This is a genomic window from Limimaricola cinnabarinus, assembly GCF_002723615.1.
GTDB classification, from domain to species: Bacteria; Pseudomonadota; Alphaproteobacteria; order Rhodobacterales; family Rhodobacteraceae; genus Limimaricola; species Limimaricola cinnabarinus_B.
Map to the genome: position 1 here is coordinate 1 of NZ_KZ304965.1, position 55,724 is coordinate 55,724.

The 55,724-nt window shown below is 69.8% G+C and carries 51 protein-coding genes and 1 tRNA gene (1 of these 52 running past the window's edge); 26 read left to right on the forward strand and 26 right to left on the reverse strand.

Going from position 1 to position 55,724, the window contains the following annotated elements:
• Positions 1-525: hypothetical protein (locus CJ301_RS13305; RefSeq protein ID WP_216823297.1), on the forward strand; the 525-nt coding region annotated here is incomplete at its 5' end.
• 42 nt (positions 526-567) lie between these two features.
• Positions 568-843 (forward strand): hypothetical protein, encoded by a 276-nt coding sequence (locus CJ301_RS13310; RefSeq protein ID WP_099277878.1) that lies wholly within the window; start codon positions 568-570, stop codon positions 841-843.
• Positions 844-1,054: 211 nt separating this feature from the next.
• Here CJ301_RS13310 and CJ301_RS13315 read toward each other — a convergent pair whose 3' ends face one another.
• Entirely contained in the window at positions 1,055-1,951 is an 897-nt protein-coding gene (locus tag CJ301_RS13315) for a DUF305 domain-containing protein (protein ID WP_099277879.1), read from the reverse strand.
• 90 nt (positions 1,952-2,041) lie between these two features.
• Positions 2,042-4,393 (reverse strand): heavy metal translocating P-type ATPase, encoded by a 2,352-nt coding sequence (locus tag CJ301_RS13320; protein ID WP_099277880.1) that lies wholly within the window; start codon positions 4,391-4,393, stop codon positions 2,042-2,044.
• Between the two features lie 167 nt (positions 4,394-4,560).
• Between CJ301_RS13320 and CJ301_RS13325 the strand changes: the two genes are divergently transcribed.
• Positions 4,561-4,839: a metal-sensitive transcriptional regulator gene (locus tag CJ301_RS13325; RefSeq protein ID WP_099277881.1), complete on the forward strand. Its 279-nt coding sequence runs from the start codon at positions 4,561-4,563 to the stop codon at positions 4,837-4,839.
• A 1-nt stretch (position 4,840) separates the two neighbouring features.
• On the opposite strand, the gene CJ301_RS13330 is transcribed toward CJ301_RS13325, so the two are convergent.
• The 6 genes from CJ301_RS13330 to CJ301_RS13350 form a co-directional block, all read right to left on the reverse strand.
• Positions 4,841-5,293 carry a c-type cytochrome gene (locus tag CJ301_RS13330; RefSeq protein ID WP_254050156.1) on the reverse strand — a complete coding sequence of 151 codons (453 nt, stop codon included), beginning with the start codon at positions 5,291-5,293 and terminating at the stop codon, positions 4,841-4,843.
• Positions 5,294-5,301: 8 nt separating this feature from the next.
• On the reverse strand, positions 5,302-5,430 hold the full coding sequence (locus CJ301_RS19255; RefSeq protein WP_282026067.1) for a hypothetical protein: 129 nt from the start codon (positions 5,428-5,430) through the stop codon (positions 5,302-5,304).
• A 57-nt stretch (positions 5,431-5,487) separates the two neighbouring features.
• Positions 5,488-5,919, reverse strand: a complete 432-nt coding sequence (locus CJ301_RS13335) for a DUF411 domain-containing protein (RefSeq protein WP_099277883.1) — start codon at positions 5,917-5,919, stop codon at positions 5,488-5,490.
• A gap of 20 nt (positions 5,920-5,939) precedes the next feature.
• Positions 5,940-7,355, reverse strand: a complete 1,416-nt coding sequence (locus tag CJ301_RS13340) for a multicopper oxidase family protein (protein ID WP_099277884.1) — start codon at positions 7,353-7,355, stop codon at positions 5,940-5,942.
• Between the two features lie 72 nt (positions 7,356-7,427).
• Positions 7,428-7,757, reverse strand: coding sequence for a hypothetical protein (locus tag CJ301_RS13345; RefSeq protein WP_162620530.1), 330 nt, complete (start codon positions 7,755-7,757; stop codon positions 7,428-7,430).
• Between the two features lie 673 nt (positions 7,758-8,430).
• Positions 8,431-8,507, reverse strand: a tRNA-Met gene (locus tag CJ301_RS13350).
• Positions 8,508-8,665: 158 nt separating this feature from the next.
• Between CJ301_RS13350 and CJ301_RS13355 the strand changes: the two genes are divergently transcribed.
• A complete protein-coding gene (locus CJ301_RS13355) occupies positions 8,666-9,694 on the forward strand; it encodes a GTPase domain-containing protein (RefSeq protein ID WP_099277886.1) in 1,029 nt (342 codons plus the stop codon).
• A complete protein-coding gene (locus CJ301_RS19260; protein ID WP_099277887.1) occupies positions 9,691-11,313 on the forward strand; it encodes a GTPase family protein in 1,623 nt (540 codons plus the stop codon). The genes CJ301_RS13355 and CJ301_RS19260 overlap by 4 nt, the downstream gene beginning before the upstream one ends.
• Here the strand turns inward: CJ301_RS19260 and CJ301_RS13365 are convergent.
• The 11 genes from CJ301_RS13365 to CJ301_RS13415 form a co-directional block, all read right to left on the reverse strand.
• Positions 11,301-13,667 carry an aldehyde dehydrogenase family protein gene (locus CJ301_RS13365; protein ID WP_099277888.1) on the reverse strand — a complete coding sequence of 789 codons (2,367 nt, stop codon included), beginning with the start codon at positions 13,665-13,667 and terminating at the stop codon, positions 11,301-11,303. The two genes, CJ301_RS19260 and CJ301_RS13365, sit on opposite strands and share 13 nt — an antisense overlap.
• Before the next feature lie 13 nt (positions 13,668-13,680).
• Positions 13,681-14,673, reverse strand: a complete 993-nt coding sequence (deoC, locus tag CJ301_RS13370; RefSeq protein WP_099277889.1) for a deoxyribose-phosphate aldolase — start codon at positions 14,671-14,673, stop codon at positions 13,681-13,683.
• 91 nt (positions 14,674-14,764) lie between these two features.
• Positions 14,765-15,028 carry a DUF1289 domain-containing protein gene (locus CJ301_RS13375; protein ID WP_099277890.1) on the reverse strand — a complete coding sequence of 88 codons (264 nt, stop codon included), beginning with the start codon at positions 15,026-15,028 and terminating at the stop codon, positions 14,765-14,767.
• The gene (gene hemP / locus CJ301_RS13380; RefSeq protein ID WP_162620532.1) at positions 15,029-15,190 is read right to left on the reverse strand and encodes a hemin uptake protein HemP; all 162 of its coding nucleotides are present in this window, start codon (positions 15,188-15,190) and stop codon (positions 15,029-15,031) included.
• A 155-nt stretch (positions 15,191-15,345) separates the two neighbouring features.
• A complete protein-coding gene (locus CJ301_RS13385) occupies positions 15,346-16,308 on the reverse strand; it encodes an aldose epimerase family protein (protein ID WP_099277892.1) in 963 nt (320 codons plus the stop codon).
• Complete coding sequence (locus CJ301_RS13390; RefSeq protein ID WP_099277893.1) at positions 16,305-17,168, reverse strand: SMP-30/gluconolactonase/LRE family protein; 864 nt, start codon at positions 17,166-17,168, stop codon at positions 16,305-16,307. Before CJ301_RS13390 ends, CJ301_RS13385 begins: the two co-directional genes overlap by 4 nt.
• Positions 17,165-17,770 (reverse strand): 2-dehydro-3-deoxy-6-phosphogalactonate aldolase, encoded by a 606-nt coding sequence (locus CJ301_RS13395; RefSeq protein ID WP_099277894.1) that lies wholly within the window; start codon positions 17,768-17,770, stop codon positions 17,165-17,167. Before CJ301_RS13395 ends, CJ301_RS13390 begins: the two co-directional genes overlap by 4 nt.
• Entirely contained in the window at positions 17,767-18,654 is an 888-nt protein-coding gene (locus tag CJ301_RS13400; RefSeq protein ID WP_099277895.1) for a 2-dehydro-3-deoxygalactonokinase, read from the reverse strand. The genes CJ301_RS13395 and CJ301_RS13400 overlap by 4 nt, the downstream gene beginning before the upstream one ends.
• Positions 18,651-19,424: an SDR family NAD(P)-dependent oxidoreductase gene (locus tag CJ301_RS13405; RefSeq protein ID WP_099277896.1), complete on the reverse strand. Its 774-nt coding sequence runs from the start codon at positions 19,422-19,424 to the stop codon at positions 18,651-18,653. Before CJ301_RS13405 ends, CJ301_RS13400 begins: the two co-directional genes overlap by 4 nt.
• Before the next feature lie 105 nt (positions 19,425-19,529).
• Positions 19,530-19,889 carry a DsrE family protein gene (locus CJ301_RS13410; RefSeq protein ID WP_099277897.1) on the reverse strand — a complete coding sequence of 120 codons (360 nt, stop codon included), beginning with the start codon at positions 19,887-19,889 and terminating at the stop codon, positions 19,530-19,532.
• 77 nt (positions 19,890-19,966) lie between these two features.
• Positions 19,967-21,346 carry an aminotransferase family protein gene (locus CJ301_RS13415; RefSeq protein ID WP_099277898.1) on the reverse strand — a complete coding sequence of 460 codons (1,380 nt, stop codon included), beginning with the start codon at positions 21,344-21,346 and terminating at the stop codon, positions 19,967-19,969.
• A gap of 156 nt (positions 21,347-21,502) precedes the next feature.
• Here CJ301_RS13415 and CJ301_RS13420 point away from each other — a divergent pair, with 156 nt between their 5' ends.
• Genes CJ301_RS13420 through preA form a run of 3 tightly spaced genes read left to right on the forward strand, consistent with a single transcriptional unit; the run spans position 21,503 to position 24,540 of the window.
• The gene (locus CJ301_RS13420) at positions 21,503-22,840 is read left to right on the forward strand and encodes an NAD(P)-dependent oxidoreductase (protein WP_099277899.1); all 1,338 of its coding nucleotides are present in this window, start codon (positions 21,503-21,505) and stop codon (positions 22,838-22,840) included.
• Between the two features lie 4 nt (positions 22,841-22,844).
• A complete protein-coding gene (locus CJ301_RS13425) occupies positions 22,845-23,231 on the forward strand; it encodes a VOC family protein (protein WP_099277900.1) in 387 nt (128 codons plus the stop codon).
• A gap of 4 nt (positions 23,232-23,235) precedes the next feature.
• Positions 23,236-24,540, forward strand: coding sequence for an NAD-dependent dihydropyrimidine dehydrogenase subunit PreA (gene preA / locus CJ301_RS13430; RefSeq protein WP_099277901.1), 1,305 nt, complete (start codon positions 23,236-23,238; stop codon positions 24,538-24,540).
• 3 nt (positions 24,541-24,543) lie between these two features.
• Here preA and CJ301_RS13435 read toward each other — a convergent pair whose 3' ends face one another.
• Entirely contained in the window at positions 24,544-25,173 is a 630-nt protein-coding gene (locus CJ301_RS13435) for a TetR family transcriptional regulator C-terminal domain-containing protein (protein WP_099277902.1), read from the reverse strand.
• A gap of 157 nt (positions 25,174-25,330) precedes the next feature.
• On the opposite strand from CJ301_RS13435, the gene CJ301_RS13440 reads away from it, so the two are divergent.
• The 4 genes from CJ301_RS13440 (at position 25,331) to galE (ending at position 29,861) form a co-directional block, all read left to right on the forward strand.
• Complete coding sequence (locus tag CJ301_RS13440; RefSeq protein ID WP_099277903.1) at positions 25,331-26,581, forward strand: Zn-dependent hydrolase; 1,251 nt, start codon at positions 25,331-25,333, stop codon at positions 26,579-26,581.
• Between the two features lie 83 nt (positions 26,582-26,664).
• A complete protein-coding gene (locus CJ301_RS19020) occupies positions 26,665-27,144 on the forward strand; it encodes a hypothetical protein (protein ID WP_216823298.1) in 480 nt (159 codons plus the stop codon).
• 148 nt (positions 27,145-27,292) lie between these two features.
• The gene (gene hydA / locus CJ301_RS13450; RefSeq protein ID WP_099277904.1) at positions 27,293-28,750 is read left to right on the forward strand and encodes a dihydropyrimidinase; all 1,458 of its coding nucleotides are present in this window, start codon (positions 27,293-27,295) and stop codon (positions 28,748-28,750) included.
• A gap of 76 nt (positions 28,751-28,826) precedes the next feature.
• On the forward strand, positions 28,827-29,861 hold the full coding sequence (galE, locus tag CJ301_RS13455) for a UDP-glucose 4-epimerase GalE (protein WP_099277905.1): 1,035 nt from the start codon (positions 28,827-28,829) through the stop codon (positions 29,859-29,861).
• A 5-nt stretch (positions 29,862-29,866) separates the two neighbouring features.
• On the opposite strand, the gene CJ301_RS13460 is transcribed toward galE, so the two are convergent.
• The 5 genes from CJ301_RS13460 to CJ301_RS13480 form a co-directional block, all read right to left on the reverse strand.
• Entirely contained in the window at positions 29,867-31,771 is a 1,905-nt protein-coding gene (locus CJ301_RS13460; RefSeq protein WP_437438419.1) for a polysaccharide biosynthesis protein, read from the reverse strand.
• A gap of 128 nt (positions 31,772-31,899) precedes the next feature.
• Positions 31,900-32,571 (reverse strand): sugar transferase, encoded by a 672-nt coding sequence (locus tag CJ301_RS13465; protein ID WP_099277907.1) that lies wholly within the window; start codon positions 32,569-32,571, stop codon positions 31,900-31,902.
• Positions 32,568-33,416 (reverse strand): NAD-dependent epimerase/dehydratase family protein, encoded by an 849-nt coding sequence (locus CJ301_RS13470; RefSeq protein ID WP_099277908.1) that lies wholly within the window; start codon positions 33,414-33,416, stop codon positions 32,568-32,570. The genes CJ301_RS13465 and CJ301_RS13470 overlap by 4 nt, the downstream gene beginning before the upstream one ends.
• 42 nt (positions 33,417-33,458) lie before the next feature.
• Positions 33,459-34,067 (reverse strand): CDP-alcohol phosphatidyltransferase family protein, encoded by a 609-nt coding sequence (locus tag CJ301_RS13475; protein ID WP_099277909.1) that lies wholly within the window; start codon positions 34,065-34,067, stop codon positions 33,459-33,461.
• Positions 34,068-34,158: 91 nt separating this feature from the next.
• Positions 34,159-34,629: an Lrp/AsnC family transcriptional regulator gene (locus CJ301_RS13480; RefSeq protein ID WP_099277910.1), complete on the reverse strand. Its 471-nt coding sequence runs from the start codon at positions 34,627-34,629 to the stop codon at positions 34,159-34,161.
• 123 nt (positions 34,630-34,752) lie between these two features.
• On the opposite strand from CJ301_RS13480, the gene putA reads away from it, so the two are divergent.
• The 9 genes from putA (at position 34,753) to CJ301_RS13525 (ending at position 49,268) form a co-directional block, all read left to right on the forward strand.
• The gene (gene putA / locus CJ301_RS13485) at positions 34,753-38,229 is read left to right on the forward strand and encodes a bifunctional proline dehydrogenase/L-glutamate gamma-semialdehyde dehydrogenase PutA (RefSeq protein WP_099277911.1); all 3,477 of its coding nucleotides are present in this window, start codon (positions 34,753-34,755) and stop codon (positions 38,227-38,229) included.
• A gap of 234 nt (positions 38,230-38,463) precedes the next feature.
• Positions 38,464-41,931, forward strand: a complete 3,468-nt coding sequence (locus CJ301_RS13490; RefSeq protein WP_099277912.1) for an indolepyruvate ferredoxin oxidoreductase family protein — start codon at positions 38,464-38,466, stop codon at positions 41,929-41,931.
• A 10-nt stretch (positions 41,932-41,941) separates the two neighbouring features.
• A complete protein-coding gene (locus CJ301_RS13495) occupies positions 41,942-43,105 on the forward strand; it encodes an isovaleryl-CoA dehydrogenase (RefSeq protein ID WP_099277913.1) in 1,164 nt (387 codons plus the stop codon).
• Entirely contained in the window at positions 43,105-44,712 is a 1,608-nt protein-coding gene (locus tag CJ301_RS13500) for a carboxyl transferase domain-containing protein (protein WP_099277914.1), read from the forward strand. The genes CJ301_RS13495 and CJ301_RS13500 overlap by 1 nt, the downstream gene beginning before the upstream one ends.
• Before the next feature lie 7 nt (positions 44,713-44,719).
• Positions 44,720-45,130 carry an ASCH domain-containing protein gene (locus tag CJ301_RS13505; protein ID WP_099277915.1) on the forward strand — a complete coding sequence of 137 codons (411 nt, stop codon included), beginning with the start codon at positions 44,720-44,722 and terminating at the stop codon, positions 45,128-45,130.
• On the forward strand, positions 45,130-47,118 hold the full coding sequence (locus tag CJ301_RS13510) for an acetyl/propionyl/methylcrotonyl-CoA carboxylase subunit alpha (protein WP_099277916.1): 1,989 nt from the start codon (positions 45,130-45,132) through the stop codon (positions 47,116-47,118). Before CJ301_RS13505 ends, CJ301_RS13510 begins: the two co-directional genes overlap by 1 nt.
• Positions 47,111-47,962 carry a hydroxymethylglutaryl-CoA lyase gene (locus CJ301_RS13515; protein ID WP_099277917.1) on the forward strand — a complete coding sequence of 284 codons (852 nt, stop codon included), beginning with the start codon at positions 47,111-47,113 and terminating at the stop codon, positions 47,960-47,962. Before CJ301_RS13510 ends, CJ301_RS13515 begins: the two co-directional genes overlap by 8 nt.
• On the forward strand, positions 47,959-48,735 hold the full coding sequence (locus CJ301_RS13520) for a crotonase/enoyl-CoA hydratase family protein (protein WP_099277918.1): 777 nt from the start codon (positions 47,959-47,961) through the stop codon (positions 48,733-48,735). Before CJ301_RS13515 ends, CJ301_RS13520 begins: the two co-directional genes overlap by 4 nt.
• 62 nt (positions 48,736-48,797) lie before the next feature.
• Positions 48,798-49,268 carry an Lrp/AsnC family transcriptional regulator gene (locus CJ301_RS13525; protein ID WP_099277919.1) on the forward strand — a complete coding sequence of 157 codons (471 nt, stop codon included), beginning with the start codon at positions 48,798-48,800 and terminating at the stop codon, positions 49,266-49,268.
• On the opposite strand, the gene egtB is transcribed toward CJ301_RS13525, so the two are convergent.
• Entirely contained in the window at positions 49,265-50,518 is a 1,254-nt protein-coding gene (gene egtB / locus CJ301_RS13530) for an ergothioneine biosynthesis protein EgtB (RefSeq protein ID WP_099277920.1), read from the reverse strand. The genes CJ301_RS13525 and egtB overlap by 4 nt on opposite strands.
• Before the next feature lie 169 nt (positions 50,519-50,687).
• Between egtB and CJ301_RS13535 the strand changes: the two genes are divergently transcribed.
• From CJ301_RS13535 to CJ301_RS13555, 5 genes are all read left to right on the forward strand, one after another.
• Positions 50,688-52,457, forward strand: coding sequence for a glycoside hydrolase family 15 protein (locus tag CJ301_RS13535; RefSeq protein WP_099277921.1), 1,770 nt, complete (start codon positions 50,688-50,690; stop codon positions 52,455-52,457).
• Between the two features lie 69 nt (positions 52,458-52,526).
• Positions 52,527-53,348: a deiodinase-like protein gene (locus CJ301_RS13540; RefSeq protein WP_099277922.1), complete on the forward strand. Its 822-nt coding sequence runs from the start codon at positions 52,527-52,529 to the stop codon at positions 53,346-53,348.
• A gap of 160 nt (positions 53,349-53,508) precedes the next feature.
• The gene (locus tag CJ301_RS13545) at positions 53,509-54,729 is read left to right on the forward strand and encodes an NAD-dependent epimerase/dehydratase family protein (protein ID WP_099277923.1); all 1,221 of its coding nucleotides are present in this window, start codon (positions 53,509-53,511) and stop codon (positions 54,727-54,729) included.
• A complete protein-coding gene (locus CJ301_RS13550; RefSeq protein WP_099277924.1) occupies positions 54,726-55,559 on the forward strand; it encodes a glycosyltransferase in 834 nt (277 codons plus the stop codon). The genes CJ301_RS13545 and CJ301_RS13550 overlap by 4 nt, the downstream gene beginning before the upstream one ends.
• Positions 55,556-55,724, forward strand: the start of a protein-coding gene (locus CJ301_RS13555; protein WP_099277925.1) for an NAD-dependent epimerase/dehydratase family protein. It continues 677 nt past the right edge of the window; 169 of the gene's 846 nt are visible here — the first part of the coding sequence; the start codon lies at positions 55,556-55,558; the stop codon falls past the right edge of the window. Before CJ301_RS13550 ends, CJ301_RS13555 begins: the two co-directional genes overlap by 4 nt.

The window sequence follows — 55,724 nt, forward strand, 5'->3', positions numbered from 1 at the left end:
AACTGCGCCTCAAGCCTGAGTTCTACAACAACGCCAACCCGAACCCGCAAGCCCCGACACGGTGCCGATCTCAGCGGGTTCTTCGTGCAGGAGGAGGCCGCGCAGAGCGATGGCGATCCGCTCTCCTTGGAGGGCATCTTCGTCTATGCGCCCGATGCCGCGGCGCTGGCGGAGGGGCAGATCGTGGCGGTGACCGGCACGGTGGGCGAGCGCTTCGGCATGATCCAGATCAGCGCCGCGCAGCGCGGTGCCGATATCGAGATCACCGATGCGGGCGACAATCCCGGGCTGATCGACGTGGCGGTGATCGATCGCTCCGCCCATGGCGGCAACGAGGACGCCGCCGCGCTCGAGCAATACGAGGGCATGAAGGTCAGCAGCGCTCGTCGACTGGCTCGCCACCGATCCGACCGGTTCGGGCGACGCGGACCAGCTGATCCTCGGCGATCTGAACTCCTATGCGCGCGAAGACCCGATCGAAGCGATCCGGCAGGGGGCGGACGGCCGCGACAACACGGCGGATGATTACGTCGATCTGCCGGCGGCACGGCGGGGCGCAACAAGCTGGTGGGCACCGACGGGCGCGACCTGATCGTGAGCGGGGCAGGGCGCTTCGACAAGATGAAAGGCGACGCGGATGCGGACCGCTTCGTCTTCGGGGCCGAAACCTCGAATGGCAGGCTCGATAGGGACAAGATTTCCTATTACGAGATCGGTCTCGGCGAGATCGTTCTCGGCCTCAAGCTCATACTGGCCGGCGATGGCGACATGGTCTTCCTGAAGTTCGTCGACGACCTCGCCGATGTCTCCTTCATCAACGAGGGCCAGATGGTGTTTGCCTGAGCCGGGCCGCCGGGATGGCAAGCCCCGCCCCGGCGGTTCGGACCGATAGCTCGCGCCGCATGCCGAGACCGAGATGATCCGGCGCTTTCCGAAAGGCAGCGGGAGAAGCGTGGTCCTCGGCGTCGATCCTGTCCTTCGCGATGCGCATGCTGCCCCGCGCGGGCGGCCTGCCGACAGTGGCAGAGCGCGGGGCAGCAGGGGCGCGCCGGGCTCAGGCAGCGCAGTCGAGGAAGCCGCGATAGCCCACGCGCAGGCCCTGTTCGAGATGAAACACCATCTCGGCCTCGGCGCGGCGCAGGCTGTCTTCGGTGTCGGTCCAGTCGGCGCCCGGGTCGGGCATGACGGAGATGTCGACCCCCTCGGCCGCGAACCGCGCGCCGTCATCCAGCGCCCCTGCGGCGACAGGCGCGCCGGCGGCGAGCGGGATCAACACGCCCGACAGCTTGATCGCGCCGCTCTCGCCGGCCATGGCCAGCACCGGCTCGCCCTCGTTGGTGCGGCGGAATTCGCAGGTCGCGTTGTTTCCCAGCGCGGTCTCGATCTCCTCGGGTTTCAGCCCCGCCACGTCGAGCCCGGCCAGTTGCGCGGAGCCCAGCGCCTCCTCGATTGTGCCCGTCTCGGCTGGCGCTTCGGATTCACCCAGAGCCGGGTCGGTGGCGATGCCGTTCTCCTCGATATCGGCGATCAGATGGCGCATCTCGCCGATCTCCTTGCGCTGCGCGGCGATGATCTCGTCGGCGAGCTTGCGCACCCGCGGGTCGTCGATCTGGGCGCGCTCCGAGGTCATGATGGCGATCGAGTGGTGCGGGATCATCGCCGCCATGTAGCTGGTGTCGTCCACCGTCTCCTGGCTGCGCACCAGCCAGAGCGTCAGGCCGAACACCACGACGGCGCCCGCGTAGATCGCGATGTTGATCGCCTTGCTGGCATACATCGACAGCATGAAGCTGAGCATGATCACCGCCATCGCGGCGCCCATCAGGAGCGCCATGTAGGTTCGCGTCTCGCTGAAGAAGACGTGCTCGAAGGCGTAGGTGTTGATGTACATCAGCCCGAACATCACCACCGTCGAGGTCGCGATCATCGCGGCGAAGCGCCAGTAGGACATGGATACTCTCCTTTTGCTGCCGGACCGGGGGCCCGCTTGCATGTAAGGAGACGCCGCCGGAGCCATGGCCCGGCGGCGCCCCCCATGGGTTCAGTTCGCCTCGAAGCCGACCCGCGCGGCGCGCAGGCGCAGCGCGTTGCCGATCACCGAGACCGAGGACAGGCTCATCGCCGCCGCCGCGATCACCGGCGACAGCAGCAGCCCGGTGAAGGGGTAGAGCAGGCCCGCCGCCACCGGCACGCCGAGGCCGTTGTAGAGGAAGGCGAAGGCGAGGTTCTGCTTGATGTTGCGCACCGTGGCGCGGCTCAGGCGGCGGGCGGTGACCAGCGCCGTCAGGTCGCCGCGCACCAGCGTGACGCCGGCGCTCTCGACCGCGACATCGGCGCCGGTGCCCATGGCGATGCCGACATCCGCCGCCGCCAGCGCGGGCGCGTCGTTCACCCCGTCGCCCGCCATCGCCACGGTCCGACCTTCCGATTGCAACCGCCGGATCGCCGCCTGCTTGTCGGCGGGCAGCACCTCGGCGATCACTTCGTCGATGCCGAGATCGGCGGCCACGGCGCGGGCCGTCACCTCGTTGTCGCCGGTCAGCATGACGATGCGCAGGCCCTCTTCGTGCAGCGCCGCGATCGCCTTGGGCGTCGTCTCCTTGATCCGGTCGGCCACGGCGACGAGCCCGGCCGCGCGGCCGTCGACGGCGACGAGGATCGCCGTCTGCCCCCTGCGGCGCGCGGCGTCGGCGCGCTCGGACAGGGCGGCGGTGTCGGCGCCCGCCTCGCGCATCATCGCGACATTGCCGATGGCGATGCTGCGGCCCGCGACGCGGCCCGAAATGCCCTTGCCGGTGGTGCTGTCGAAGCTCTCGACCTCGGGCAGGGCGATGCCGCGCGCCGATGCGCCCTCGACGATGGCGCGGGCCAGCGGGTGCTCGGACTGTGCCTCCAGCGCCGCGACGAGGCCCAGAAGCTCGTCCTCACCCATGCCCTCGGCTACCACCTCGGCCAGCGCCGGGCGGCCCTCGGTCAGCGTGCCGGTCTTGTCCACCACCAGCGTGTCGACGGCGGCGAAGCGTTCGAGCGCGGCGGCGTTCTTGATCAGCACGCCGTGGCCTGCGCCCTTGCCGACGCCGACCATGATCGACATCGGCGTGGCGAGGCCCAGGGCACAGGGACAGGCGATGATCAGCACCGACACGGCCGAGACCAGCGCGAAGGCCATCGCCGGGTCGGGGCCGAAAATGCTCCAGACCACGAAAGCGAGGATCGCCACGCCGACCACGGCCGGGACGAAGTAGCCCGAGACCTTGTCGGCGAGCTTCTGGATCGGCGCCTGGCTGCGCTGCGCCTCGGCGACCATGGCGACGATGCGGTTGAGCATGGTGTCGGCGCCGACCTTCTCGGCCCGCATCACGAAGCTGCCGGTCTGGTTGATCGCGCCGCCGGTGACCGCGTCGCCCTCGGCCTTCTCGACAGGGATCGGCTCGCCGGTGATCATGCTCTCGTCGATGGTGGAGCGGCCCTCGGCCACCACGCCGTCGACCGGCACGCTTTCGCCCGGGCGCACGCGCAGTCGGTCGCCAGAGCGGACCATGTCGAGCGGCACGTCGCGCTCGCCGCGTTCGTCCACCAGCCGCGCGGTCTTGGGCGCGAGGTCCAGAAGCGCACGGATCGCGCCGCCGGTGCGCTCGCGGGCGCGCAACTCCAGAAGCTGGCCCAGCAGCACCAGCGTGACGATCACCGCCGCCGCCTCGAAATAGACGCCGACCTCGCCCTCATGGCCGCGGAACTGCGGCGGAAAGAGCCCGGGCGCCACGGTGGCGACGACCGAATAGGCATAGGCCACGCCGACGCCGAGCGCGATCAGCGTGAACATGTTGAGATTGCGGCTTCTGACCGAGGCCCAGCCGCGCTCGAAGAAGGGCAGGGCGGCCCACAGCACCACCGGCGTGGCGAGGATCAGCTCGATCCAGTCGAGCCACGAGGCGGAGATGATGGCGAAGGTCTCGGGCGCGAAATGCCGGCCCATGGCGATGATCGCCAGCGGCACGGTCAGCGCCGCGCCGACCACGAAGCGGCGGCGGAAATCGATGTATTCCTCGCTCGGCCCCTCGGTCATCGGGATGCCCTTGGGCTCCAGCGCCATGCCGCAGATCGGGCAGGAGCCGGGGCCGACCTGCTCGATCTCGGGATGCATCGGGCAGGTGTAGATCTCGTCCTCGCGCTCGGGCGGGGCGGCCTTCAGTGCCGGGTCGAGAAAGACCTCGGGCCTCGTGTCGAACTTTTCGCGGCACTTGGCCGAGCAGAAATAATAGGTCTCGCCCCCATGCTCGGAGACGTGTTTCGCGGTCTCGACATCGACCGACATGCCGCAGACCGGATCGGTCGCGCTGCGGTCGGCGGGCAGTTCGTGGTGATGCGCATGCGCATGGCGGCTGTGGTCCATGGCGCGTCCTCCTGTGCTCCCGAAGCGCCGACTCGGCGCCTCGATGCCCGAATATACCCCCTATGGGTATATGCCGTCGAGATACCCATATAGGGTATGTTCGGAACGGGCCGGAGGGCATATGGTTCCATGGGTCGGAGGCGAAAGGCCTCGCTGGAGACAAGTCCATGCAGGATAAGCAGAACAAGGCGGCGATCCAGAAGCGGCTGGCGCGGCTCGAGGGGCAGATCCGGGGGATCTCGCGCATGGTCGAGGACGACCGCTACTGCGTCGACGTGCTGGCCCAGACCGCGGCGGTGCGCTCGGCGCTGAGGGCGGTGGAGCGGCTCCTGATCGAGGGTCACACCAATCACTGCCTCGAAGCGGCGATCCTCTCGGGCGATCCGGACGAGCAGCGCACCAAGTTCCGCGAGATGGTGGCGCTGCTCGAAAAGGCGCGGGATTAGGTCAGCCGCCGGCGGCCGCATCGGCCGCGCTGACGCGCGCCTGATGTGCGCGCTCGCGCTCGGGCCATTCCGATTTCAGATAGTCGAGGATCGCCTCGACCTCCGCCTCGGTCAGGAGCCCCTCGAAGCCGGGCATGTCGCTTTCGTAGCCATTGCCGACCACCGCCGCGGTGCCGCGCAGGATGATCTCGCGCAGCACCCGGTCGGGATGGTGCCAGGTGTGGCCGCTCGCATCATGCGGCGGGGCGGGCAGCCGTCCCGAGGGCAGAGGCTGGCGCCAGTCGGGCTGCCCTTCGAGCTCGGCGCCATGACAGGCCGCGCAATTGTCGAGATAGAGCTGGCGGCCGTCTCCGGTCGCGTCTGCGGCCGAGGGCCAGAGCGCGAGCGCGCCGACGCCCAGCAGCAGCGCGGCTCCCGAGGCGGTCACGAGGACCGCTGTTCCACGTCGTGCCATGCCTGTCCTCACTGCCTGAGATACTTGATCAGCGCCGCCGCGGCGAGCAGCAGCACAAGGACGGCCAACAGGCAGACCGCGCCCATGCCGAACATCATCCATCCGCCCATGGCGGTCATCATTTCGGGTCCCATCATCCGGGTCTCCAATCATCGAAAGATGGCCGGCGCGCGGTGGCGCCGGCCGGAAAGGCGTCACTCGACCGGGTAGGGCAGCACCGTGCCCTCGGCGTCGATCATCACCACGTCGAGCTCGGCCTCCGGGTCGTCGCCCATGCCGGGCGCGCCCATCGGCATGCCGGGCAGGCTGAGGCCGATCGCCTCGGGCTTTTCGGCGAGAAAGCGCGACAGGATGTCGGCAGGCACGTGGCCACTCACTGCGTAGCCGTCGATCAGCGCCGTGTGGCAGCCCTGCTGGCCGAGCGGAACGCCGGCCTCCCTGTTGACGGTGGCAAGGTCGTAGGTCTCGACGATCTCCACCTCGTAGCCATTCTCGCGCAGGTAGTCGGCATGCGCCGCGCAGCAGCCGCAATTCGGGTCCTTGTAGAGCGTCATCGTCCCGGCCAGCACCGGCAGGGCGGTGAGGCCGAACAGGGTGGCGGTGGCGAGGGTCCTGAAGATTTTCATACTGGTTTTCCTTTCCTTGGTCAGGCCGCGTCGGCGACGCGGATCAGCGCCGCCATGCCGGCGGCCTGGTGGGCGAGGACGTGGCAATGCAGCATCCAGTCGCCCGGGTTGTCGGCCCGGAACGCGATCTCGACGCGCTCCTCGGGGGCCATGAGAACGGTGTCGCGCCATTCGCGATGCTTGGTCGGTCGGCCATCGCGCGAGATCACGCGGAAGATGTGGCCATGCAGGTGGATCGGGTGCCACCAGCCGGTGCGGTTCTCCATCGCGATCAGCTGCGTGCTGCCGCGTTCGGCCTCGATCAGGGGCGGGTCGTCATGGCCCTGCGCGGCGCGGCCGTTGACGAACCAGCCTCGGCCCTGCCGCATCTGTTCGATCATCGCGGGCGCGTCCGCCCCCATCATCATCTGCCCCATCATCCCGCCGTGAAACACGACCTCGTGGCGCGTCGCGGCGGCAAGGTCGGGCTCGGGCAGCGGGTTCGGGGGCAGGGCCATGTCCCAGCCCGGCGCGCGGGCGCGCAGCGGCGTGTCGCCATGCGTCAGCGTGGCGACCTCATAGGCGCCGTCGGGCCGGAACAGATCGCGCACCGGCGTCTCCGTCCCGGCCCCGCCGCTTGCGTCGAGCACGATGTCGGCGCGCATGCCCGGACCGATCAGCACCGCGCCGCCCTCGGGCGCATGCGGCGCGACCGGCTGGCCGTCGAGCGCGACGACGACCGGCGCGAGCGCTCCGAAATCGAGCGCGAAGATCCGCGCCGTGGCGGCGTTGACGATCCTGAGCCGCAGCCGCTCGTTCGGGGCGACCGCGATGCGCGGGGCGGGCCGGCCATTCAGGGTCACATGGTTGCCGATCCGGCCGCCATGCATCGCGTCATGCATGCCGTCGAAACCGGGCACGAGCGCGCCATCCGGTCCGAGCCGCCAGTCCTGCAGCATCCAGACGAGCTCGCGGTCGACGCGGATCGGCGTCTCCTCCTCGACCACCAGCGCGCCCGCGAGGCCGCGGCCCAGCTGTTCGGCGCCGCCCATATGCGGGTGATACCAGTAGGTCCCGGCATCGGGGAGATCGAACGTGTAGAGGAAGTCCCCGCCCGGCGGGATCGGCGGCTGCGTGAGATGCGCGACGCCGTCCATGGCGTTGGGCACGCGGAGCCCGTGCCAGTGGATGCTGGTCGGCCTGTCGAGGTGGTTTCGGGCGCGCAGGCTGAGGCGGTCGCCCTGCCTGAAGCGAAACTCGGGGCCCGGAAGGGCGCCGCCATAGCTCCAGACCGGCGTTGCCGGGCGGGGCGGGGCAAGGAGCTGCGCCTGCGCGCGCATGGCGGTCAGTTCGAGCCGAGTCTCAGTGGAGGCGGCGCTTGGCAGGAGTGCAGCGCCGCCCAGCGCCGCGGCGCCGGAGAGGAAGCCTCTGCGAGAGAGGCCTGTGAGATGGGTCATCTGGGAAGTCCTGATCGGAAGATGCCGCGCGTTACGCGCAGCAATGGCCCGCCCTGGAACAGGCGGGCGGCTTCAGATCAGCCGGCGGGGTGGTTCCAGAAGTGGCAGCGGGCAGCCTCCGATCGGTGCCACGCCACCGAAAACGCGCCGGACCTCCCGGATCGGGGACATGAACGCCCAGTCGGGAGACACCGGGTCGAGCGCGGCCGCTCCGGTCGCACAGGCACCCACGCCGTGGCAGGCATCGTCGCCGGGCATCGCTTGCTCGGGACAGTCCGCACACTCCGTCATCGCGGCCATTGCCGCGTTCTCATGCAGGGCCGGCATCGCCTCGGCGGCGATGGGCACGGATTGGGCCAAGAGCCCGATCAGGAACAGGCAGAGTGCGAAGAGGCGAGCCATGGGGCGCATATGGGCAGCATCCGGTCGCTTGCGCAAGTATGGAGGACGAGGAAGTGATCGAACCCGTCGGCACCTGCGCAGGCCCCTTTGCTGGCCCGGTCGTCCGATCCGGCGCAGATTGCGCTCTTCCTGAACATGCTCTCGTTACAGGAAACCGGCGCTCCGGCCATGTCGGGACGCGCGCCCTTCGATAGCTGCGCCGCGGCGCGCTGGTCCGGGCCGCTGGTGGCGGTCGATGGCCGCCATGGTCTCGGACAGCTTTCGGAGGGGGGAGTTGCCCGGCTTCGGGGGGCGAAAGCATCTTGGTCCTGATGCCCCGGTAGATGCTGGCGCATGGCCACCGCAGGATCACCGCGAGAGCAGCGAATCCGGCAGCGAATCCGGCAGCGGGGGGCATAGGCATGATGATCCCCTTGCCTTCAGGCTGGCGGGAGATCGGACGGCTCCTGATGACCCGAAGGAAAACGCCACCCATCGGACGAAAGGCCCCGTGCAGCTCGTGGGATGCAGAGTCCTGCCACGACCGCTCTTCGACCGGATCGTTCCGCCCGTAAAACCGGATACCATGAATGTGCTGCGCGATCCCGCCACTTCGGCGCACCTTCGGAAGGGCTTCCGCCACGCGGAGATCATCCCCTATGGGAGGACGTCACCGAGAAGATTGGGGGGGGAATGGTAGCGGAGGAGGGACTTGAACCCCCGACACGCGGATTATGATTCCGCTGCTCTAACCAACTGAGCTACTCCGCCTGAAGCGAGGCTGGGAGTATGACAGGCGGGCGGGGGCGTCAAGCCGAAAATCGCGAAAAAACGCATCGGCGAACCGGTAGGCGGGGAGGGGCGTTGTCGTGGCACAAGGGGCGTGCTTGAGTGCCCTCTCCGATCCCTGCCAAAGGACCCTTCGCCGCATGTCCGATCCTTCCGCCGATACACAGCAGACCGCATCCCCGCTGCCGGTGGTCTGGTTGCTGGGGCGGACGGGAGCGGGGAAATCCTCGCTGGTGCGGGCGCTGACGGGGCTCGACGAGATCGAGCTGGGTTCGGGCTTCGCGCCCTGCACCCGCAGCGCCGCGGTGTTCGATTTCCCGCCCGATCGGCCCTTGATGCGGTTTCTCGACACGAGGGGGCTGGGCGAGGCGGGCTATGACGCGGCCGAGGATCTCGCGCAATGCGAAGCGCGCAGCCATGCGATCCTCGCCATGGCGCGGCTCGACGATCCGGTGCAGTCCGACCTCGAAGCCGCGCTGCGCGAGGTCCGGCGGCGCAAGCCGCGCATCCGGGTCATCGTGCTGCACACGGCTGCCGCCGAGGTGCCCGATGCGCAGGCGCGCTTTCGCGCCCGCGCGGCGACGCAGGCCCGGCTGGAGCGGGCGGCGGGCGGGGCGCTGCCATGGCTCGAGATTTCGCTCGAACCGGGCAGGGCGCAGGGGCTCGAAGAGCTGTGCGATCTTCTGGGCGAGACCATGCCCGAGGTCGCGCTGCTGCTCGGGCGCGAGGGGCAGGAGGGAGACGGCTTCGCGGCGGTGCGCGGCGAGGTGCTGCGCCATGCCGGGGCCGCGGCGGCGGCCGATCTTGCGCCGCTGGTCGGCGCCGTCGCCGTGCCGGGGGTGCAGGCGGCGATGCTGCGCGCTCTGGCGCGTCATCACGGTGTCGACTGGTCACGCAGCCACGCGGCCGAGTTTGCGGCGGCGCTGGGGCTGGGCACGGCGCTGCGCTTCGGGGCGGGCTATGCGCTGCGGCAGGCGGCCAAGCTGGTGCCGGTCGCCGGGCAGACGCTGGGCGCAGCGGCGGCCGGAACGGCGAGCTTCGCCGCCACCTATGCGCTGGGGCGCGCGGCGCATCGCTGGCTCGCGGGGGCCGCGGCGGGCGCGCCCGTCTCCGAGGCCGAGCTGCGCGCGCTCTACCGCGACGCGCTGCGCCGGGCGGAGCGGCGGTGAAGCCGCGCCCGCTGGCCCGGCTGCGCGGCGCGCTGCTGCGCTGGGACAGGCTGCTGATCGCGATTTCGCTGGCGCTGCCCTTCCTGGTGCCCTTCCTGCTCGGCTTCCTGTGGCTGACCGAGCATGACTGGCTGCTGCCTTATCTGGGCGTGTCGATCGGCGTCGCGGCGCTGGCCTTCGCCATGCGCTGGTTCGCCCGGCGCCGCCCCGGCGGCGCGCAGGCGCCATCGGTGCTGATGGGAGAGATGAAGGTCGAATCCGACCCCGTCTGGACCGAGACCGAGCGCGAGACCTTTCGCGCCGCGCGCCGCAGGATCGAGCGCGAGACGGCCGAATCCGTGGCATGGACGGAGCTGCCCGATCTGGCGCTTTCGGTGATCGACGACATCGCCAAGGGCATGGGGCAGGAGGACCGCAAGGCGCTCGACTTCACGCTGCCCGAGGCGCTGCTTCTGACCGAGCGCGCCGCCTCGCGCTACCGCGACCATCTGCGCCGCCACGTGCCCTTCTCGGACCGGATCTCGCTGCACACGATCCACTGGATCTGGAAGCACCGGGGCCGGGCGCAGCTTGCCATGGACGCGGCCTTTGCCGGTCACCGGGTGCTGCGCTTCGCGCTCAACCCGGCCAAGGGCGTGATGCGCGAGGTGGAATGGCTGATGGCGGGGGGCAACACCGCCTATCTCGGCACGCAGATGATGGGCGTGCTGCAGGCGGTGCTGCTCGAAGAGGTCGCCCATGCCGCGGTGGAGCTCTATTCCGGGCGGCTCAGGTTTTCGGATGCGGAGCTGTTGCAGTTCCAGCTCGAGGAGACCCGGGCCGACCGCGCGCGTCTCGCCCAGCCCGACGCGCCGCTTCGGGTGCTGGTGGTCGGGCAGGTCAGCGCCGGCAAGTCGACGCTGATCAACGCGCTTCTGGGCGAGGACCGCACCGAGACCGACATGGCCGCCACCACCGAGGGCATCATGGCCTACGAGGCGTCGATCGACGGCACCGATTGCCTGCTTCTGGACAGCCAGGGCCTCGACGGCAGCAAGGCGCGGCAGAAGCAGCTGCTCGACGAGATGACGCAAAGCGACATGGTGCTGTGGGTGCTGCGCGCCAACCGGCCCGGCCGGGCGGCGGATGTGGCGCTGCGCGAGGCGTTCGAGGCGTGGTTCGCCGAGCACCCCGACCGCCGCCCCCCGCCGCTTCTGCCGGTGGCCACGGCGGTCGACCGGCTGGCAGCGGACTGGCCCTATCCCGAGCACCAGATGCCCACGGAGCTGCGCGACCGGATCGGCGAGGCGATGGATGCCATGGCGCAGGACATGGGCGGTCTGCGCCCCCGCCCGATCAGCGCGCAGGAGCCCGACTGGAACCTCGACGCGGTGCGCAGCGCGCTGTCGGGCGCGGTGAGCGAGGCCCTCCTGGTGCAGCGCAACCGCCTGCGGCTCACCGCGGCGCGCCATGCGCGCGCGGGCGACACGCAGATCGCGCGCTCGGGGCGGGGGCTGTGGCAGGGGGCAAAGCTCGTCGGCGGCAAGTTCCTGGGCCGCCTGGGCGGAAACGAAGACGCCCGGCCGGAGGCCGGGCGTGGAGACAAGACGCCGAAGCCGCCTGAGGATCACTCGCCGTAGGGCACCCAGATGTTCTTGATCTGCGTGGCACGGTGCAGGAAGCCGCGGCCCTGGCCGTCCTTCGACAGCCAGTCGCGCGCCGCCCCGTCCTCGACCCAGGATTGCTTGAGGTTGCCCGCCGAGGCCTCCTCGACCATCAGACCGCCGTCCTTGGTGCCGAAATACCAGATGCCCGCCACGTCGTCATGCTCCGCGAGCGTCCTGGCCAGAACGTCGCGCTCGCCCGCCACGATGTTGACCACGCCGCCCGGCAGGTCCGAGGTGTCGAACACCTGATAGAGGTCGGTCGCGGCCAGCGGATGCGTCTGGCTCGGCAGGGCGATCACCGCGTTGCCCATGGCGATCGCGGGCAGCACGAGGCTGACGAAGCCCAGAAGCGGCTGCGCGGTCGGGCAGGCGATGCCCATGACGCCCAGCGGCTCGTGCATGGCGAGCGTGACATGCGCGCTCTTGGTCTGGTGCACCGCGCCGTCGAACTTGTCGGCCTGCGCCGCGTACCAGAAGGTGCGGCGGATCGCGGTCTCGACCTCGGCCTGCGCCGCCGTCTTCGAGGCGCCGAAGGAGGCCAGCCGCTCGGCGAATTCGCCCGCCCGTGCCGAGAGGTTCTCGGCCAGGTAGTAGAGCACCTGCGCGCGGTTGTGCCCCGTCGCCTTGCCCCAGCCCTTGGCCTTGTGCGCCGCCTCGACCGCGTTGCGGATGTCCTTGCGGTTGCCCAGGCCCGCAAGGCCCACCGGGCCGTTGCCGCCGTGAACGGGGTAGGCATAGCCCGAATCGGGCCGCGCCTGCTTGCCGCCGATGTAGAACTTGGCGGTGCGGTCGATCCGTGCGCCCGCGCCGGGCAGCGCCTCGCCGGGCTGGCCCACGGGGGCGGCCGGGGCGGCCTCGGGCTTGCGCGCCTTCGGCTTGGGGTGCGTCAGGTAGGCCATCATGCCCTCGCGCCCGCCCTCGCGGCCAAAGCCGCTCTCGCGGTAGCCGCCGAAACCGGCACCTGCGTCGAAGACGTTGGTGCAGTTGATCCAGACCACGCCCGCCTTCACCTGCGCCGCGATGTCGAGGCAGAGATTGACGTTCTCCGACCAGATCGAGGCGGCGAGGCCGTAGCGGGTGTTGTTGGCCAGCGCCACCGCGTCCTCGGGCGTGCGGAAGGTGGTCACGGTCGCGACCGGGCCGAAGATCTCCTCGGTCGCCAGCGTCGAGGCGGGCTCCACCTTCATGGCGATGGTCGGCGGGAAGAAGCAGCCCTCGGGCGCGCTGCCCTGCACCAGCTCGGCACCCTCGGAGACGCCCTTCTCGACGAGGCCCTTGATGCGCTCAAGCTGCACCGGGTGGACGATCGCGCCCATGTCGGTGTTCTTGTCGAGCGGATCGCCCACGCGCAGCTGGCGCATCCGCTTCTCCAAGAGATCCTCGAAGCGCTTGGCGACGCTCTCGGCCACCAGCACGCGCGCACCGGCGCAGCAGACCTGCCCGGCGTTGAACCAGATCGCATCGACCACGCCTTCGACGGCGGCGTCGAGATCGGCATCGGCGAAGACCACGAAGGGCGACTTGCCGCCAAGCTCCAGCGTCAGCGACTTGCCCGTGCCCGCCGTTTCGCGGCGGATGCGGCGGCCCACCTCGGTCGAGCCGGTGAAGGCGATCTTGTCGAGCCCCTCATGCGCCACGATGGCCGCCCCCGTGCGCCCGTCGCCGGTGACGATGTTGAGCACGCCCTTGGGCAGGCCCACCTCGGCCGCGATCTCGGCAAAGGCCAGCGCGGTGAGGGGCGTGTATTCGGCGGGCTTGAGCACCACCGTGTTGCCCGCGGCGAGCGCCGGGGCGACCTTCCAGGCCAGCATCAAGAGCGGGAAGTTCCACGGGATGATCTGACCGCAGACGCCATGCGGCGCGGTGCCCGGCAGCTCGTCCTCCATGATCTCGGCCCAGCCGGCATGGTGGTAGAAGTGCCGCGCGACGAGCGGCACGTCGGCGTCGCGGCTCTCGCGGATCGGCTTGCCGTTGTCGAGGCTTTCGAGCACGGCCAGAAAGCGCGCATGCTGCTGCACGTGGCGGGCGATGGCGTAGAGATACTTGGCCCGCTCATGGCCCGAAAGCGACGCCCAGCCGGGCTGCGCCGCGCGGGCGGCCTGCACGGCGGCATCGACGTCCTCTTCGCTGCCTTGGGTGACCGTGGCCAGCAGCTCGCCCGAGGCGGGGGCGCGGACCTCGAACAGCTCACCGGGGCCGGTGAAGGCGCCATCGACGAAATGGCCGAAGCCGGTCTCGTGCTGCTTGAGCCAGTCGCGCACGATGGCGCTGTCCTCGGGGGCGGTGCCGTAATCCATGGTCGCGAGAATGTCCGTGATCGTGTTCATGACGCGCTCTCCCTCAGGCCAGCGAATGACGATGGGCGGCGGCGTAGCGCCCGGTGACGTGGTGTTCGAGCTGGCGTTCGATGTCGCCCAGCATCGAGGAGGCGCCGAGCCGGAACAGGTCGGGCTGGAGCCAGTCATTGCCGAGCTCTTCCTTCATCAGGTATTGCCACGCGAGCGCATCCTTGGCGGATTTCATGCCGCCCGCGGGCTTGAAACCGACGCGCTGGCCGGTGGCATCGCCGTAATCGCGCAGCGCGCGCACCATGGTGAGCGAGACGGGCAGGGTGGCGTTGACGCCCTCCTTGCCGGTCGAGGTCTTGATGAAATCGGCGCCCGCCTGCATCGCCACCATCGAGGCGGAATAGACGTTGCGCAGCGTCGCGATGTCGCCGGTGGCGAGGATCGCCTTGAGATGCGCCTGCCCGCAGGCCTCGCGCATCGCCGCCACCTCGTCGTAGAGCGCGGCCCAGTCGCGTTTGAGCACATGCTCGCGGGTGATGACGATGTCGATCTCGTCGGCGCCCTGGTCGACGGTCCAACGGATCTCTTCGAGCCGCAGGTGCAAGGGCATGAGCCCCGCCGGAAAGCCGGTGGCGACGGAGGCCACGGGGATGTTCGTGCCGCGCAGCGCCTTCACGGCATGCGGCACCATGGTCGGGTAGACGCAGACCGCGCCGGTGGTCAGGCCCATCTCGGAGAGGCCCAGCCCCTCGACGATGCGCGGGGCGAGCGGCTGGCGCGCCTTGGCGCAGAGCCGTTGCACCCGCCCCTCGGTGTCGTCGCCCGCCAGCGTGGTCAGGTCGATGCAGCGGATCGCGTTGACCAGCCATGCCGCCTGGTGGGTCTTCTTGACCGAGCGGCGGGTGGTCAGCGTCGCGGCGCGGCGCTCGGCGGCCGAGCGGTTGACGGCGCGGCCCTCGAACATCGCGGCATCGAGCGGGGTGCCGAGGTTGCGGGGGTGGTTCGAAAGGCTCTCGGGCTGGTCTGGCAGCGCGGCTGTGGTCATCGGTCGGGCTCCGGCCATGAAGGTGGACCCGGAATGTCTAACAGATAACGGTGATCTGCCTAGGGCGTCGTGACGGCACCCGTCTTAAAGGTCAGGTCGTCCCGGATGGCTGGGGCCGTTCGGGCGGCTCCACGCCCTTTTTCGCGCAGCGCCTGGCATAGGCCGCGTCCCAGTGGCGGTAGCCGCCCATCACCGCCTGCTGCGCCATCACCAGCGTCACCATCGCCCGCCGCGCCTTGCCCTTCTTGGCCAGCTTCGACAGCGATTTCTGCTCGCGCGTCATCGAGCAGCCGATGCAGTGATCGCCGCGCTTGAACTTGCACACGCCGATGCAGGGGGAGGGCAGCTTGGGCATCTACTTGGTCAGGATCAGCTTGCCGGCGCGGGTGATGCGCAGCACGTAGCTCTGCCCGTCGAGGGTGATCCGGGCGCGAATGCCGTCGGCGGTCAGGGCGCGGGCGTCATGCACGGGCAGGTCGGCCTCTTCGGCCCGAACGGGGTCGGGCAGGGCGGTCATGGGCGTCATGGCAAACTCCTCGGTCGCGGGTGGCGCGGCTGACCCCGGTCGGGCTGGCATGCGGTCGCGGCAAAGCTGACCAAATTGATCGGGTTTGTCAATCGGCCGCGAAGGAGCCTGTCCTGACTCTCGTCCCGAAGCTGGTCACGGGGGTGTCAGAGGGCGGCAAAGCGCCATTCGGTGACCTGCCGGAACCTCTCCCCGGGCAGGAGGCGAAAGCTCGGAAAGGCCGGGTGATGCGGCGCGTCGGGCCAGCGCTGCGCTTCGATGGCCAGCCCGGCATGGGCGGCAAGTCCGGCCTTGTCGGTGTCGCGCCCGTCATAGACCTGCAAGCCCGGCGCGGTGGTGGCCACGCGCAGCGAGATTCCGCCGCCGGTCAGCTCCATTACCTCGCGCAGCGCCGCGTCGTCTTGCGACAGGCAGAAATTGTGATCGAGCGGCGGTTCGCCGGGCTCCAGAGGGCGGGGCGCGCGGAAATCACGGCTGCTCCCGGCGCTGGGCGCGATCTCGCCGGTGGGCAATGATTCGTCGTCGGTGGGCAACCAGTGCTCGGAAGCGACGCGCAGCAGCTGCCCCCGGATCGTCGGCGCGCCGGTCAGGTTCCAGTAGCTGTGGTTGACCGGGTTCATCAGCGTCGGCTCGTCGGTGCTGGCGCTGAGTTCAAGCCGCAGCGTCGCGGGCGCATGGAGCGACCAGCGCGCCTCGATCCGGCGATTGCCGGGAAAGCCGTCGCTGCCATCTGGCAGGTCGACGGCCAGCGTCGCGGCATCGGGGGCCGTCTCGATCACGTCCCAGACCTTGAACTGCGTGCCGTGCTTGCCCGAATGGAGAAGCGCGCGGTGGTGGTTGGCGCTGAAGCGGTATTCCGCGCCGTCGATGGTGGCGCGGGCGCCGGCGATGCGGTTGGCGACGGGGCCGATGATGGCGCCGAAATACCGCATCGCGCCGTCGTAATCGGCAAGCTCGTCCGAGCCGAGCGTCAGGTTGCGCTCCACCCCATCGAGCCGCACCGCGCGCAGGATCGCGCCGCGCGTCAGCAGATCGATCGAAAGCCCGTGCCCCGAGAGCGGCAGGCGATGCACCGCGCGCCCCGCCGCGTCGGTGCCGAAGGGGGTCACAGGATCACCCGGTGTTCCCTCTGCCCCGGCGCGGTGGCGCGGGCGGCGAAGGTGCGGCCCGAATCCGGCGCGTCGGCAATCTCGGCCTCCGACAGCCCGGCTGAGGCCGTGGTGAGATAGAGCGTCTTCATGTCCTTCCCGCCGAAGGCCGGACAGGTGACCTGCGAGGCGGTGGGGCAGGGGTGGACGCCGATCTCGCGCCCCTCGCGGTCATAGCCCGCGAGCCGGGCGCTGCCCCATTGCGCGTTCCACAGCGTGCCTTCGGCATCGATCACCGCGCCGTCGGGCTTGTGGCCCGCGCGCTTGAGGTCAACGAAGACCTCCGCCTCGCCCACGGGCCAGCCCTCATCATCGGTGCGCTGGCGCATGATCATGCCGGTCGGCGTGTCAGAGTAGTGGAAGAAGCCGCCTTCGGGCGGAAAGCAGATCGCGTTGGGGATGGTCATGCCTGAGCGGATCTGCCGCAGCTCGCCGCGATAATAGCGGTAGAGCGCGCCCGCCCCGGTTTCCCCGTCGATCCCCATGGTCGAGATATAGAAGCCGCCATGCGGATCGGCCCGCCCGTCATTGGAGCGGGTGACGGGGTTGTCGGCGTCGAAATCGCAGACCACCTCCTGCCGTCCCGTCTCGATGTCGAACCGGACCAGCGCCTTGTTGGTGGCGACCAGCAGCGTGTCGCGGTCGACCCAGCCCGCGCAGGAGGGCATGTCCTCGAACACCCAGTGCCGGCCGGGCGTGTGCAGCCGCCGCCCGAGGATATCGAACCAGAAGAGCTGTTCGCGCTCGGGGTGCCACAGCGCGCCTTCGCCCAGCACGCAGGAGGTGTCGTCGAAGACCTCGAATGTGGACAGCTCGGTCATGCCACGGCCTCGTCATAGGCGGCGGTGATGGTTCTCGCGCGCGCGGCGATCTCCTCGATCGGCAGGCCGGGGGTGTAGAGCGCGGTGCCGAGGCCGAAGCCGTCGGCCCCGGCGGCGATCCAGTCGCCGAAATTCGACGCGCCCGCCCCGCCCACGGCGTAGATGCGGGCCTCCTTGGGGTAGACCGCGCGCATCGCCTTCAGCCCCTCGGGGCCGATCAGGCTCGCCGGGAACAGCTTGAGCCCGGTGGCCCCGGCGGCCAGCGCGGCAAAGCCCTCGGTCGGGGTCATCACGCCGGGCCAGCTTTCCATCCCGGCGGCGATCGTGGCGCGGATCACCTGCCTGTCCATGTTGGGCGAGACCGCGAGCCGCCCGCCCGCTTCGCGCAACTCCTCGACCTGCGCGGGCGTCATCACCGTGCCCGCGCCGATCAGCGCCCGCGCGCCGCAGGCCTCCGCCATGAGGCGGATGCTCTCGAAGGGGCGGGGCGAGTTGAGCGGCACCTCGATCACGGTGATGCCCGCCTCGATCAGGGCTTCGGCTGCGGCCACGGCGTCATCGGGGGTGATGCCGCGCAGGATGGCGATCAGCGGTCGGGTCATGCTTGCGTCCTTTGCTTCCATGCGGCGGTGAGCCCCGCCAGCGTCGCGGCGGTGCCGTTGGCCTGCGTGGCGGGGGCGCCCTGGGTGCCCAGCGCGCGCACGTAGAGCGAGGCGAGACCTCCCGCGCCGATCACGCCGATCTGCTGGCCGAGCCAGTAGGGCTTGGCCGCCGCGAGCTCGGCCCCGATCAGAAGGCCCGACAGCCGGGCGCGGGCGGCGGCGGCGTCGCCGCCCCGCAGCAGGTCCTCGGCGCGGATCGTGAAGAGGGCGGAGGCCAGCCGCTCGGGGCGCGACAGCGTTTCGGCCACGCCCTCGTCGAAGGCCGCCTCGTCCCAGCCCTCCGCCTCGACCGAGTGACGCAGCACGGTGTGACGCGACAGCGCGGCGAAGAGCTCGCCGGTCATGAAGCTGCGGAAGCTCACCACCTCGCCCGCGCTCAGATGCGCCCATTTCGAATGGCTGCCCGGCAGGCAGAGCACCCCGTCCCAGCCGGGATTGAGCGCGAGGAAGCCCGCGATCTGCGTCTCCTCGCCGCGCATCACATCCGCCGGGTCGGCCTGCGACAGGCCGGGCACGATCCACGCGTCGAGCCGCCCCGGCGCGGCGGTGAGCGCGGCCGAGAGCGGCGGGCAGGGCACGCGGGCATAGCCCGCCTCGACCCAGCCCTGCCGCGCGCCGACCATGCCGCAGGCGATGACCGGCACGCCTTCGCCCAGCCAGTCGCCGCAGGTCTCGCGCAGCGCCGGCTCGAAGCTGTCGGGGGCGAGCCCGCCCATGCCGCGCTCGGCCTCGCGCGCCTCGATCACCGTGCCGTCGCGGCGCATCGCCCAGGCGCGCAACCGCGACGTGCCCCAGTCGAGCGCGATCCAGTCCGGCGCGCTCATCCTGTCATGCTCACGCCCGCGTCGATCACCAGCATCTGGCTGGTGACCATGCGCGAGGCTTTCGAGGCGAGAAACAGCACGCCGCCGACGAGATCCTCGGCCTGCATCAGCTCGGGCAGGCATTGCTGCGCGCGGTGCCGCTCCTGCGCCTCGGGCGTGGCCCAGAGGTCCTTTTGCCGCTCGGTCATCACCCAGCCCGGCGCCACGGCGTTGACGCGGATGCCGCGCCCGCCCCATTCGCGCGCGAGGGAGCGGGTCATTCCCATGATCGCGGCGTTGGAGGCGACATAGGGCGCGAGGCGCGCCACGCCCATCAGGTAGCTGCCCGAGGACATGTTGACGATCGCGCCGCCCCCCGCTGCCTCCATCATCGGCGCGACCTTCTGCGCGGCGAAGAAATAGGGCTTGAGGTTCACGTCGAGGCAGGCGTCCCATTCCGCTTCGGTGAGATCCTGCGCATCAAAGCGGGTGTCGTTGGCGGCGTTGGAAACCAGCACCGTCACCGGGCCATGGGTGGTCGCGGCGCTGTCGATCGCCGCCATAAGCGCGGGCGTGTCGGTCACGTCGCCCTGGATGAAGAGCGGCCGGTTGCCGGTGCGCGCCTCCATCGCCTCCACCGTCCCGGCGGCGTCGGCGCGGTCGAAGAAGGCCACGCGCGCGCCCTGGCGCAGGAAGCCCTCGACCAGCGCGGCGCCGATGCCGCTCGCGCCGCCGGTGAGGAAGACCGACGCCTCCTTCAGGTCGGGATGGATCGCCTCTGCGCCCGTCATGGTGCTCACTCGCTGCTGTTTCGCGGTGCGTCCAGAGTGTCACCACGGCGGCGCGGGATACAAGGGGGCGTACCACAATACGGACAGCGGTTTCACATATCGGGATCAGTAGCCCAGGACGGTATCGGCCGCATGGGCGAGATCGACCAGCACTTCGGGCATGGCGAACTCGGCCGGGTGGTCTTCGAGCAGGCCGTCATCATAGCCCCGCGCCTTGGCCGACATGCCCGAGACGCGAAACCGCGCGCCCGCCTCGGCCAGCCCGGTCAGATGGTCGCCGAGCCGCCCCGTGCCCGCGCCTTCGAGCCCGGCATGATCGGGGGCGAGCAGATGCACCCCGTCGCCCGCAAAGAACACCGTCACCTCGTGGCCCTTGCGCGCGGCGGTGAGCGCGACGAGGCAGCCCAGCGTCGCCTTGTTGGGATCGGCGGGGCCGGTGTGGATATGCACGAGAAAGCGCGGCATGGCGGGTCTCCTTGTGATGCGCCCGGCGGAACGGGGCTTCAGGAGACCGCCATCATGGCGAGTCGGTCAAGCGCGGCTCAGCCGGCGGCCCGGCCCAGCGCGCCGTCGACCGCCGAGAGGATCTCGTCGATCTCGGCCTTGCCCGCGATCAGCGCGGGCGCGAACAACAGCACGTTGTTGAAGCCCGGCACAGAGCGGTTGGTCGCGCCGATGATCACGCCCTGCTTCAGGCAATCGGCCACCACCGCCTGCACCAGCGCCTCCGCCACCGGTTCGCGCGTGGCGCGGTCGACCACGAGCTCCGCCCCGGCAAAGAGCCCCTTGCCGCGCACATCGCCGATCAGCGCGTGCTTTTCCATCAACCCCTGCAGCCCCTCCTGCAGGTAGGCGCCCATGCGGGTGGAATTGCCGAGCAGGTCCTCCTCTTCGAGGATGGCGAGGTTTTCGAGCGCGGCGACCGGCCCCGAGGCGCAGCCGCCGAAGGTCGAGATGTCGCGGAAATGCGCCATCGGATCGCTCGCGTCCTTGAACTTCTCGAACACCGCCTCGGTGGTCACGCAGCAGGAGATCGCGGCGTAGCCCGAGGCGACGCCCTTGGCCATGGTGACGATATCCGGCTTCACGCCGAACTGCTGGTAGCCGAACCATGTGCCGGTGCGCCCCATGCCGCAGACCACCTCGTCGATATGCAGCAGGATGTCGTATTTGGCGCAGATCTCCTGCACCTTCTGCCAATACCCCTCGGGCGGCAGGATGATGCCGCCACCGGCCGTGATCGGCTCGAGGCAGAGCGCGCCCACCGTGTCGGGCCCCTCGCGCAGGATCACCTCCTCGATCGCCTCGGCGGCGCGCAGGCCGTAATCCTCGCCCGCGAGCCCGTCCTGCGCGCGGTATTCGAGGCAATGGGGGACCATCACGAACTCCGGCACGAAGGGGCCGTATTGCGCGTTGCGCTCCTGCTGCCCGCCCGCCGAGAGGCAGGCGATGGTGGTGCCATGATAGTCGCGCTCGCGGTAGAGGATCTTGGACTTGCGGCCGCCGTGATGCTTGTGGGCGATCTGGCGCACCATCTTGAAGGCCTTCTCATTGGCCTCGGAGCCGGAATTGGCGAGATAGACCCGCGACAGCCCCGGCATCTTGGCGATCAGCGCCTCGGCGAAGCGGGCGCCGGGCACGGTCCCCTGCGCGCCTGCGAAATAGCACATCTTCACCAGCTGCTCGCGCACCGCGTCGGCGATGCGTTCCCGCCCGTAGCCGACATTGACGGTCCAGACGCCGCCCGACACCGCGTCGAGATGTTCCTTGCCGGTGATGTCCCAGACCCGCATGCCGCGCCCCTCGACGATGATGCGCGGATCGGTCGTCTCCAGCGCGCGGTGCTGGATCATGTGGTGCCAGACATGGGCGCGGTCGGCCTCGATGACGCGGGCGGGGTCGTTATGCATCAGATCGTCCATGGGGGCCTCGCTGGCAGGTGTCGCAGCCCACTCTGACCGGGCGGCGGGGACGGTCAAGCAAAACACGAAGGCCGCGGCGCCCAAAATTTACCGTTTGGGAAAAAAAGAAACCGTGTCAGGCTCGATCCAACGGAATGCCGCCACGGGGGACGTCTCATGCCTGCCCAGCCACAGACCGGCCAGACCGGCCCCATCGCCGGACGCCTGAGCGCCGATGCCCTCGCGGAGAATTTCGCCGACCTGCACCCGCCGCTGAGCGCGCATGAGGCGCGGGTCGCCGCCGACCGCTGCTATTTCTGCCATGACGCGCCTTGCGTCACCGCCTGCCCGACCGGGATCGACATCCCGCTCTTCATCCGCGAGATCCAGGCCGGCCGCCCCGAGACGGCGGCGCGCGAGATCTTCGAGGCCAACATACTGGGCGGCATGTGCGCGCGGGTCTGCCCGACCGAGGTGCTGTGCGAAGGGGCCTGCGTGCGCGAGGCGGCCGAGGGCAGGCCGGTCGAGATCGGCCTGCTGCAACGCCACGCCACCGACAGCCTGATGGCGCGGCAGGGGCATCCCTTCACCCGCGCGCCCCGCACCGGCAAGCGGGTGGCGGTGGTGGGCGCGGGGCCCGCCGGGCTCGCCTGCGCGCACCGGCTGGCGCGGCACGGCCATGACGTCGTGATCCACGAGGGCGCGCCCAAGCCCGGCGGGCTCAACGAATACGGCATCGCCGCCTACAAGTCGGTCGATGATTTCGCGGCGCGCGAGGCGGCGTGGATCATGGGGATCGGCGGGATCGAGCTGCGGCACGGCCAATGGCTCGGGCGCAAGGTGACGCTCGACGCGCTGCGCGAGGAGTACGACGCGGTGTTTCTCGGCATCGGCCTGTCGGGCGTCAACGCGCTGGGCCTCGACGGGCCCGATCTCGAAGGGGTGCATGACGCCGTGACCTTCATCTCGGCGCTGCGGCAGTCCGAGGAACTCTCGACCCTGCCGATCGGGCGCGAGGTGGTGGTGATCGGCGGCGGCATGACGGCGATCGACTGCGCGGTGCAGGCCAAGGCGCTGGGGGCCGAGAGCGTGACGCTGGTCTATCGCCGGGCGCGCGCGGCGATGGGGGCCAGCGGTTTCGAGCAGGATCTCGCGGCGCGGCGCGGCGTGCGGCTGATCTTCGAGGCGGCGCCCGTCGCGGTCGAGGGCGAGGGGCGGCTTTCGGCGGTGGTGTTCGAGCGGATGGCCGAGGGGCCGGACGGGCTCGCCCCCACCGGCGCGCGCTTCACCCTTCCGGCCGACCAGATGTTCCGCGCCGTGGGGCAGCGCCTGGGCGACGCGAACGGGTTGGAAACCGTACAGGGGAAAGTTGTGACGCAGGGTAGCGGCCGCACCGCCATGGACAAGGTCTGGGCCGGAGGCGACTGTGCGGCGGGTGGCGACGACCTGACCGTCACGGCCGTGGCGCAGGGTCGGGATGCCGCCGAGGACATTCACCGCGTATTGACGGACTAGACCCATGGCATTCACCGGCATCTTTCTTCAACCGATCCCGATCGACGATCAGGATCGCGCGCTCGCCTTCTATCGCGACGTGATCGGCATGGAGGTGGCGGTCGATGCCGAGCTCGATGATGACTGGCGGATGGTGATGATGCGGCTGCCCGGCACCCGCACCAAGGTGCAGTTCGCCCGCCGCCACGAGCTGAGCTTTTCCGAGGAAGTGCCCTGCCTCTACCTCGAATGCGAGGATCTCGACGCCGAGGCCGAGCGGCTGAGCGCCGCCGACGTGCGCTTCGTCACCGCCCCGACCGAGCTGCCCTGGAGCGATACCGAGCGCTTCGCCATGTTCCGCGACAGCGAGGGCAACACCGTGCTGATGCACGCCGCACCCCGAGAAGGATGATGCCATGGCCGACCTGACCACCCGCTTCCTCGGGATCGAGAGTCCCAACCCGTTCTGGCTTGCCTCCGCGCCGCCGACGGACAAGGAATACAACGTCCGCCGCGCCTTCGAGGCCGGTTGGGGCGGGGTGGTCTGGAAGACGCTGGGGGCCGAGGGGCCCCCGGTCGTCAACGTCAACGGCCCGCGCTACGGCGTGGTGCACGGGCCCGACCGGCGGGTGCTCGGCCTCAACAACATCGAGCTGATCACCGACCGCGACCTCAAGACCAATCTCGAGGAGATGGCGCGGGTGAAGGCCGATTACCCCGACCGCGCGCTGATCGCCTCGATCATGGTGCCCTGCGAGGAGGCGGCGTGGAAGGCGATCCTGCCGCGCGTGGCCGAGACCGGTGCCGACGGGATCGAGCTCAATTTCGGCTGCCCGCACGGCATGAGCGAGCGCGGCATGGGCTCGGCGGTGGGGCAGGTGCCCGACTACATCGAGATGGTCGCGCGCTGGTGCAAGCAGCATTACGACCGTCCCGTCATCGTGAAGCTCACCCCCAACATCACCGACATCCGCAAGCCCGCCGAAGCGGCAAGGCGCGGCGGTGCCGATGCGGTGAGCCTGATCAACACCATCAACTCGATCACCGCGGTCGATCTCGACCGGATGGCGCCCGAGCCCACGATCGACGGCAAGGGCAGCCATGGCGGCTATTGCGGCCCGGCGGTGAAGCCGATCGCGCTGTCGATGGTCTCCGAGATCGCGCGCAACCCCGAGACGCATGGCCTGCCGATCTCGGGCATCGGCGGGATCACCACATGGCGCGACGCGGCCGAGTTCATGGTGCTCGGCGCGGGCAACGTGCAGGTCTGCACCGCCGCGATGACCTATGGCTTTCGCATCATTGAGGAGCTTTGCGCCGGGCTGTCGGACTGGATGGACGAAAAGGGCTACCGCTCCACCGCCGATTTCGTGGGCCAGGCGGTGCCCAACGTCACCGATTGGAAGAACCTCAACCTCAACTACGTCGCCAAGGCGCGGATCGACCAGGAGCTCTGCATCAAATGCGGGCGCTGCTATGCCGCCTGCGAGGACACCAGCCACCAGGCCATCGCGATGACGCCCGACCGGGTGTTCGAGGTGATCGACGCCGAATGCGTCGCCTGCAACCTGTGCGTCGATGTCTGCCCGGTCGAGAACTGCATCGAGATGGTGCAGATGGAGGCGGGCCGCGTCGATCCGCGCACCGGTCGCGTGGTCTCGCCCGATCACGCCGACTGGACCACCCACCCCAACAACCCGATGGCGCAGGCCGCGGAGTAGGGTTCAGCTTCGGCCCGCCGGGACTGCGGGGTCGAGCACCGTCCCGAACACCCGCTCGAGCCAGGCCTCGGCGGCGGGAAAGGGGTCGGTCTCGCCCATGATCGCGCGCAGCTGCACCTCGAAATCGGCGTAATGCTGGGTCAGCGCCCAGATCGAGAAAATGAGGTGATGCGGATCGACGGGCGCGATTCGCCCCTCATCCGCCCATTTCGCGATCAGCTTCGCCTTTTCATCGACCAGCGCCTTGAGCGGGCCTTCGAGCACCGGGCGCGCGCGCGGCGCGCCTTGCAGGATCTCGTTGGCGAAGAGGCGGCTTTCGCGCGCATGGTCGCGGCTCATCTCGAGCTTGCGCCGCACATAGCCCATGATCTGCGCGCGCGGCTCGCCCTCGGGGTCGAGCGCCCGCAGCGGGGCCAGCCACAGCTCCATCAGGTTTTCGAGGATCGCGAGATGCAGCGCCTCCTTGGAGCGGAAATAATAGAGCAGGTTGGGCTTGGACAGCCCCGCCACCTGCGCGATGCGGTCGAGCGTCGCGCCGCGAAAGCCGCGCGCGGCAAAGACCTCGAGCGCCGCGTCGAGGATCACCGCGCGGTTGCGCGCCTGGATGCGGGTCTGCGGCGGGGTGTCGTTCATCTGCGGGTCCTGTCGAAGAGGCGGCACGCCGCGCGCCCGCGTCGCCGGTCACTGGCCCGCGGGCGCAGCCCGTGCTTGACTGGTGACAACGCTTTGATAGCGTGAATTTTACCGGCGGTCAAATCAATGCGCCGCCGCGATCCGCAGGAGATGCTCCATGTCCGCCCCCGGCGAAAACTTCAGGATCGACGGCGCGCGGCTGTGGGACAGCCTGATGCAGATGGCCGAGATCGGCCCCGGCGTGGCGGGCGGCAACAATCGCCAGACGCTGACCGATGCCGATGCCGAAGGGCGCGCGCTCTTTGCCAAATGGTGCGCCGAGAGCGGGCTTTCGATGGGCGTGGATGCGATGGGCTCGATGTTCGCCCGGCGCGAGGGCAGCGATCCCGAGGCGCTGCCGGTCTATGTCGGCAGCCATCTCGACACCCAGCCCACGGGCGGCAGATATGACGGCGTGCTCGGCGTTCTGGCCGGGCTCGAGGTGATCCGCACCCTCGACGATCTGGAGGTGACGACACGCCGCCCGATCGTGGTGGTCAACTGGACCAACGAGGAAGGCACGCGCTTTGCCCCGGCGATGATGGCCTCTGGCGTCTTTGCCGGGCAGCATGATCTCGACTGGGCCTATGCGCGCGAGGATGCGCAGGGAAAGCGCTTTGGCGACGAGCTGGAGCGGATCGGATGGAAGGGCGAGGAAGAGGTCGGCGCGCGCAGGATGCACGCCCTTTTCGAGCTGCATATCGAGCAGGGGCCGATCCTCGAGGCCGAAGGCAAGGAGATCGGCGTGGTCACCCATGGGCAGGGCCTGTGGTGGCTGGAGATCCGGCTCACCGGCAAGGAGAGCCATACCGGCTCCACCCCGATGCACATGCGCGTCAATGCCGGGCTCGGCATGGCGCGCATCACCGACGCCGTGCACCGCATCGCCATGTCGCATCAGCCCGACGCCGTGGGCGCGGTGGGGCAGGCCGATATCTGGCCCAATTCGCGCAACGTGATCCCGGGCCGGGCGGTGTTCACCGTCGACATCCGCTCGCCCGACGCGGCCAAGCTTGCCGCGATGCGCGCCGAGGTCGAGGCCGAGGCGGAGCGGATCGCGGACGAACTGGGGCTGGGGCTCGAGATCGAGCCCACCGGGCATTTCGAGCCGGTGACCTTCGATGCCGATTGCGTGGGCCTCGTGCGTGCCGCCGCCGAACGGCTGGGCCATGCGCATCGCGACATCGTCTCTGGCGCGGGGCATGATGCCTGCTGGATCGCGGGCATCGCCCCCACGGCGATGGTCATGTGCCCGTGCAAGGACGGGCTGAGCCACAACGAGGCCGAAGAGATCACGCCCGATTGGGCGGCAAAGGGGGCGGATGTGCTGCTGCACGCCGTCGTCGAGGCGGCGGAGGTGGTCCGGTGAGAGGCCCCGGGCGCGACGACAGGCTTGACCTGCCCCTTTTCCGGCCTCTCTGGATCGGCACGACGAAGTTTCAGGAGAGTCCGATGCCCAGAATGACCCGAATGCTGCCCGTGCTGGCGCTGCTGCCCCTGCTGGCCGCTTGCGAGGAGCTGAACACCGTTGCGGTCGAACAGCCGGCACCGGTCTTTCCCGCGCCCGAACCCGCGCCCGCGCCTGCGCCTGCCCCGGAGCCCTCGGCGCGCCTCTCGACACCGGCCCCCGTGGCCTCCGCCCCGATCTCCAACCCCGAGCCGGCCCCGGCACCTGCCCCGGCGGCACCCGCGCCGGGCCCCGAGGCGGTGGTCGCCTCCGCACCGCAGGAGAACATCTCGGCCCCCGCCGTGGTGCTCGATGCGCTGCTGCCCGGCACCCCGCCTTCGGCGGTGTTCCAGAACGGCGATGGCTGCTACCTGTTTTCGATCGAGCGCACCGAGCCGCTGAGCGGCTACCCGGTGCGCAATGCCGCCGGTGCGCCGCTTTGCGAGAATGACGACGGCACCGTGGGGCCGCGCCCCGCCAGCTGATCCGGGGGCCGGGAGGGGGCGATGCCGGCCGGACCCGCGCCGCCGCCCCCGACCGCCCGCAGACCCTTTCGAACCGGGGCGCGCCCGCGCTTCGGAATGCGCCACGGCCCCTGCATGAAGGGCCGGGCCTGACAGAGAGGGAAACGGCATGGGCTCCACGGTCATCAGGAACGGCACGATCGTCACGGCGGATCTGAGCTACGAGGCGGATCTGCTGATCGAAGGGGGCCGCATCACGGCGATCGGCCACGGCCTGACCGGCGACGAGGTGCTCGACGCCACGGGCTGCTACGTGATGCCCGGCGGGATCGACCCGCACACCCATCTGGAAATGCCCTTCATGGGCACCCATTCGACCGATGATTTCGCCTCCGGCACCCGCGCGGCCATCGCGGGCGGCACCACCATGGTCGTCGATTTCGCGCTGCCCAGCCCCGGCCAGAGCCTGCTCGACGCGCTGAAGACCTGGCACAACAAGTCGGGGCAGGCGGCCTGCGACTATTCCTACCACATGGCGATCACCTGGTGGGACAGGCAGGTCTTCGACGAGATGGAGACGGTGGTGCGCGATCACGGCATCACCAGCTTCAAGCATTTCATGGCCTACAAGGGCGCGCTGATGGTGAATGACGACGAGCTCTTCGCCTCCTTCTCGCGCTGCGCCGAGCTGGGCGCGATCCCGATGGTGCATGCCGAGAACGGCGACGTGGTGGCCGAGCTTCAGGCGCGGCTGCTTTCGGAGGGCAACACCGGCCCAGAGGCGCATGCCTATTCGCGGCCCAGCTCGGTCGAGGGCGAGGCGACCAACCGCGCGATCATGATCGCCGACATGGCGGGCGTGCCGCTCTATGTGGTCCACACCTCCTGCGAGGAGGCGCATGAGGCGATCCGGCGGGCCAAGATGCAGGGCAAGCGGGTCTGGGGCGAGCCGCTGATCCAGCATCTCATTCTCGACGAGAGCGAATACGCCCATCCCGACTGGGACCACGCCGCGCGCCGGGTGATGAGCCCGCCCTTCCGCGACAAGCGCCATCAGGACAGCCTCTGGGCCGGTCTCGCCTCCGGCACGCTCTCGGTCGTGGCGACCGATCACTGTGCCTTCACCACCGAGCAGAAGCGCAACGGCGTGGACGATTTCACCAGGATCCCCAACGGCACCGGCGGGCTGGAGGACCGGATGCCGCTTTTGTGGACGCATGGCGTGAACACCGGGCGGCTGACGATGAACGAATTCGTCGCCGTCACCTCCACGAACAGCGCCAAGATCCTCGGCTGCTACCCGAAGAAGGGCGCGATCCTCGTCGGCGCGGATGCCGACATCGTGGTCTGGGACCCCGAGAAGGAAAAGACCATCACCGCGGCCGCGCAGGTCTCGGCGATCGATTACAACGTCTTCGAAGGGCAGAAGGTGAAGGGCCTGCCGCGCTACGTGCTGAGCCGGGGCCATGTCTCCTTGCGCGACGGCGCGCTCGACACCCGCGAGGGGCATGGCGAATTCGTCGCGCGGGCGCCGCAAGGCCCGGTGAACCGGGCGCTGTCCTCCTGGAAGACGCTGACCGCGCCGCGCCCGGTGGCGCGGTCGGGGATTCCGGCCAGCGGCGTCTGAGCTTCGCCGCGTCGCGGCACTGGTGATGGAAGGAGCGCTGGGCTAGTCTCGCGCGGCAGCGATCTGGAGACATGCGATGCGGGTACTTGTGACGGGCGGGGCGGGCTATATCGGCAGCCATACCCTGGTGGAGCTTCTGGAGCGCGGCCACGAGGTGGCCTGCGTCGACAACTACTCCAACGGCACGCCCGAGGCGCTGCGCCGCGTGGGCGAGCTGGTGCCGCAGGGCGCGCTCGAGGCGCATGAGGCCGATATCCGCGACACCGCGGCGCTGGGGCGGGTCTTCGAGGCGTTCCGCCCCGAGGCGGTGATCCATTTCGCCGGGCTGAAAGCCGTGGGCGAAAGCGTCGAGAAGCCGGTCGACTATTACGACGTCAACGTCTCGGGCACGCTGTCGTTGCTGCGCGCCATGGATGGTGCGGGCTGCGGGCGGATCATCTTCTCCTCATCGGCCACGGTCTACGGCGAGCCGGTGTTCCTGCCCTATACCGAGGAGCACCCGCTCGCGCCGACGAGCGTCTATGGCCACACCAAGCGCTTCGCCGAGCAGATCCTCGCGGATTGGGCGGCGGCGCGGCCCGGCGCCGCGGCAATGCTCCTGCGCTATTTCAACCCGGTGGGCGCCCATGCCTCGGGCCGGATCGGCGAGGACCCGGCCGGCATCCCCAACAACCTGATGCCCTTCCTCGCGCAGGTGGCGACGGGGCGGCAGGAGAAGCTGCGGATCTTCGGCGATGATTACCCCACGCCCGACGGCACCGGCGTGCGCGACTACATCCATGTCGTCGATCTGGCCCGCGCCCATGTCGCGGCGCTCGACCGCGCCTGCGGGATCGAGGGCAGCGAGACCTACAATATCGGCACCGGGCAGGGCTATTCGGTGCGCCAGATGCACGCGGCCTTCTCGAAGGCGGTGGGGCGCGAGCTGCCCGCCGAGGTGCTGCCGCGCCGGGCCGGCGACATCGCCGAGATGCAGGCCGATTGCGCCCGCGCGGCGCAGGCGCTGGGCTGGCGCGCCGAACACGGGGTCGAGGCGATGGCGCGCGATCTGTGGCATTGGCAATCGGCCAACCCGCAGGGCTATGCCACCCCGCAGACGCAGGACGCCTGACGGGCTCAGGTGGCGGGGATCTGATCCCGGTCTTCGATCCGGGCGGTGGGGCGATCGACGAGCGCCCGGCCGCCCTCGACCCAGCGGGCCACGACGGCGCGCAGCGCATCGTCATCGCTTTCGGCCACGGCCGCGCGCAGCGCCTTCATCCCGGCGGCGACCTCGATCTCGCTCAGATGCGCCTCGCGGGCCAGCATGATCTTGGGATGCGGCGTGCCGATCTGGTTCTCGCCGATCAGCAGCTCCTCATGCAGCTTCTCGCCCGCCCGCAGCCCGGTCAGGCGGATCTCGATGTCGCCATCGGGGTTCTGCTCGTCGCGCACCATGTAGCCGGCGGATTCGATCATCTGCCGCGCGAGATCGTAGATCTGCACCGGCGCGCCCATGTCGAGCACGAAGACGTCGCCGCCGGTGGCGAAGGTGCCCGCGACGAGCACGAGGCGAGCGGCTTCGGGGATGGTCATGAAGTAGCGGGTGACCTCGCGGTGGGTCAGGGTGACGGGGCCGCCCTTGCAGATCTGGTCGTGGAACAGCGGGATCACCGAGCCCGAGGAGCCGAGCACGTTGCCGAAGCGGACCATCGAATAGATCGTCCTCACCGAGCGGTTGGCGAGATCCTGCACCACCAGCTCGGCCATGCGCTTGGAGGCGCCCATCATGTTCTTGGGGCGCACCGCCTTGTCGGTCGAGATCAGGATGAAGCGCGCCACCCCCGCCTCGCCGGCGGCCTGTGCGAGGGTATGGGTGCCCAGCACGTTGTTGGCAAAGCCCGCCACCGGATTCTGCTCGACCAGCGGCACATGCTTGTAGGCGGCGGCGTGCAGCACGATCTCGACCTCGTGGTCGGCCAGCACCCGGCGCACCAGCGGCGCGTCGCAGACCGACCCCAGCACCGGCACGATCTCCACCCGCAGGTCGAGCGCCAGCGCCGAAAGCTCCTGGTCGAGCTTGTAGAGCGCAAGCTCGGACAGCTCGAACAGCACCAGCCGCCGCGGCCGGCAGGCGAGGATCTGGCGGCACAGCTCGGAGCCGATCGAGCCGCCCGCGCCCGAGATCAGCACCGCGCGGCCGCGATAGGTCTCCGAGCCGCCGGGCAGCTCGGCATCGAGCGGCGCGCGGCCCAGGAACTGCCCCGGCACCACCGGGCGCAGCTGTTCGACGAGCGGCACGCCATTGCCGGCCAGCTGCGCAAAGGAGGGCAGGGTCTGCACGTCCAGCCCGTTCTCCTCGAGCTTGCGCGACAGCTGCGCCAGCCGGGCGCGCGGCACCGAGGGCATGGCCAGAAGCACCCGGTCGACCCGCTTGGTGCGCACCAGCCGCGCGATCGCGGCGGGGGCGTGCACGTGCAGCCCCTGCATGATCGCGCCCTGAAGCATCTTGTTGTCGTCGATATAGGCCACGGGGCGGACGGTCTCGTCGGTCCTCAGCGCGGCGACGAGCTGCTGACCGGTGCGCCCGGCGCCGTAGACCAGAACGCGCAGCTTGGGCTGCTGGCGATAGGCGTTCAGCACCAGCTTGAGCATCACCGCGCGGCTGCTCACCGCGAGCAGCAGGTAGACCATGGAGAAGGTGACGAAGGTGGCACCGGGCGTGTTGCCGCCGCCCGCGCGCTCGATCAGCCAGCCCGAAGGCCCCAGAAGCGCCGCATGCACCGCCGACAGCGCGATGGCCCGGCTTTCATAGGCCTTGAGTTGCACCCGGTGGATGTTCATGCCGATCTCGATCACGGCGCAGGCCGCCATGAGCACCGGGATGAGCATCCAGTTGCGCATCATGTGGGTGCTGTCGGGAAACTCGTTGAGCTGCAGCGCCATCGCCAGCAGCATCGCCACCGGCACCAGCAGCACGTCGTTGGACAGGATCAGCCATTGCTTGGTGGCGCGTGACAGGCGCGTGATGATGCCGAGCATTTCCATCGCCTTGCCCACTTTATCGAAAAGGCCGTTCCACGCGCCTCCGACCCGTGCGACCGCTTTCGTCATTCCCGCTCGCATCCCAGAAAAACCGTTCACAGGGTTATCCGACGTGACGTCATAAATCAATCGCCCTTGGCGGGAACCCGCCGAGGCGGACCCACCGCCCGCGCGCTGCGTCGCTGCGGTAGAACGGTCCTTGCCGTCTGGACGAGCAACCACAGGTCGAAACAGGGTGTGGCGTGACGCTGGTAGACGAGGTCGAGCCGGGCCTTGCGCGGTACGCAGCGGCGCCGATAGACCGCGTCGGTCTCCTCGGCCGAGCGGCAGGCCGAAAGCAGCCGCTCTTCGGTGGCGTGGTAGCGCAGGCTGGCGAGCCCGGTGATCCCCGGCCGCGAGCGCAGCACCTCGGCGTAAAGCTCGGGGAAGGCCTCGACATAGACGCGCAGCGGCGGGCGTGGCCCGACGAGGCTGATATCGCCGCGGATGACGTTCCAAAGCTGCGGCAGCTCATCGGCCCGGCAGCGCCGCAGCAGCCGGTGCAGCCGCGACATGCGGGCCGACTTGTCGCCGCCCGTCACCCCGGTGGCGCGGGTGCCGTAGGCGGCGGGGCGCATGGTGCGCAGCTTGATCAGGCCAAAGGGCTCGTGCGGCGTGCGCATCCGCTCGGCCACATAGAAGACCGGCCGCCCCTCGAACGCCAGCAAGAGCAGGATCAGAACCAGCAGCACCGGCCAGAGCAGCGCCAGCAGCAGCAGCGCCACCGCGAGATCGAAGAGACGCTTGGCGCGGGTCATGCGAGGGTCCAGCCGGCCATGCGCGCCTCGGCCACCAGCCCCGGCGCGGTGGCGGGCGCGACGGCGCCGATCGCTGCCGCGAGGCGCGAGGTGTCGAGCCGCGTGCGCGGCAGCGCGCCGGGCGGCGCGGCGCGCCAGGCCCAGCGCGCGCCCGCGGCATCGAGGATCTCATCCATGCCGACCGCGCCGGGCTGGGCGAGATTGAGCACCGGCGGCAGGGTGTCGGCCGCGCATAGCGCGTCGAGCGCGCGGGCCAGCGTCAGCGGGCCGAGATAGGCGCGGCGCGGCGCCCGCCCGTCCTCGAAGCGGTCAAGCGTCACCGGCCCGGCCGACATGGCGCCGAAGAGCTGGTCGCAGCCGGCGATGTTGGCAAGCCGCAGGCAGCAGGCCGCCGGGGCCTGCTCCCCGAGCCGCCCGACATGGGCGGCGACGGCGCGCTCCATCGCAAGCTTGGCTTCGCCGTAGGGGGCAGCGGGGGCGGCGCTGTCCTCGCGGCCGGGATCGGCCTCGCGGCCGTAGACCGCGGCCGAGGACATCAGCAGCACCGGCCCGAGCCCGTCGCGCGCCGCCAGCCGCAGCGCGGCCAGCGCCAGATCGGTGTTGGCCGCGAGCGCGTCGGGCGACCCTTCGGTGACGCCCGCCAGCACCACCACGCCGCGCACCGGGCGCGGCAGGGCAGGGGGCGCTTCGCGCATGTCCCAGGCATAGTCGCCCCGGCGGCCATGCCACAGCGCGGCGCGGCCCATGGGCCAATGCCCGTCATCCGCCAGACGGCGCAGCGCCCGGCCGATGCGGCCGGTGCCACCGAGAATCAGGGGCCCTGTCTGCGCTGTGTCCGCGGTCATGGCTTTCGGCTAACCGATCGCGGCGCATGGCGCCAGATCCCCTCAGCCCCGGAAAGCCGCGCGCGCGCCGATCAGCCGCAGACTGCCGCTCAGATAGCACAGCGCCCCGAAGACCCATGCCAGCGGCGCGAACCAGTCCGGCCACAGGCACAGCGCCACGAAGAAGCCAATCGTCTCGGTGCCCTCCAGCAGGCCGTTCGAGAAATAGAGCGACTTGATGCCCTGCGCCGAGGTCTGCATGGCGCGCTTTTCCGCGAGGATCGCGTAGCCGAGGAAGGTCGTGCCGTTGAAATAGAAGGCCGCGAGCAGGAAGGCTCCCGCCGCGCCGTTGGCCGCGGGATCGGCCAGCACGAAGGCCAGCGGCACCGCGCCGTAGAAGGCGAAATCGGCGGCGATGTCGAGATAGCCGCCCCAGTCGGTCCGGCGCGTCGCCCGCGCCACCGCCCCGTCGAGCCCGTCGGCCAGCCGCGAGGCCAGAAGCGGCCAGAGCGCCCAGCCCGGCGCGCCAAGCGCGATCAGCGCCGCCGAGAAAAGCCCCAGCCCCAGCCCCGCCAGCGTCACCCCGTCGGCGGTCGCGCCGCGCCGCGCCAGCATGCGGCCCAGCCGGTTCAGCGGCGGGTCGATCAGGCGGCGGGCGGCGGTGTCGAGCATCTAGGCCTCTTCGGGCGGGGGCGGCTCATCATCGCGCCGCCGCCTGGCCGCGTCCATGGCGGGCGGCGCGGATGACGCGATGGTGAGAGGATCACATCGTGTCGTCGATGATCGGCTGCATGGAGACATAGGTCGAGGTGCCCGCGACGCCCGGCAGGGCCGAGATCTTCGAGCCCAGCACCTCGCGGTAGCTGCGGATGTCGCGGGTGCGCACCTTCAGCAGGTAATCGAAACTGCCGGCGATCAGGTGGCACTGCTCGACCTCGGTGATCATGCGGACGGCGGCGTTGAAGGCCGTGAGCGACTTCTCGGTGGTGTCCATGAGCCGCACCTCGACGAAGGCGACATGGTCGAGTCCGAGCTTGGCGGGGTCGATCACCGTGCGAAAGCCGCGAATCACGCCCTTCTCCTGCAGCCGCTTCAGCCGCACCTGGCAGGGCGATTTCGACAGGCCGACCCGCACCGCCAGCTCGGTGACCGGAAGCCGAGCGTTTGCAGCCAATTCCGCGAGGATGCGGTAGTCGGTGCGGTCCAGATGGCTGCCAGTGTCGGAATTGCTCATCTTTCGTCCCGCCAATAACGAAGAAATCAATGCAAAAGGCGCGTCTGCCGTCGATTTTCGGGAAACGCGCCTTAGCTGTTCAGGAGTAGGATGATTGGGACATTTACTCAAGGGGGTCCGCCAATGAGCGAGCTTGACGATCTGCGCCACCGCATCCGTGCCGATCATCGACGCGATGAGCCCGCGGTTCTCGCCGATCTGATGGCGCGCGACCCGATCTCGCCCGAAACCCGCGCCGCCGCGACCCGGCGCGGCACGGCGCTCGTGCAGGCGATCCGCAACGACACGCGCCCCGGCATCATGGAGGCCTTCCTCGCCGAATACGGCCTCTCGACCCGCGAGGGCATCGCGCTGATGTGCCTCGCCGAGGCGCTCTTGCGCGTGCCCGACGCCAAGACCATCGACGCGCTGATCGACGACAAGATCACCCCCTCGGACTGGAGCGCGCATCTCGGAAAAGCCGCCTCGCCGCTGGTCAACGCCTCGACCTGGGCGCTGATGCTCACCGGCAAGGTGCTCGACGAAAAGGGCGAGGGGCTCGGCCTCGTGCTGCGCCGCGCGATCAAGCGCCTGGGCGAGCCGGTGATCCGCGCCGCGACCTATGCCGCGATGCGCGAGATGGGCAAGACCTTCGTGCTGGGCCGCGACATCGACGAGGCGATCAAGCGCAGCCACGGCCCGATGCAGAAGGGCGTGACCTACTCCTACGACATGCTGGGCGAGGCGGCGCTGACCGCGCGTGACGCCGCCGGCTTCATGAAGAGCTACGAGAACGCCATCGCGCGGATCTCGAAGGAGGCCACCGCCGCCGACATCCGCGACAATCCCGGCATCTCGGTCAAGCTCTCGGCGCTGCACCCGCGCTACGAGGAGGCCCAGCGCGAGCGGGTCATGGAAGAGCTGGTGCCGCGCCTCACCAAGCTCGCCCGTGCCGCCAAGGCGGGCAACATGGGGCTCAACATCGACGCCGAGGAGGCCGAGCGGCTCGACATCTCGCTCGACATCATCGAGGCGGTGCTGTCGGACCCCGAGCTCGCGGGCTGGGACGGCTTCGGCGTCGTGGTGCAGGCCTTCGGCCGGCGCGTCGGCGGCGTGATCGACTGGCTCTACGCCCTGTCGGAAAAGCTCGACCGCAAGATCATGGTCCGCCTCGTCAAGGGCGCCTATTGGGACACCGAGATCAAGCGCGCGCAGGTCGAGGGCCTGCCCGACTTCCCGGTCTTCACCGAAAAGGCCGCGACCGATGTGGCGTGGCTCTCCTGCGCCAAGCGCCTGCTTGGCATGACCGACCGGATCTACCCGCAATTCGCGACCCACAACGCGCATTCCGTCGCCGCCGTCATGGAGATGGCGGGCGAACGGCGCGACTTCGAGTTCCAGCGCCTGCACGGCATGGGCGAGGCGCTGCACGACAAGCAGATGGACCTGTCGCAGACGCGGCTGCGGATCTATGCCCCCGTTGGCGCGCATCGCGATCTTCTGGCCTATCTGGTGCGTCGCCTGCTCGAGAATGGCGCGAACTCCTCCTTCGTGAACCAGATCGTCGATGAGGGCGTGCCCGCCGAGGTGGTCGCCGCCGATCCGTTCGAGAAGCTTGGCGGTCCGCGTCCCGAGGAGCTGCGCGACCCGCGCGCGCTGTTCCAGCCCGAGCGCAAAAACTCCAAGGGCTGGGATCTCACCGCGCTCGACCAGATCGAGGAATTCGACGCGGGCCGCGCGGCTTTCAAATCCGCGACCTGGCGCTCCGAGCCGATCCTCGCCACCGAGGAACCCGCCGAGGGCGACGAGGTGCTACCCGTCACCAATCCGGCCGACCCGTCGGACGTGGTGGGCGAGGTGGTGATGTCCTCCAAGGCCGATGTCGAAAGCGCCATCGCCCATGCCCGCCGCTGGCAGGCCCCGGCCTCGACCCGCGGCGCGACGCTGCGCCGCGCCGCCGATCTGTTCGAGGAAAACGCGCACGAGTTCTTCGCGCTCACCGCGCGCGAGGCGGGCAAGACGCCCAAGGACGCCGTGGCCGAGCTGCGCGAGGCGGTCGATTTCCTGCGCTACTACGCCGCCCGTGGCGAGGAGCTGAAGGACCCGGCGCGCGGCACCTTCGCCTGCATCAGCCCGTGGAACTTCCCGCTGGCGATCTTCACCGGGCAGGTCGCCGCGGCACTCGCCGCCGGCAACGCCGTGCTGGCCAAGCCTGCCGAATCCACGCCGCTCACCGCGGCGCTAGGCGTGCGGCTCCTGCACGAGGCGGGCGTGCCGCGCGACGCGCTGCAGCTCCTGCCCGGCGCGGGCAAGGTGGTGGGTGCGGCGATCACCTCGGACCCGCGCATCGCGGGGGTGTGCTTCACCGGTTCGACCGAAACCGCGATCGGCATCGACCGCGCCATGGCCGCCAACATGGACCCGACCGCGCCGCTCATCGCCGAGACCGGCGGTCTGAACGCGATGATCGTCGATTCCACCGCGCTGCCCGAGCAGGCGGTGCGCGACATCGTGGTCTCGGCCTTCCAGTCGGCGGGGCAGCGCTGCTCGGCGCTCAGAATGCTCTACCTGCAGGAGGACATCGCGGATCGCTTCCTCGAGATGCTCAAGGGCGCCGCCGAGGAGATGGGGATCGGCGATCCGTGGAGCCACTCCACCGATGTCGGCCCGGTGATCGACGCACGCGCCGAGAAGGGCATCGTCGAGCATGTCGAGAAGGCCCGCGCCGAGGGGCGGCTGATGTGGCAGCTCGCAACGCCCGAAAAGGGCTTCTATGTCGGGCCTGCGCTGATCAAGCTCGGCGGCATCGAGGAGCTGGAGCGCGAGATCTTCGGCCCGGTGCTGCATGTCGCGACCTTCAAGTCGACCGAGATCGACGACGTGATCGACGCGGTCAACGCCACCGGCTACGGGCTGACCTTCGGGCTGCACACCCGGATCGACGACCGGGTCGAGCATGTGACGCGGCGGGTCCATGTCGGCAACCTCTACGTCAACCGCAACCAGATCGGCGCCATCGTCGGCTCCCAGCCCTTCGGCGGCGAGGGGCTGTCGGGCACCGGGCCCAAGGCGGGCGGGCCGAACTACGTCGCCCGCTTCACCGAGCCGATGCGCATCGCCTCACAGCCCGCCAATGGCCGCGAGGTGCCCAGCGAGAAGGTGCAGGCGCTGCTCGACACGGCCACCCCCGATCCCGACCGCAGGGACACCGTCACCCTGCCGGGGCCGACGGGGGAATCGAACCGGCTCTCGGTCGTGCCGCGCGGCACCGTGCTTTGCCTCGGCCCCTCGGCCGATGAGGCGCAGGCGCAGATGGAGGCGGCGCGCGCCGCCGGCAACGCCGCGATCGGCATCGCGCCGGGGCTGAGCGGCGAAGACACGCTCGACGGCACGCTCGACCCGGCGGCGCTGGAGAAGCTCTCGGGCTTCGACGCGGTGGCGCTGCGCGGCGGCGCGGATGCCCTGCGCCCGTTCCGGGCCGCGCTCGCCGCGCGCGAGGGCAAGCGCATCCTGCTTCTGTCCGAGGAAGACATCGAGATGCGCCTGCATCTCGAACGCCATGTCTGCGTCGACACCACGGCGGCGGGCGGCAATGCCAGCCTGCTCGCCAGCGTCGGCTGATCCGAATGTCGGGGCCTTGAGGCCCCGGCCGATGCGCTGCCGAAATGTCGGAGCAGGCGTATTTGAAGAAAGATGAAAGGGAACGGCGTCGCGCGGATGGGTGACGCCGTTTCTTCTTTTCGGCCGTCCGGGTGATGGCGTCACGGCGAAGTGTCGCCTGCCCCGCAAAAACAGGGACCGCGTTCCGCCCGATCGGGGCTAAGCTTTCATCGTCATTAGCCAGGGGAGGGGCGCATGACGATGCAGATGTCGCTCGACGACAAGTACACGGCCGAAACCGGCCACGTCTTTCTGACCGGTATCCAGGCGCTGGTGCGCCTGCCGATGACCCAGATGCGGCGCGACCGCGCCGCCGGGCTCGACACCGGCACATTCATCTCGGGATATCGCGGCTCGCCCTTGGGCGGCTACGACCAGCAGCTGATGGCCGCGAAGAAGCATCTCGACCCGCTCGACATCCGCTTCCAGCCGGGCGTCAACGAGGATCTCGCCGCCACCGCCGTCTGGGGCAGCCAGCAGCTCGCCCTGTCCGAAGGCGCGAGGAAGGACGGCGTGCTCGGCCTGTGGTACGGCAAGGGGCCGGGCGTCGATCGCTCGGGCGACGTGCTCAAGCACGCCAACGCCGCCGGCACTGCGCCGCATGGCGGCGTGCTGGCTTTCGCCGGTGACGACCACACCTGCAAGTCGTCCTCGATCCCGCACCAGTCCGACCACGCCTTCATCTCGGCCCTGATGCCGATGCTCTATCCCAGCTCCGTGCACGAGTTTCTTGAGTTGGGCCTGCTCGGCATTGCCATGTCGCGCTATTCGGGCTGCTGGGTCGGCTACAAGGTGATCTCCGAGACGGTCGAAACCTCGACCGTCGTCGATCTCGGGCAGGAGCGGCGGCAGTTCCTTCTGCCCACCGATTTCGACATGCCCGAGGGCGGCCTCAACCTGCGCTGGCCCGACGCGCCGCTGGTGCAGGACGAGCGGCTGCAGGAGCACAAGGGCTTCGCGGCGCTGGCCTTCGCCCGCGCCAACCGGGTCGATCAGGTGACCATCGACACGCCCGATGCCCGCTTCGGCATCGTCGCCTCGGGCAAGGCCTATGAGGACGTGCGCCAGGCCCTGGCCGAGATGGGGCTCGGGCCGGACGAGTGGAAGGCGATCGGGCTCAGGCTCTACAAGGTGCGCATGCCCTGGCCGCTGGAGCCGGAGGGCATCCGCCACTTCTCCGAGGGGCTCGAAGAGGTGCTGATCGTCGAGGAGCGCCGCGAGATCATCGAGAACCAGATCAAGCAGCAGCTCTTCAACTGGCGCGCCGACGTGCGGCCGCGGATCATCGGCAAGCATGACGAGAAGGACCGCCCCTTCCTGTCGCTGAGCCAAGGCCTCACCGTCGGCTCGGTCGGCCGCGCCATCGCCGACCGTCTCCTGCATATCGACCTGCCCGAGGGGCTGCACGACCGGATCGAATCCGAGCTGCGCCGGCTTGAGGCCGGCCATGCGCGCGGACAGACGCACGAGGCACCGATCACCCGCCTGCCGCATTACTGCCCGGGCTGCCCGCACAACACCTCGACCAAGGTGCCCGAGGGCTCCAAGGCCATGGCCGGCATCGGCTGCCACTACATGGTGCAGTGGATGGACCGCAACACCGAGACCTTCACCCATATGGGCGCCGAGGGCGTGCCGTGGTCCTCGATCGGGCTTTTCACCGACGAGAAGCACCGCTTCGTCAATCTCGGCGACGGCACTTTCTTCCATTCCGGCCATCTCGCGATCCGCCAGTCGGTCGCGGCCAAGGCCAACATCACCTACAAGATCCTCTACAACGACGCGGTCGCCATGACCGGCGGCCAGAAGGTCGACGGGCCGCTCTCGCCCGAGCAGGTGACCCATCAGGTCAAGCATGAGGGCGTGGCCAAGATCGTGCTGCTCTCGGACCACCCCGAGAACTACTCGACCTCCGAGCTGGCGCCCGGCACCGAGATCCGCCACCGCGACGAGCTCGACGCGGTGATGAAGGAGCTGCGCGAGATCTCCGGCGTGACCATCATGGTCTATGTCCAGACCTGCGCCGCCGAGCTGCGCCGCCGCCGCAAGCGCGGCAAGGCCGACGATCCGGACATGCGGGTGCATATCGACCCCGCGGTCTGCGAGGGCTGCGGCGACTGCTCGGTGCAGTCCAACTGCATCGCGGTCGAGCCCTTGGAAACCGAGCTGGGCCGCAAGCGCCAGATCAACCAGTCGGCCTGCAACAAGGATTTTTCCTGCCTCAAGGGCTTCTGCCCCTCCTTCGTGACGCTGCGCGGCGCCAAGCCGCACAAGCGCCCGGCGGCCGAAGGCCCCGACGTCTCGATGCTGCCCGAACCCGCGCTGCCCGAGATCGACAGGCCCTGGAACGTCGCCGTCACCGGGGTGGGGGGCACCGGCGTGCTGACCATCGGCGCGCTTCTGGGCGTCGCGGCGCATATGGAGGGGCTCTCGCCGATGATCCTCGACATGGCCGGTCTCGCGCAGAAGGGCGGCGCGGTGCTCAGCCACATCCGCATCTCGACCCATGAGCGGCCCGCGACCGCGCCGCGCATCGCCACCGGCACCGCCGACCTGCTGCTCGCCGCCGACAGCGTGGTGGCCGCCTCGAAGGACGGCGTGACGCTGTGCGACCCCGAGCGGACCCACGCGGTGATGAGCACCAAGCTCTCGCCCACCTCGGATTTCGTGCGCCAGCGCGATTTCGACTTCCGCTCGGCGGGGGTGATGCGCGCGGTCGAGAAGACGGTCCGGTCCTCGGAGCATTTCCACGATTTCGCCCATGTCGCGCGCGAGCTCTGCGGCGACGAGATCGCGGTCAACATCATGATGCTGGGCTATGCCTGGCAGCAGGGCTTCATCCCCGTGGGCCGCGAGGCCATCGCCGAGGCCGTGCGCCTCAACGGCGTGGCGGTGCAATCCAACCTCGACGCCTTCGACTGGGGCCGCGTCATGGCCGCCGAACCCGCACGGGTGATCGCCGAGATGGGCGAGGCCGAGGAGGTCCCGCATATCCCGCAGGCGCAGATGTCGCTCGACCAGCTGGTGGCGCATCGCACCGGGCACCTGACCGATTACCAGGACGCGAAGCTCGCCCGGCGCTACACCGACCGCGTGGCGCAGGTTCGCGCCGCGGTGGAGGGCCACGCGCAAGGCGACAAGATCATTCGCGCCGTGGCGCAGAACTATGCCAAGCTTCTGTCCTACAAGGATGAATACGAGGTGGCGCGGCTCTTTACCCGGCCCGAATTCTCGGAGAACCTGAAGAAGCAGTTCGACGGCGACTACAGGATCGCCTTCAACCTCGCGCCACCGGGCCTGCCCGGCACCGACGCCGAGGGCCGCCCGAAGAAGCGCGAGTTCGGGCCCTGGATCCTCAAGGCGTTCGGCCTCTTGGCGCAGGGCAAACGGCTGCGCGGGACGGCGTTCGACGTCTTTGGCCGCAGCGAGGAGCGCAGGCGGGAGCGGGCGCTGATCGGGGCCTATGAGGCGGATATGGACCTCGCGCTGTCGAAGCTGGGGCAGGGGCGCGACGCCGAGATCCTCAAGCTTCTGGACCTGCCCGACCAGATCCGCGGCTACGGGCCGGTGAAACTGGCGGCGATGGAGCAGGCGGCGCCCCGGCGCGACGCGCTGCGCGCCGCGATCATGGACGATGCGCCGCATCAGCTCGCGGCGGAATAGGGAGAGGGCGATGTTCGATCACGCGATGAAGTTCGATCTGGGCGAGGATGGCGAGGCGCTGCGCGAGACGGTGCATCGCTGGGCGCAGGAGCGGCTGAAGCCCCGCGCCGCCGAGATCGACAAGTCCAACCTGTTTCCCGCCGATCTGTGGCGGGAGATGGGCGATCTGGGCCTTCTGGGCATCACCGTGCCCGAGGAATATGGCGGCGCGGGCATGGGCTATCTCGCCCATGTCGTCGCGGTCGAGGAGATCGCGCGGGCGAGCGCGAGCGTCTCGCTCAGCTACGGGGCCCATTCCAACCTCTGCGTCAACCAGATCCGGCTCAACGGCAGTGACGCGCAAAAGGCGAAATACCTGCCCAAGCTGGTTTCGGGCGAGCATGTCGGCGCGCTCGCCATGTCCGAGGCGGGGGCGGGCTCCGACGTGGTCTCGATGAGCCTGCGCGCCGATCGCGTCGATGGCGGCTGGAAGCTCAACGGCACCAAGTACTGGATCACCAACGGCCCCGACGCCGAGACGCTGGTGGTCTATGCCAAGACCGACCCGGAGGCCGGCTCCAAGGGCATCACCGCCTTCATCGTCGAGCGCGGCATGGATGGCTTCTCGACCTCCGAGCATTTCGACAAGCTCGGCATGCGCGGCTCCAACACCGCCGAGCTGGTGTTCGAGAATGTCGAGGTCCCCGAGGAGAACGTGCTGGGCGAGGTCGGGCGCGGCGTCGCCGTGCTGATGTCGGGGCTCGATTACGAGCGCGTGGTGCTGTCGGGCATCGGCACCGGCATCATGGCCGCCTGCCTCGACGAGATCATGCCCTACCTCGCCGAGCGCAAGCAGTTCGGGCGTCCGATCGGGGACTTCCAGCTGATGCAGGGCAAGATCGCCGACATCTACACCAAGCTCGGCTCGGCCCGCGCCTATGTCTACGCCGTGGCCCGCGCCTGCGACGAGGGCCGCGTGACCCGCGCCGACGCCGCGGCCTGCGTGCTCTACGCCTCCGAGGAGGCGATGGTGGTCGCGCATCAGGCGGTGCAGGCGATGGGCGGCACCGGCTTCATGAACGAAAGCGCGGTGGCCCGGATCTTCCGCGACGCCAAGCTGATGGAGATCGGCGCGGGCACCTCCGAGATCCGCCGCATGCTGATCGGGCGCGAGATGATGGGGAAGATGCGCTGATGGGCGTGCTGCGATCCGGCGTCTCGCCCTCCTCCGAGAGCTTCCGCGAGAACGCGGCCGCGCAGCGCGCCGCGATGGACACGGTGCGCGAGGCCGTCGAGGCGGCGCGCGCGGGCGGCGGCGAGCGGGCGCGCGAGCGCCACGTCTCGCGCGGCAAGCTTTTGCCCCGCGACCGCGTCACCCGGCTGCTCGATCCGGGCAGCCCGTTTCTGGAGGTCGGCGCCACGGCGGCGCATGGCCTCTATGACGGGGCCGCACCCGGGGCCGGGCTGATCGCGGGCGTGGGCCGCATCGAGGGCCAGGAGGTCATGGTGCTGTGCAACGACGCCACCGTGAAGGGCGGCACCTACTACCCGATGACGGTCAAGAAGCACCTGCGCGCGCAGGAGATCGCGGAGCAGAACCATCTGCCCTGCGTCTATCTCGTCGATTCCGGCGGGGCGAACCTGCCCAACCAGGACGAGGTCTTCCCCGACCGCGACCATTTCGGGCGGATCTTCTACAATCAGGCCCGGATGAGCGGAAAGGGCATTCCGCAGATCGCCGTCGTTATGGGATCCTGCACCGCCGGTGGCGCCTATGTGCCGGCGATGTCGGACGTGACCATCATCGTGAAGGAGCAGGGCACCATCTTCCTCGCCGGTCCGCCCTTGGTGAAGGCCGCGACGGGCGAGGTCGTCTCGGCCGAGGATCTCGGCGGCGGCGACGTGCACACGCGGCTCTCGGGCGTGGCCGACTACCTCGCCGATGACGACGCGCATGCGCTGGCGCTGGCGCGGCAGGCGGTGGCGGGGCTGAACCGCCGCAAGCCCGAGACCGTGGTGACGCAAGCGGCCGAGGCGCCGCTCTACGACGCGGAGGAGATCTTGGGCGTGGTGCCCGCCGATCCGCGCAAGCCCTATGACATCCGCGAGCTGCTGGCCCGCGTGCTCGACGGCTCGCGCCTCGACGAGTTCAAGCCGCGCTACGGCGAGACGCTGGTCACCGGCTTTGCGCATATCATGGGCATGCCGGTGGGCATCATCGCCAACAACGGCGTGCTCTTTTCCGAGGCCGCGCTCAAGGGCGCGCATTTCGTCGAACTGTGCTCGCAGCGTCGCATCCCGCTGGTGTTTTTGCAGAACATCACCGGCTTCATGGTCGGGCGCAAATACGAGGCGGGCGGCATCGCCAAGGACGGGGCCAAGCTGGTGACGGCGGTGGCCAGCACGGAAGTGCCCAAGGTGACGATGATCGTCGGCGGCTCCTACGGCGCGGGCAATTACGGCATGTGCGGCCGCGCCTACTCCCCCCGCTTCCTGTGGACATGGCCCGCGAGCCGGATCGGCGTGATGGGCGGCGAGCAGGCGGCAGGCGTCATGGCGCAGGTGCGCGGCGAGGCGCTGGAGCGACAGGGCAAGCCCTGGACCGAGGAGGAGGAATGGGCCTTCAAGCAGCCCTTGCGCGAGAAGTTCGAGGAGCAGGCGCATCCGCTCTACGCCAGCGCGCGGCTGTGGGATGACGGCATCGTCGATCCGCGCCGCACCCGTGAGGTGCTGGCGCTGTCGCTCTCGGCCGCGCTCAACGCGCCCATTCCCGACACGCGCTTCGGCGTTTTCCGGATGTGAGGCGGGCATGGTGACGATGGAGGACTTGAAGGCGCGCTACCCCGGTCTCGAAAGCTTCCGCTTCGGCGACGGGCCGGAGATGAGCGCCGAGCTGATCGCGCTGGTGCGATCGGGGGCCAAGACCGCGACCTGCGGCGCGCTGCGCGACATCAAAGCGGGCGAGCCGATGCCGGTGGTCGGTCGCCGCGACGTGGCGCTGAACTGGGACGGCAGCCCGGCGCTGATGATCGAGACGACCGAAGTCACGCAGCGCCGCTTTTGCGACATGGATGCCGATTTCGCGCTGGCCGAGGGCGAGAACGAGACGCTGGAAGGCTGGCAGGCGGACCACCGCCGCTACTTCGAGCGCAACGGGGGCTGGGAGCCCGAGATGATGCTGGTCTGCGAGAGATTCCGGCTGGTGGAGGATTTCGCCTGATGTTCGACAAGATCCTGATCGCGAACCGCGGCGAGATCGCCGCGCGGGTCATCACCACCGCCCGCCGGATGGGGCTGAAGACGGTCGCCGTGCATTCGGACGCGGATGCGGAGGCGGTGCATGTGCGGCTCGCCGACGAGGCGGTGTGCATCGGCCCGGCGCCGGTGGGCGAAAGCTACCTGAGAACCGAGGCCATCATCGAGGCCGCGCGCGCCACCGGGGCGGGCGCGATTCATCCGGGCTACGGCTTTCTCTCCGAGAACCCCGATTTCGTCGAGGCGGTCGAGGCGGCGGGGCTGGTCTTCATGGGCCCGCCCGCGAGCGCCATCCGCGCCATGGGCCTCAAGGACGCCGCCAAGACGCGGATGGAGGAGGCCGGGGTGCCGGTTGTGCCCGGCTATCACGGCGAGGGGCAGGACGCGGACCTGCTGGCCGAGGAGGCCGGGCGCATCGGCTACCCGGTGCTGATCAAGGCCCGCGCGGGCGGCGGTGGCAAGGGGATGCGGCTCGTCGAGCGGGCCGAGGATTTCGCCGACGCGCTGACGGGCGCGCAGGCCGAGGGGCTGGCCAGCTTCGGCGACGCCGCCGTTCTGGTCGAGAAATACGTCACCTCGCCGCGCCACGTGGAAATCCAGGTCTTCGCCGACAGCCACGGCAACGTCGTTCACCTGTTCGAGCGCGACTGCTCGCTGCAGCGGCGGCACCAGAAGGTGATCGAGGAGGCCCCCGCGCCGGGCATGCCCGAACATGTCCGCGCCGCGATGGGTGCGGCCGCCGTCGAGGCGGCGCGCGCCATCGGCTATGTCGGCGCGGGCACGGTGGAGTTCATCGCCGACGGCGCGCAAGGCCTGCGCGAGGACGGGTTCTGGTTCATGGAAATGAACACCCGCCTGCAGGTCGAGCATCCCGTGACCGAGGCGATCACCGGGCTCGACCTCGTCGAGTGGCAGATCCGCGTCGCGCGCGGCGAGGAACTGCCGCTGGCGCAGGACGAGCTGCGCATCGACGGCCACGCCTTCGAGGCGCGGCTCTATGCCGAGGATGCCGAGCGCGGCTTCCTGCCCGCGACGGGTCGGCTGGAGCGGCTGCGTTTTCCTGAGGCCGCGCGCTTCGAGCTGGGCGCGCTGCGTGTCGATGCGGGCGTGGTCGAGGGCGACGAGATCACCCCGCATTACGACCCGATGATCGCCAAGGTGATCGCGCATGGTGCCACGCGAGAGGAGGCGATGGCGCGACTCTCGGGCGCGCTGGAGGCCACGCAGGTCGGCGGCACGGTGACCAATCTCGGCTTTCTCGCAGCATTGCTGCGGCACGAGGGTTTCAGGGCGGGCGAGGTCGACACCGGCCTGATCGGCCGCGATCTCGACGCGCTGACCGCGAAGCCTGCGATGCCCGGCCACGTGCCGGTGCTGGCCGCGCTGGTGGCCTCCGGCCTCGACCACCCGCCCATGGGCGAGGGGCCGTGGGACGCGCTCAGGGGGTTTCGCCACTGGGGCCCATCCGAGATCCACGTGGCGCTGGAGCACGAGGGCGAGACGCTCGACGTGGCGCTTTTGCGCGACGGGCCGGGAAGCTGGCACCGCGAGGGGACAGAGACGGGCGTTTCACGTGACACCAAGGGGCTCGAGGTGACGGTCGCGGGCCGCCGGTTCCGGGCCGAGGCGGCGCGGCACGGCCAGACGGTCACCGTCTGGGACGCGGGCCGGGCCTGGGTCTTCGCCATCCCCGATCCGCTGGCCGCGGCAGAGGCCGCGGGGGCGGGCGGCAACGCCATCGCAGCACCGATGCCGGGGCTGGTGAAGCGGATGCGGGCCGAGGCCGGGCAGGCGGTCGAGAAGGGCCAGCCGCTCGCCATCCTCGAGGCGATGAAGATGGAGCACACCCTGACCGCGCCGCGCGACGGGGTGGTGGCCGAGATCCTCGCGCAGGAGGGATCGCAGGTCGCGGATGGCGACCTGCTGCTGACGCTGGAGCCGGAAGATGAGTGAACGCGCCGAGATCGTCGAGGTCGGCCCCCGCGACGGGCTGCAGAACGAGGGCCGGATCATCCCGACCGAGGCCAAGATCGAGCTGGTCGACCGGCTCTCGGCCTGCGGTTTCACCCGGATCGAGGTGACCAGCTTCGTCAACCCCAAGCGGGTGCCGCAGATGGCCGACGGCGCGCAGGTGCTGGCCGGGATCGCGCGCGACCCGTCCATCCGCTACGCGGCGTTGACGCCGAACCTGAGGGGCTTTGAGGGCGCGCGCGAGGCCGGGGCCGAGGAGGTCGCGATCTTCGCCTCGGCCTCCGAGGGGTTCAGCCAGGCCAATATCGGCTGCTCCATCGCCGAGAGCATGGAGCGCTTCGCCCCCGTCATGGAGGCCGCGACATCCGCCGGGCTGCCGGTGCGCGGCTATGTCTCCTGCGTGACGCATTGCCCCTATGACGGCGCGGTCGCCCCCGATGCGGTGGCCGATGTCGCGGCGCGGCTGGTGGAGATGGGCTGCTACGAGATCAGCCTTGGCGAAACGCTGGGCCGGGCGCTGCCCGAGGAGACGGGCGCGATGCTCGACGCCGTGCTCGGCCGCGTGCCCGCCGACAGGCTCGCCGGGCATTTCCACGACACCTCGGGCCGCGCGCTCGACAACGTCGCCGTCTGCCTCGAACGGGGGCTGCGGGTGTTCGACGCGAGCATCGGCGGGCTTGGCGGCTGCCCCTTCGCGCCGGGTGCGGCGGGCAACGTCGCGACCGAAGGGCTGGCCCTGATGCTGGAGGCGCGCGGCTACGAGACCGGGTTGGACGCAAAACGGCTGGCCGAGACGGCGGCTTTCGCCAAGGAATTGCGCGCATGAGCTACGAGACGCTGGAGCTGGAGGCCGATGATCGCGGCGTGCTCACCGTCACGCTGAACGCGCCCGAGCGGCGCAACGCGCTCTCGGCGCGGATGATGGACGAGCTGACGGCGCTGTCGCGGGCCGAAGGGGCAGAGGCGCGCGCCGTGGTGCTGCGCGGCGCGGGAGAGGTGTTCTGTGCGGGCGGGGACCTCACATGGATGCAGGCGCAGATCCGCGCCGACCGCGAGGGGCGGCGCGCCGAGGCGCGGCGGCTGGCGGGCATGCTCGACGCGCTCAACACCATGCCCAGCCCGCTGATCGGGCGGGTGCATGGCGGCGCCTATGGCGGTGGCGTCGGGCTCGCCTGCATCTGCGACGTGGTGGTGGCCGAGGAGGCCACCCGCTTCGGCTTTACCGAGACCAGGCTCGGCATCATTCCCGCGACCATCTCGCCTTACGTGCTCGCGCGGATGGGCGAGGGGCAGGCGCGGCAGGTCTTCATGTCGGCGCGGATCTTCGGCGCCGATGAGGCCGTGCGGCTCGGCATCGCGACGCGGGCCGTGGCGGCGGCCGATCTCGACGCGGCGGTCGAGGCCGAGGTCGCGCCCTATCTGAAGATCGCGCGGGGGGCCGCGGCGCGGGCCAAGGCGCTGGCCCGCAGCCTCGGCCCCCGCATCGACGAGGCGGTGATCGAGGCCACGATCGACCGGCTGGTCGAGGCTTGGGAAAGCCCCGAGGCCGAGGAGGGGATCGCGGCTTTCCTGGAGAAACGCCCGGCGCGCTGGTCATGAGCGCCGCGCCCATTGACGCCGCCCCCGCCGGTCGAGAGGATCGCCGCCGGGGATGGGGCGCGATGGGCGAGACGATCACACTGGACGACACCGACCGGCGGCTCCTGCGGCTCTTGCAGGCCGAGCCCGACCTCACCCTGCGCGAGGTCGGCGAACGGCTCGGCCTGTCGCACACGCCCTGCTGGCGCAGGCTGGCGCGGATGCGCGAGGCGGGCGTGATCGAGGAGCGGCGGCACATCGTCGATCCCGTCGCCGCGGGATTCGAGATCACCGTGTTCTGCGCCGTGCGGATGAACGGCCACAGCCGCGAGCACCTCGAGGAATTCGAGGCCGCCGTGGCGGGCATCGCCGAGGTGGTGCAGTGCTACTCGGTCTCGGGCGATCACGACTACCTGCTGCGGGTGCTCGCGCGCTCCATCCGGCATTACGAGAGCACGGTGAAGAACGCGCTGGTGCAGCTGCCGCATGTGCTCTCGATCTCCACCAGCGTGACGCTGCGCGAGATCAAGAACACCACCGACGTGCCGCTCTAGGCGTCGCGCGCCAGCCGGAGCCCGCTCATCTGCCAGCGCCGGTCGGGGTGAAAGAAGTTGCGGTAGCTGTGGCGCATCTGCGCGCGCGGCGTGGCGCAGGAGCCACCGCGCAGCACGTACTGGTTCACCATGAACTTGCCGTTGTATTCGCCGATCGCGCCCTCGGGCGGGCGGAACCCGGGATAGGGGTCGAAGCCGCTGCGGGTCCATTCCCAGACATCGCCATGCATCTGCCGCAGGCCCTCGCCCGGCCGGGCGGGCAGCGGGCGCAGCGCGCCGTCATCCATGAAGTTGCCGGCGATCTCGCTGCCCTGCGCCGCGACCTCCCACTCGGCCTCGGTCGGCAGCCTTGCCCCCGCCCAGCGCGCGAAGGCCTCGGCCTCGTAGAAGCTCACATGCACCACCGGGGCGTTCGGATCGACGGGCTGCGCTCCGCGCGCGGTGAAGCTCCACCATGCGCCGTCCTGCTTCCACCAGTAGAGCGGCGCGTCCCACTCCCCGGACTGCGCGCGCGCATGCCCCTCCATCAGCCAGTGCCGGGCATCGCCATAGCCGCCATCCTCGATGAAGGCGATCCATTCGGCGTTGGTCACGGGGCGGTTGGCCAGCTCATAGGGCCGCAGCAGCACCTCGTGGCGCGGCCCTTCGCAGTCATAGGCGAAGCCTTCGCCCGCATGGCCGATCTCGCGGATGCCGCCGCCGAAGCCGATCCATTCGCGCGGCAGCGGCTCGGACAGGGCGCGCGGCTCGGGCGCGCGGATCGCGGGCATCAGCGGGTTGAAGGACAGCGCGTGCAGCAGGTCGGTGAGCAGCAGTTCCTGGTGCTGCATCTCGTGGTGACAGCCCAGCGTGGTCAGCTCCGCCACCTCTTCGTCGCCCTGCGCCAGCAGATCCCCCATCGCCGCCTCGACATGGGCGCGGTAGTCCATCACCTCGGCCACTGTGGGGCGGGTGATCAGCCCGCGCTGCGAGCGGGCGTGCCGCGGCCCGGCCTGCACGTAGTAGGAGTTGAACAGGAAGGCGAAGCGCTCGTCGGGCGAGGCATAGCCAGCCACCTTCTCGCGCAGGATGAACTGCTCGAAGAACCACGAGGTATGGGCGAGGTGCCACTTGGTGGGCGAGGCGTCCTCCATCGATTGCACCACCATGTCCTCGGGCGCGAGATCGGCCACGAGCTCGCGGCTTCGGGCGCGGGTCGCGCGAAATAGGTCGTGCGTGTCGGCGGGGGCGGGCCGGGTGGCTGTCTGCATGAAATTCCCTCGTTCTGCTCTCGCGGAACGCGCGGAGAATGGCGGGGTTCCTGAGGTTTGGAGCCTGCGACCCGAGACCTTCGCTCGAGACCTTCGTCCGTGCCGCACGGACGCGGCGTCGCCGGAACCCGCCGCCCGGAGCCCCGGTTGCCCTGCAAAGGAGAAACGCATGACCGACCCCCGCCCCGAGACCGTCTACGCGGCGGGGACGCCGACCAACAAGGTGCCGATCCGCGATCTCGGCGTGATCGGCGACCGCCGCAGCGCCGCCGTGATCGACCGGATGGGCCGCATCCTGTGGTACTGCCCCTGCCGCTTCGACGGGCCGAGCCTTCTGGCCGGGCTGCTCGATCCCGATGGCGGCGAATGGCGGATCGAGATGGAGGGGTCGGAGCCGGGGCCGCGCCGCTATCTCGATGGCAGCGGCATGCTGGAGACCACGATCCGCGCGCCGGAGGGCGATCTGGTGGTGCTCGACTGGATGACCTCCGGCCCGCAGGCGCCGACCGGGGTGCTGTTGCGCGAATTCGCCGCGGCCCCCGCCGATGTGCGGGTCGTGCTCGATGCGCGCCCGGGCTATGGGCGCGGAACGGCCTCGCTGGAGGCGATGGAGACGGGCGTTTCGGTTGCGGGGATGGGCCTGCAGGGCTCGCATCCGCTGCGGATCGAAGCGCATCGCGTGGTGATGGACCTGCCTGCGGGCGAGGCGGGCTGGATGCTGCTGGCGGATGCGCCGCAGGCCCAAGCCGACCGCGCGACGCTCGACAATTGGCGCGGCCATACGCTGGGCCATTGGCGCGGGCTCGACGAGGCGGTCGATTACGAAGGTGTTTTCGCCAATGAGGTCCGCCACTCCTTGCGCGCGATCCGGCTGTGCACCCACGAGGAAAGCGGCGCCACCGTCGCCGCCGTGACCACCTCGCTGCCCGAGATCGCGGGGGGCGGGCGCAACTGGGACTATCGCTATGTCTGGTTGCGCGACGCGGGCATGATCGTCTCGGCGCTGTTGCGCCTGTGTCAAAAAGACAGCGAGGGCGAGCAATACCTGAAGTTCATCTGCCGCTGCACCGGCACATCCGAGAAATATCCCATGGCGGTGTTCACCGATCTCGACTGCGAAACCGCGCCGCCCGAGACCGAGCTGCCCCTCGCGGGCTGGCGCGGCTCGCGGCCCGTGCGCATCGGCAATGGCGCCGCCGACCAGCTTCAGCTCGACGCCTATGCCAACGTGGCGCTGGCCGCGAAGCTGCTCTACCGCGAGGGGCGCTCTGACGATCACGCCCATTGGGACGTGGTGTCCGACATCTGCGATTTCCTCGCCAAGAGCTGGGACCGGCCCGACCACGGCATCTGGGAGGAGACGCCGCCCAAGCCCTATGTCTCGGGCAAGGTCGTCGCCGCCTGCGCGCTGGAATCGGCGGCCGCCTATGCCAATGAGGCCGAGGCCGCCCGCTGGCGCGCCGCGGCGGGCGAGATCCGCGACTGGGTCGCGCAAAACGGGCTGACCTCGGAGGGGGCCTATGCCGTCTATCCCGGCGCGGAAGAGGTGGATGTGACCGCGGCGCTGTTCCCTGTCTGGGATTACTGCGCCGCCGACACGCCCGAGATGATCGCCACGATGAAGGCGCTGGAGCGCGACTGGAGCCCCGATGGCAGGCTCTATCACCGCCGGCTCGAATGCGATGACGGCCGGCGCGAGGGGGTCTTCATCGCCGCCGGCTTCTGGGTCGCGCAATACTGGGTGATGCGCGGCGAACTGGAGCGGGCGCAAGCCATCATCGCGGCCAATGTCGCGCAGGCCAACGATCTCGGCCTGTTCTCCGAAGAAGCCGATCCGCGCAGCGGCGAGATGCTGGGCAATATCCCGCAGGCCTTTGCCCATGCCGGGCTGATCGGCGCGGTGATCGACCTGAACCGCGCGCTCGACGCATCTGCATGAGAAATCGAACGGCTCGGGCTTTCGCGGGTTGTCACCCCGACAGATGACACACCAGACGCGGAGACGAACATGACTTCGACCAGCGACTATGTCTATGACCACGTCCAGGCCAGCACCCTGAACAAGGACATGGCGTTCCGCCCCGGCACGCCGGGGCCGGGCGACCGGCTGCCGGTCTTCGACCTGCCCGCCGCCACCGGCGGGCGCATCCGCAGCCACGCCATCACCGGCAACAAGCCGATGCTGCTGGTCACCGGCTCCTATACCTGTCCGATGACCGCGGCCTCGAACCCCGCGATGAAGAAGCTGCACCGCCGCTATGGCGGGCAGGTCGTCTTCGTCATGCTGCATGTGCGCGAGGCGCATCCCGGCGAGCGCTTCGATCAGCCGCACGACATGGACGCCAAGATCCGCAACGCCCGCATCCTCAAGGAGCGCGACAGCCTGCCCTGGGCCGTGGCGGTGGACGACACCCAAGGCACGCTGCACAAGCAGCTCGACGAAAAGCCCAACGCGGTCTGGCTGACCGACCGGGAGGGCACGGTGGTCTATCGCGGTCTCTGGGCGGGCGATGACGAAAGCCTCGCCGATGCGCTGGAGGCGGTGTCGAAGGGCCGGATGCCGAAGAAACGCGAGAGCACGTCCCGGCTCAAGCCGATGGCGGCGGGCATCGGCGTGATGCGCGAGGTCACCCAGCGCTCGGGCAAGCGGGCCGAGGCCGATCTGTGGAAGGCGGCGCCCCCGGTCGCGGCGCTGGCGCGCATCGCCGATCTCTACCGCCCGCTGCCGCCGCATTGGCGCACCGCCGCCGCGGCCGCGACGATCGGGCTCGGCGCCACGGCGCTGATCGGCGCGCTGTCCTCGGCGCGCAAGCCCAAGCGCCGTCGCTAGGGGCAGGGCCCGCGCCACCCCGCTCCGGCGACATACCGCCGGGACGGGGTGGCGCTCTGCCATGGGCCATGCATTATGCGCGCCGACCGGCCCCGCCGCCTGTCACGGGCCCGTCATGCCGGCCTGCCAGGCCGGGGCCAGCATGAACCGGAGGCATCACATGAAGATCGCGATTCTCGGCGGCGACGGTTTCGTCGGCTGGCCGACCTGCCTGCACCTGTCCGAGCAGGGCCACGAGATCCACATTCTCGACAATCTCAGCCGCCGCTGGATCGACACCGAGCTGGGCGTGCAGTCGCTCACCCCGATGGATTCGATCCAGGAGCGCTGCCGGATCTGGCACGAGGTGACGGGGCGGCGGCTCAATTTCCACCTGATCGACCTCGCGAAGGAATACGAGCGGCTGAAATCCTGGCTGGCCGAGGAGAAGCCCGACGCCGTCATCCATTTCGCCGAGCAGCGCGCCGCGCCCTATTCGATGAAGTCCGACCGCCACAAGGTCTATACGGTCAACAACAACACCAACGCGACGCACAACCTGCTCGCGGCATTGGTCGAGACCGGCATCGATGCGCATCTGCTGCATCTCGGGACCATGGGCGTCTATGGCTATTCCAGCGTCGGCGCGGCGATCCCCGAGGGCTATCTCGACGTCGAGGTCGAGACGCTTTCGGGCGAGAAGGCGCAACAGGAGATCCTCTACCCGACCAAACCCGGCTCGGTCTATCACATGACCAAGAGCCTCGATCAGATCCTGTTCCAGTTCTATGCCCAGAATGACGGGCTCAGGATCACCGACCTGCATCAGGGCATCGTCTGGGGCACCCATACCGACCAGACCCGCCGCCACGAGCAGCTGATCAACCGCTTCGATTACGACGGCGATTACGGCACGGTGCTCAACCGCTTCCTGATCCAGGCGGCGATCGGCCACCCGCTCACGGTGCATGGCACCGGCGGTCAGACGCGCGCCTTCATCCATATCCAGGATTCGGTGCGCTGCATCGAGCTGGCGCTGAATGAGGCGCCGAAATCGGGCGAACGGGTGCGCATCTTCAACCAGATGACCGAGACGCACCGCGTGCGCGACCTGGCCGAGCTGGTGGCGAAGAAGACCGGGGCCGAGATCGCCTACCTGCCCAACCCGCGCAAGGAGGCCGAGGAGAACGACCTCGTGGTGAAGAACGAGAAATTCCTGAAGCTGGGCCTCGATCCGATCACCCTGCAGGAGGGGCTGTTGGACGAGGTGGTCGAGGTGGCGAAGAAATACGCGCACCGCATCGACCGGAGCCGCGTGCCGGCCGTCTCCGCCTGGACCCGCGATCTCGGCGCGCGGGTCGAGCGCGACCCCGAGGGCCGGGCGCTGCGCACCGTCTCGTGAGCGAGGGGCTGAGAGCGGAAGGCCCGGCGCAGAGCCGCCGGGCCTATGTCACGCTGGTCACCAATGCCGATTTCGCGCGGGGCGCGGGGGCGCTCCTGCGCTCCTTGCGGCTGACCGGGACGACGGCGGATCTCGTGGTGCTGCATACCGGCGGCGTGGGCGAGGTCGATCTCGCGCCGCTCAGGGCGCGTGGCGCGCGGCTGGTGGCGACCGAGCTGCTGCCGACGAGCGACGCCTTCAACGCCGCCCATGCGCGCGAGGCGCTGCATGGCGCGGCCCCCTTCACCAAGGGCGAGAAGCCCGCCTTCCACACGCCCTTGGACAATTTCGCCAAGCTCAGGCTGTGGCAACTCGACTATGACCGCGTGGTGTTCCTCGACGCCGACACGCTGGTGCTGCGCAATATCGACAGCCTCTTCGACTACCCCGAGTTCTGCGCCGCGCCGAATGTCTATGAGAGCCTCGCCGATTTCCATCGGATGAATTCGGGCGTCTTCACCGCGCGGCCCGATCCGGTGACCTTTGAGGCCATGCTGGAGCGTCTCGACGCGCCCGGCGCCTTCTGGCGGCGCACGGACCAGACCTTTCTGCAGGAGGTCTTCCCCGATTGGCACGGCCTGCCGGTGACCTGCAACATGCTGCAATATGTCTGGTTCAACCTGCCGGAGCTGTGGAGGTGGGAGCAGATCAAGGTGCTGCATTTCCAGTACGAGAAGCCGTGGCAGGACCACGCCAAATCCGACCGGCTGCGGGTGCTGATTAATCTGTGGCGCGCCTATGCGGGCGACGGGCCGGTGCCCGATCTCGCCGATCTGCCGGACCCGGCATGAGGCTGGCGCTGACCGGCGCGTCCGGGCTGGTGGGGCGGTTCCTGCTCACAGGCCTCGCCGCGCGCGGCCACGAGGTGGTGGCGCTCGGGCGGCGGTCCGTGGAGGGGCATGAACACCGGCCATGGGCGCTGGGGCAGGCGGCGCCGCTCGCGGGCTGCGAGGCGC

What these genes read in the sequence shown, in the direction of transcription:
- CJ301_RS13315 (WP_099277879.1), bottom strand. Translation starts at nt 1,951, where the DNA reads ATGTCCTACTGGCGCTTCGCCGCGATGATCGCGACCTCGACGGTGGTG.
- CJ301_RS13320 (WP_099277880.1), bottom strand. Translation starts at nt 4,393, where the DNA reads ATGGACCACAGCCGCCATGCGCATGCGCATCACCACGAACTGCCCGCC.
- CJ301_RS13325 (WP_099277881.1), top strand. Translation starts at nt 4,561, where the DNA reads ATGCAGGATAAGCAGAACAAGGCGGCGATCCAGAAGCGGCTGGCGCGG.
- CJ301_RS13330 (WP_254050156.1), bottom strand. Translation starts at nt 5,293, where the DNA reads ATGGCACGACGTGGAACAGCGGTCCTCGTGACCGCCTCGGGAGCCGCG.
- CJ301_RS19255 (WP_282026067.1), bottom strand. Translation starts at nt 5,430, where the DNA reads ATGATGGGACCCGAAATGATGACCGCCATGGGCGGATGGATGATGTTC.
- CJ301_RS13335 (WP_099277883.1), bottom strand. Translation starts at nt 5,919, where the DNA reads ATGAAAATCTTCAGGACCCTCGCCACCGCCACCCTGTTCGGCCTCACC.
- CJ301_RS13340 (WP_099277884.1), bottom strand. Translation starts at nt 7,355, where the DNA reads ATGACCCATCTCACAGGCCTCTCTCGCAGAGGCTTCCTCTCCGGCGCC.
- CJ301_RS13345 (WP_162620530.1), bottom strand. Translation starts at nt 7,757, where the DNA reads ATGGCTCGCCTCTTCGCACTCTGCCTGTTCCTGATCGGGCTCTTGGCC.
- CJ301_RS13355 (WP_099277886.1), top strand. Translation starts at nt 8,666, where the DNA reads ATGTCCGATCCTTCCGCCGATACACAGCAGACCGCATCCCCGCTGCCG.
- CJ301_RS13365 (WP_099277888.1), bottom strand. Translation starts at nt 13,667, where the DNA reads ATGAACACGATCACGGACATTCTCGCGACCATGGATTACGGCACCGCC.
- deoC (WP_099277889.1), bottom strand. Translation starts at nt 14,673, where the DNA reads ATGACCACAGCCGCGCTGCCAGACCAGCCCGAGAGCCTTTCGAACCAC.
- CJ301_RS13375 (WP_099277890.1), bottom strand. Translation starts at nt 15,028, where the DNA reads ATGCCCAAGCTGCCCTCCCCCTGCATCGGCGTGTGCAAGTTCAAGCGC.
- hemP (WP_162620532.1), bottom strand. Translation starts at nt 15,190, where the DNA reads ATGACCGCCCTGCCCGACCCCGTTCGGGCCGAAGAGGCCGACCTGCCC.
- CJ301_RS13390 (WP_099277893.1), bottom strand. Translation starts at nt 17,168, where the DNA reads ATGACCGAGCTGTCCACATTCGAGGTCTTCGACGACACCTCCTGCGTG.
- CJ301_RS13395 (WP_099277894.1), bottom strand. Translation starts at nt 17,770, where the DNA reads ATGACCCGACCGCTGATCGCCATCCTGCGCGGCATCACCCCCGATGAC.
- CJ301_RS13400 (WP_099277895.1), bottom strand. Translation starts at nt 18,654, where the DNA reads ATGAGCGCGCCGGACTGGATCGCGCTCGACTGGGGCACGTCGCGGTTG.
- CJ301_RS13405 (WP_099277896.1), bottom strand. Translation starts at nt 19,424, where the DNA reads ATGACGGGCGCAGAGGCGATCCATCCCGACCTGAAGGAGGCGTCGGTC.
- CJ301_RS13410 (WP_099277897.1), bottom strand. Translation starts at nt 19,889, where the DNA reads ATGCCGCGCTTTCTCGTGCATATCCACACCGGCCCCGCCGATCCCAAC.
- CJ301_RS13415 (WP_099277898.1), bottom strand. Translation starts at nt 21,346, where the DNA reads ATGGACGATCTGATGCATAACGACCCCGCCCGCGTCATCGAGGCCGAC.
- CJ301_RS13420 (WP_099277899.1), top strand. Translation starts at nt 21,503, where the DNA reads ATGCCTGCCCAGCCACAGACCGGCCAGACCGGCCCCATCGCCGGACGC.
- CJ301_RS13425 (WP_099277900.1), top strand. Translation starts at nt 22,845, where the DNA reads ATGGCATTCACCGGCATCTTTCTTCAACCGATCCCGATCGACGATCAG.
- preA (WP_099277901.1), top strand. Translation starts at nt 23,236, where the DNA reads ATGGCCGACCTGACCACCCGCTTCCTCGGGATCGAGAGTCCCAACCCG.
- CJ301_RS13435 (WP_099277902.1), bottom strand. Translation starts at nt 25,173, where the DNA reads ATGAACGACACCCCGCCGCAGACCCGCATCCAGGCGCGCAACCGCGCG.
- CJ301_RS13440 (WP_099277903.1), top strand. Translation starts at nt 25,331, where the DNA reads ATGTCCGCCCCCGGCGAAAACTTCAGGATCGACGGCGCGCGGCTGTGG.
- CJ301_RS19020 (WP_216823298.1), top strand. Translation starts at nt 26,665, where the DNA reads ATGCCCAGAATGACCCGAATGCTGCCCGTGCTGGCGCTGCTGCCCCTG.
- hydA (WP_099277904.1), top strand. Translation starts at nt 27,293, where the DNA reads ATGGGCTCCACGGTCATCAGGAACGGCACGATCGTCACGGCGGATCTG.
- galE (WP_099277905.1), top strand. Translation starts at nt 28,827, where the DNA reads ATGCGGGTACTTGTGACGGGCGGGGCGGGCTATATCGGCAGCCATACC.
- CJ301_RS13460 (WP_437438419.1), bottom strand. Translation starts at nt 31,771, where the DNA reads ATGCTCGGCATCATCACGCGCCTGTCACGCGCCACCAAGCAATGGCTG.
- CJ301_RS13465 (WP_099277907.1), bottom strand. Translation starts at nt 32,571, where the DNA reads ATGACCCGCGCCAAGCGTCTCTTCGATCTCGCGGTGGCGCTGCTGCTG.
- CJ301_RS13470 (WP_099277908.1), bottom strand. Translation starts at nt 33,416, where the DNA reads ATGACCGCGGACACAGCGCAGACAGGGCCCCTGATTCTCGGTGGCACC.
- CJ301_RS13475 (WP_099277909.1), bottom strand. Translation starts at nt 34,067, where the DNA reads ATGCTCGACACCGCCGCCCGCCGCCTGATCGACCCGCCGCTGAACCGG.
- CJ301_RS13480 (WP_099277910.1), bottom strand. Translation starts at nt 34,629, where the DNA reads ATGAGCAATTCCGACACTGGCAGCCATCTGGACCGCACCGACTACCGC.
- putA (WP_099277911.1), top strand. Translation starts at nt 34,753, where the DNA reads ATGAGCGAGCTTGACGATCTGCGCCACCGCATCCGTGCCGATCATCGA.
- CJ301_RS13490 (WP_099277912.1), top strand. Translation starts at nt 38,464, where the DNA reads ATGACGATGCAGATGTCGCTCGACGACAAGTACACGGCCGAAACCGGC.
- CJ301_RS13495 (WP_099277913.1), top strand. Translation starts at nt 41,942, where the DNA reads ATGTTCGATCACGCGATGAAGTTCGATCTGGGCGAGGATGGCGAGGCG.
- CJ301_RS13500 (WP_099277914.1), top strand. Translation starts at nt 43,105, where the DNA reads ATGGGCGTGCTGCGATCCGGCGTCTCGCCCTCCTCCGAGAGCTTCCGC.
- CJ301_RS13505 (WP_099277915.1), top strand. Translation starts at nt 44,720, where the DNA reads ATGGTGACGATGGAGGACTTGAAGGCGCGCTACCCCGGTCTCGAAAGC.
- CJ301_RS13510 (WP_099277916.1), top strand. Translation starts at nt 45,130, where the DNA reads ATGTTCGACAAGATCCTGATCGCGAACCGCGGCGAGATCGCCGCGCGG.
- CJ301_RS13515 (WP_099277917.1), top strand. Translation starts at nt 47,111, where the DNA reads ATGAGTGAACGCGCCGAGATCGTCGAGGTCGGCCCCCGCGACGGGCTG.
- CJ301_RS13520 (WP_099277918.1), top strand. Translation starts at nt 47,959, where the DNA reads ATGAGCTACGAGACGCTGGAGCTGGAGGCCGATGATCGCGGCGTGCTC.
- CJ301_RS13525 (WP_099277919.1), top strand. Translation starts at nt 48,798, where the DNA reads ATGGGCGAGACGATCACACTGGACGACACCGACCGGCGGCTCCTGCGG.
- egtB (WP_099277920.1), bottom strand. Translation starts at nt 50,518, where the DNA reads ATGCAGACAGCCACCCGGCCCGCCCCCGCCGACACGCACGACCTATTT.
- CJ301_RS13535 (WP_099277921.1), top strand. Translation starts at nt 50,688, where the DNA reads ATGACCGACCCCCGCCCCGAGACCGTCTACGCGGCGGGGACGCCGACC.
- CJ301_RS13540 (WP_099277922.1), top strand. Translation starts at nt 52,527, where the DNA reads ATGACTTCGACCAGCGACTATGTCTATGACCACGTCCAGGCCAGCACC.
- CJ301_RS13545 (WP_099277923.1), top strand. Translation starts at nt 53,509, where the DNA reads ATGAAGATCGCGATTCTCGGCGGCGACGGTTTCGTCGGCTGGCCGACC.